General features: G+C 71.9%; 41 protein-coding genes and 2 pseudogenes. 23 read left to right on the forward strand and 20 right to left on the reverse strand.

Translation table 11 applies throughout. The features are described from left to right. Both IE278_RS37715 and rho read right to left on the reverse strand, forming a co-directional pair. A partial coding sequence (locus IE278_RS37715; protein ID WP_189779524.1) for a D-alanyl-D-alanine carboxypeptidase family protein occupies positions 1 to 1,192 on the reverse strand: 1,192 nt, incomplete at its 3' end. Positions 1,193 to 1,305: 113 nt separating this feature from the next. Next, positions 1,306 to 2,451, reverse strand: a complete 1,146-nt coding sequence (gene rho, locus IE278_RS37720) for a transcription termination factor Rho (protein ID WP_189779525.1) — start codon at positions 2,449 to 2,451, stop codon at positions 1,306 to 1,308. Between the two features lie 351 nt (positions 2,452 to 2,802). On the opposite strand from rho, the gene IE278_RS37725 reads away from it, so the two are divergent. After that, entirely contained in the window at positions 2,803 to 3,990 is a 1,188-nt protein-coding gene (locus IE278_RS37725; RefSeq protein WP_189779526.1) for a flavin-dependent monooxygenase, read from the forward strand. Between the two features lie 120 nt (positions 3,991 to 4,110). After that, the gene (locus IE278_RS37730) at positions 4,111 to 5,349 is read left to right on the forward strand and encodes a cytochrome P450 family protein (protein WP_189779557.1); all 1,239 of its coding nucleotides are present in this window, start codon (positions 4,111 to 4,113) and stop codon (positions 5,347 to 5,349) included. Positions 5,350 to 5,440: 91 nt separating this feature from the next. Here the strand turns inward: IE278_RS37730 and IE278_RS37735 are convergent, their stop codons facing one another. After that, positions 5,441 to 7,024: an alpha-amylase family glycosyl hydrolase gene (locus tag IE278_RS37735; protein ID WP_189779527.1), complete on the reverse strand. Its 1,584-nt coding sequence runs from the start codon at positions 7,022 to 7,024 to the stop codon at positions 5,441 to 5,443. 142 nt (positions 7,025 to 7,166) lie between these two features. On the opposite strand from IE278_RS37735, the gene IE278_RS37740 reads away from it, so the two are divergent. From IE278_RS37740 to corA, 7 genes are all read left to right on the forward strand, one after another. Further along, positions 7,167 to 7,901 (forward strand): class I SAM-dependent methyltransferase, encoded by a 735-nt coding sequence (locus IE278_RS37740; protein ID WP_189779528.1) that lies wholly within the window; start codon positions 7,167 to 7,169, stop codon positions 7,899 to 7,901. A 344-nt stretch (positions 7,902 to 8,245) separates the two neighbouring features. Next, on the forward strand, positions 8,246 to 8,335 hold the full coding sequence (gene kdpF / locus IE278_RS37745; RefSeq protein ID WP_189779529.1) for a K(+)-transporting ATPase subunit F: 90 nt from the start codon (positions 8,246 to 8,248) through the stop codon (positions 8,333 to 8,335). A 7-nt stretch (positions 8,336 to 8,342) separates the two neighbouring features. Further along, positions 8,343 to 10,022, forward strand: coding sequence for a potassium-transporting ATPase subunit KdpA (kdpA, locus tag IE278_RS37750; protein WP_189779530.1), 1,680 nt, complete (start codon positions 8,343 to 8,345; stop codon positions 10,020 to 10,022). Continuing rightward, a complete protein-coding gene (gene kdpB / locus IE278_RS37755) occupies positions 10,019 to 12,130 on the forward strand; it encodes a potassium-transporting ATPase subunit KdpB (protein ID WP_189779531.1) in 2,112 nt (703 codons plus the stop codon). Before kdpA ends, kdpB begins: the two co-directional genes overlap by 4 nt. Before the next feature lie 25 nt (positions 12,131 to 12,155). After that, positions 12,156 to 12,785: a potassium-transporting ATPase subunit C gene (locus IE278_RS37760; protein WP_189779558.1), complete on the forward strand. Its 630-nt coding sequence runs from the start codon at positions 12,156 to 12,158 to the stop codon at positions 12,783 to 12,785. A gap of 158 nt (positions 12,786 to 12,943) precedes the next feature. Continuing rightward, positions 12,944 to 13,357 carry a VOC family protein gene (locus tag IE278_RS37765; protein ID WP_189779532.1) on the forward strand — a complete coding sequence of 138 codons (414 nt, stop codon included), beginning with the start codon at positions 12,944 to 12,946 and terminating at the stop codon, positions 13,355 to 13,357. A gap of 125 nt (positions 13,358 to 13,482) precedes the next feature. Further along, positions 13,483 to 14,565: a magnesium/cobalt transporter CorA gene (gene corA, locus IE278_RS37770; protein WP_189779533.1), complete on the forward strand. Its 1,083-nt coding sequence runs from the start codon at positions 13,483 to 13,485 to the stop codon at positions 14,563 to 14,565. A gap of 75 nt (positions 14,566 to 14,640) precedes the next feature. Here corA and IE278_RS37775 read toward each other — a convergent pair whose 3' ends face one another. Together IE278_RS37775 and IE278_RS37780 are read right to left on the reverse strand one after the other, a co-directional pair. Next, entirely contained in the window at positions 14,641 to 15,462 is an 822-nt protein-coding gene (locus IE278_RS37775) for an alpha/beta fold hydrolase (RefSeq protein WP_189779534.1), read from the reverse strand. A gap of 216 nt (positions 15,463 to 15,678) precedes the next feature. Beyond that, positions 15,679 to 17,751 (reverse strand): ATP-binding protein, encoded by a 2,073-nt coding sequence (locus IE278_RS37780; RefSeq protein WP_189779535.1) that lies wholly within the window; start codon positions 17,749 to 17,751, stop codon positions 15,679 to 15,681. 169 nt (positions 17,752 to 17,920) lie between these two features. On the opposite strand from IE278_RS37780, the gene IE278_RS37785 reads away from it, so the two are divergent. Further along, positions 17,921 to 18,826 (forward strand): MEDS domain-containing protein, encoded by a 906-nt coding sequence (locus IE278_RS37785; protein WP_189779536.1) that lies wholly within the window; start codon positions 17,921 to 17,923, stop codon positions 18,824 to 18,826. Next, positions 18,823 to 19,794 (forward strand): anti-sigma factor RsbA family regulatory protein, encoded by a 972-nt coding sequence (locus tag IE278_RS37790; protein ID WP_189779537.1) that lies wholly within the window; start codon positions 18,823 to 18,825, stop codon positions 19,792 to 19,794. The genes IE278_RS37785 and IE278_RS37790 overlap by 4 nt, the downstream gene beginning before the upstream one ends. Before the next feature lie 33 nt (positions 19,795 to 19,827). On the opposite strand, the gene IE278_RS37795 is transcribed toward IE278_RS37790, so the two are convergent. Continuing rightward, on the reverse strand, positions 19,828 to 20,406 hold the full coding sequence (locus IE278_RS37795; protein WP_246571346.1) for a TetR/AcrR family transcriptional regulator: 579 nt from the start codon (positions 20,404 to 20,406) through the stop codon (positions 19,828 to 19,830). A 111-nt stretch (positions 20,407 to 20,517) separates the two neighbouring features. On the opposite strand from IE278_RS37795, the gene IE278_RS37800 reads away from it, so the two are divergent. Next, a complete protein-coding gene (locus IE278_RS37800; protein WP_189779539.1) occupies positions 20,518 to 22,710 on the forward strand; it encodes an MMPL family transporter in 2,193 nt (730 codons plus the stop codon). Between the two features lie 30 nt (positions 22,711 to 22,740). On the opposite strand, the gene IE278_RS37805 is transcribed toward IE278_RS37800, so the two are convergent. The 3 genes from IE278_RS37805 to IE278_RS37815 all read right to left on the reverse strand — a co-directional run bounded on the left by IE278_RS37805 (position 22,741) and on the right by IE278_RS37815 (position 26,118). After that, entirely contained in the window at positions 22,741 to 23,487 is a 747-nt protein-coding gene (locus IE278_RS37805; RefSeq protein ID WP_189779540.1) for a GntR family transcriptional regulator, read from the reverse strand. 181 nt (positions 23,488 to 23,668) lie between these two features. After that, positions 23,669 to 24,823: a serine hydrolase domain-containing protein gene (locus IE278_RS37810; RefSeq protein ID WP_189779541.1), complete on the reverse strand. Its 1,155-nt coding sequence runs from the start codon at positions 24,821 to 24,823 to the stop codon at positions 23,669 to 23,671. Between the two features lie 326 nt (positions 24,824 to 25,149). Beyond that, positions 25,150 to 26,118, reverse strand: coding sequence for an acetylxylan esterase (locus IE278_RS37815; protein WP_189779542.1), 969 nt, complete (start codon positions 26,116 to 26,118; stop codon positions 25,150 to 25,152). 396 nt (positions 26,119 to 26,514) lie between these two features. Between IE278_RS37815 and IE278_RS37820 the strand changes: the two are divergent. Further along, positions 26,515 to 28,307, forward strand: a pseudogene (locus tag IE278_RS37820) (sensor histidine kinase). 61 nt (positions 28,308 to 28,368) lie between these two features. Here IE278_RS37820 and IE278_RS37825 read toward each other — a convergent pair. From IE278_RS37825 to IE278_RS37835, 3 genes are all read right to left on the reverse strand, one after another. Then, positions 28,369 to 29,067 (reverse strand): response regulator, encoded by a 699-nt coding sequence (locus IE278_RS37825; RefSeq protein ID WP_189779543.1) that lies wholly within the window; start codon positions 29,065 to 29,067, stop codon positions 28,369 to 28,371. Positions 29,068 to 29,157: 90 nt separating this feature from the next. Next, on the reverse strand, positions 29,158 to 29,622 hold the full coding sequence (locus IE278_RS37830; RefSeq protein WP_189779544.1) for a Crp/Fnr family transcriptional regulator: 465 nt from the start codon (positions 29,620 to 29,622) through the stop codon (positions 29,158 to 29,160). Between the two features lie 250 nt (positions 29,623 to 29,872). Continuing rightward, positions 29,873 to 30,487 (reverse strand): Rv1733c family protein, encoded by a 615-nt coding sequence (locus IE278_RS37835; RefSeq protein ID WP_189779545.1) that lies wholly within the window; start codon positions 30,485 to 30,487, stop codon positions 29,873 to 29,875. Positions 30,488 to 30,908: 421 nt separating this feature from the next. Between IE278_RS37835 and IE278_RS37840 the strand changes: the two genes are divergently transcribed. The 3 genes and pseudogenes from IE278_RS37840 (at position 30,909) to IE278_RS37845 (ending at position 34,511) form a co-directional block, all read left to right on the forward strand. Beyond that, a complete protein-coding gene (locus tag IE278_RS37840) occupies positions 30,909 to 33,335 on the forward strand; it encodes a phosphoketolase family protein (RefSeq protein WP_189779546.1) in 2,427 nt (808 codons plus the stop codon). 107 nt (positions 33,336 to 33,442) lie between these two features. After that, a pseudogene (locus IE278_RS43320) lies at positions 33,443 to 33,517 on the forward strand (hypothetical protein); the annotation flags it as partial. Between the two features lie 115 nt (positions 33,518 to 33,632). Next, positions 33,633 to 34,511: a universal stress protein gene (locus tag IE278_RS37845; protein WP_189779547.1), complete on the forward strand. Its 879-nt coding sequence runs from the start codon at positions 33,633 to 33,635 to the stop codon at positions 34,509 to 34,511. A 67-nt stretch (positions 34,512 to 34,578) separates the two neighbouring features. On the opposite strand, the gene IE278_RS37850 is transcribed toward IE278_RS37845, so the two are convergent. Together IE278_RS37850 and IE278_RS37855 are read right to left on the reverse strand one after the other, a co-directional pair. Further along, on the reverse strand, positions 34,579 to 35,343 hold the full coding sequence (locus IE278_RS37850) for a ferredoxin reductase (RefSeq protein ID WP_189779548.1): 765 nt from the start codon (positions 35,341 to 35,343) through the stop codon (positions 34,579 to 34,581). Positions 35,344 to 35,412: 69 nt separating this feature from the next. Continuing rightward, the gene (locus IE278_RS37855) at positions 35,413 to 36,018 is read right to left on the reverse strand and encodes a sulfite oxidase-like oxidoreductase (RefSeq protein ID WP_189779549.1); all 606 of its coding nucleotides are present in this window, start codon (positions 36,016 to 36,018) and stop codon (positions 35,413 to 35,415) included. Between the two features lie 277 nt (positions 36,019 to 36,295). On the opposite strand from IE278_RS37855, the gene IE278_RS37860 reads away from it, so the two are divergent. Then, positions 36,296 to 37,216, forward strand: a complete 921-nt coding sequence (locus tag IE278_RS37860) for an NADP-dependent oxidoreductase (RefSeq protein ID WP_189779559.1) — start codon at positions 36,296 to 36,298, stop codon at positions 37,214 to 37,216. Then, entirely contained in the window at positions 37,213 to 37,947 is a 735-nt protein-coding gene (locus tag IE278_RS37865) for a GNAT family N-acetyltransferase (RefSeq protein WP_189779550.1), read from the forward strand. Before IE278_RS37860 ends, IE278_RS37865 begins: the two co-directional genes overlap by 4 nt. Positions 37,948 to 37,971: 24 nt before the next feature. On the opposite strand, the gene IE278_RS37870 is transcribed toward IE278_RS37865, so the two are convergent. Then, positions 37,972 to 38,454 (reverse strand): MarR family winged helix-turn-helix transcriptional regulator, encoded by a 483-nt coding sequence (locus IE278_RS37870; RefSeq protein WP_189779560.1) that lies wholly within the window; start codon positions 38,452 to 38,454, stop codon positions 37,972 to 37,974. Positions 38,455 to 38,834: 380 nt separating this feature from the next. Between IE278_RS37870 and IE278_RS37875 the strand changes: the two genes are divergently transcribed. The 3 genes from IE278_RS37875 (at position 38,835) to IE278_RS37885 (ending at position 42,786) form a co-directional block, all read left to right on the forward strand. Next, positions 38,835 to 39,626, forward strand: coding sequence for a putative protein N(5)-glutamine methyltransferase (locus tag IE278_RS37875; RefSeq protein ID WP_189779551.1), 792 nt, complete (start codon positions 38,835 to 38,837; stop codon positions 39,624 to 39,626). A gap of 549 nt (positions 39,627 to 40,175) precedes the next feature. Beyond that, the gene (locus IE278_RS37880; RefSeq protein WP_189779552.1) at positions 40,176 to 42,191 is read left to right on the forward strand and encodes an NADPH-dependent 2,4-dienoyl-CoA reductase; all 2,016 of its coding nucleotides are present in this window, start codon (positions 40,176 to 40,178) and stop codon (positions 42,189 to 42,191) included. 40 nt (positions 42,192 to 42,231) lie between these two features. Then, a complete protein-coding gene (locus IE278_RS37885) occupies positions 42,232 to 42,786 on the forward strand; it encodes a PadR family transcriptional regulator (RefSeq protein ID WP_189779553.1) in 555 nt (184 codons plus the stop codon). A 27-nt stretch (positions 42,787 to 42,813) separates the two neighbouring features. Here IE278_RS37885 and IE278_RS37890 read toward each other — a convergent pair whose 3' ends face one another. Together IE278_RS37890 and IE278_RS37895 are read right to left on the reverse strand one after the other, a co-directional pair. Continuing rightward, complete coding sequence (locus tag IE278_RS37890) at positions 42,814 to 43,368, reverse strand: hypothetical protein (RefSeq protein WP_189779554.1); 555 nt, start codon at positions 43,366 to 43,368, stop codon at positions 42,814 to 42,816. A 160-nt stretch (positions 43,369 to 43,528) separates the two neighbouring features. Next, positions 43,529 to 44,527 (reverse strand): fibronectin type III domain-containing protein, encoded by a 999-nt coding sequence (locus IE278_RS37895; protein ID WP_373312207.1) that lies wholly within the window; start codon positions 44,525 to 44,527, stop codon positions 43,529 to 43,531. A 417-nt stretch (positions 44,528 to 44,944) separates the two neighbouring features. Here IE278_RS37895 and IE278_RS37900 point away from each other — a divergent pair, with 417 nt between their 5' ends. Beyond that, positions 44,945 to 45,754 (forward strand): glycoside hydrolase family 75 protein, encoded by an 810-nt coding sequence (locus IE278_RS37900; RefSeq protein WP_246571350.1) that lies wholly within the window; start codon positions 44,945 to 44,947, stop codon positions 45,752 to 45,754. A 111-nt stretch (positions 45,755 to 45,865) separates the two neighbouring features. Here the strand turns inward: IE278_RS37900 and IE278_RS37905 are convergent, their stop codons facing one another. The 3 genes from IE278_RS37905 to dhaK all read right to left on the reverse strand — a co-directional run bounded on the left by IE278_RS37905 (position 45,866) and on the right by dhaK (position 47,962). Continuing rightward, positions 45,866 to 46,309, reverse strand: coding sequence for a PTS sugar transporter subunit IIA domain-containing protein (locus IE278_RS37905; RefSeq protein WP_246571369.1), 444 nt, complete (start codon positions 46,307 to 46,309; stop codon positions 45,866 to 45,868). Then, on the reverse strand, positions 46,302 to 46,901 hold the full coding sequence (gene dhaL, locus IE278_RS37910) for a dihydroxyacetone kinase subunit DhaL (protein ID WP_189779555.1): 600 nt from the start codon (positions 46,899 to 46,901) through the stop codon (positions 46,302 to 46,304). Before dhaL ends, IE278_RS37905 begins: the two co-directional genes overlap by 8 nt. A 68-nt stretch (positions 46,902 to 46,969) precedes the next feature. Beyond that, positions 46,970 to 47,962: a dihydroxyacetone kinase subunit DhaK gene (gene dhaK / locus IE278_RS37915; RefSeq protein WP_189779556.1), complete on the reverse strand. Its 993-nt coding sequence runs from the start codon at positions 47,960 to 47,962 to the stop codon at positions 46,970 to 46,972. Positions 47,963 to 48,518: 556 nt separating this feature from the next. Between dhaK and IE278_RS41885 the strand changes: the two genes are divergently transcribed. Next, the coding region (locus IE278_RS41885) for a hypothetical protein (protein WP_213089767.1) at positions 48,519 to 48,748 on the forward strand (230 nt) is incomplete at its 3' end.

Raw genomic sequence — 48,748 nt, forward strand, 5'->3', positions numbered from 1 at the left:
AAGGACCGGCCGGCGGGGCGGCGGCCGGACCGGGGCCGGGCCGTGCCCCGGCCGGCGGACCCGCGGTGGCGGGCGACGCGGGACGAGGCTGAAGGGATCCGACCGGGTCGACCCGGCCGGTGGCCCCGAAACCCCAGTCGAGCAAGGCGCGCGCCTCCTCGTACACGGCGAACCGGCCGCCCTCCTGGGGGTCCATCACGGTGACGACGAGGGTGTGGCCGCCCCGGCGCGCGGCGGCGACGAGGGTGCTGCCGGCCTGGGAGGTGGAGCCGTTCTTGATGCCGATGAGCCCGGGGTAGGCCGCGACCCCGTCGGCACCGGTCAGCAGCCGGTTGGTGTTCTCGATCTCGTACGCCCAGCCGTCGCCGGGGAACTTCGCGCGGACGGTGGCGCAGTAGCGGACGAAGTCCGTGTTGCGCAGCCCCGCGCGCCCGAAGACGGCCAGGTCGTACGCGGACGACACCTGCCCGGGCATGTCGTAGCCGTCGGGGGAGACGACCCGGGTGTCATGGGCGCCCAGGGACCGGGCCTTGGCCTGCATCTGGGCGGCCGTGGCGTGCCAGCCGCCGTTCATCTCGGCGAGTACGTGGACGGCGTCGTTGCCGGAGTTGAGGAAGACGCCCCGCCACAGGTCGGACGCCCGGTAGGTACGTCCCGCGCGGACTCCGACCAGGCTGCTGCCGGGGCCGATGTCCGCCAGGTCCGCCTCGGTGACGGTGTGCCGGACGGCCGGAGGCAGCACCGGGAGCACGGTCAGCGCGAAGAGGGCCTTCAGGGTGCTGGCGGGCGGCAGCGCGAGGTGCGCGTTGTGTGCCGCGAGTACGTCGCCGGTGTCGGCGTCGGCCACCAGCCATGACCGGGCGGACATCTCCCGCGGCACGCCGGGCGCTCCGGCCCGGAGCCGCACCTGTGTCCCGGGACGGTCCAGGGTCGCGTGCGTCGCGTGCGTCGAGGGCGTCGCGGGCTGGGAGGGCAGTGAGGGCGGAGAGGACGATGAGGGAGGCGCGGGCGGCGGATTGGCGGTGCTCGGTGTGGGCCCGGTGTGTGCGCTGCCCGTTCCGACACGGGACCCGGTGGCGGTCGTGTGCGCCCCGCCGAGGGCCGCGACCGGTCCCGGCACGAGGGCGAGCGCCCCGACGACGCAGAGGGCGGAGCAGGAGACGGCCGTGCGGGCAGGGAGTCGGATGGTCATACCGCAAACGTAGGAACGCGCAGGTCGCAAGGCGAACCGCCTCGGCCGAACGGAGCTGTCGAACACCCGGATGCCGCAGCGGACGCCGACACACGGCAGGTGTTCCGGGTCGCCTACTGACTGCCCGGCACCGTCTGCTGGACCTGCCTGAGGAAGGCAGCGTTGTCCGGGGTCTGCCGCATCCGCTCCAGCAGGGTCTCCAGACCGGCCTGGCCGTCGCCGCGGGAGTGCAGGGCGCGCCGCAGCCCTCGTACGGCCGTCAACTCGGCCGCCGGGATGAGGAGTTCCTCACGGCGGGTGCCGGACGGGGTGATGTCGACGGCGGGGAAGACACGCCGGGACGCGAGGGTGCGGTCCAGCCGCAGCTCCATGTTGCCGGTGCTCTTGAGCTCCTCGAAGTAGTAGTCGTCGGCACGGGAGCCGGTGTCCACGAGGGCCGTGGCGATGATGGTGAGCGAGCCGCCCTCCTCGGCGAGACGCGCGGCGCCGAAGAGCCGCTTGGGCCCCTGGAGCGACGCCGCGTCGACACCGCCGCTGAGGGTGCGGCCACCCGCGGCGGCAGCGTTGTTGTGCGCCCGGCACAGCCGGGTGAGCGAGTCGAGCAGGATCACGACGTCCTGGCCCGCCTCGACGAGCCGCTTGGCCCGCTCGACGGCCAGCTCCGCGAGCGCGATGTGCTGCTTCGGGCTCTGGTCGAAGGTGGAGGCGAACACCTCGCCGCGGACGGACCGGCGCATGTCGGTCACCTCCTCGGGACGCTCGTCGAGGAGCACCACCATCAGGTGGGCCTCGGGGTGGTTGCCGGCCACGGCGGCGGCCAGTTGCTGGAGCAGCACGGTCTTGCCGGTCTTGGGCGGGGCGACGATCAGTCCGCGCTGGCCCTTGCCGATCGGCGCGACCAGGTCGACCAGGCGGGTGGTCAGACCGCCCGCGGGGTGTTCGAGGCGCAGCCGCTGACGCGGGTGCAGCGGGGTCAGGTCACGGAAGTGCGGCCGGCCGCGTGCCTCGTCGGCGGGGCGGCCGTTGATCCGTTCGATCTCGGTGAGGGCGCGCTGCCGGCCGCGCGGTCCTTCGACGCGGTCGCCCTTGCGCAGGCCGTACCGGCGGATCAGGGAGGCGGGGACCAGCAGGTCGGCTGCTGAGGGGAGCAGGTTCTCGGCGCGCAGATGGCCCTGCCCGTTCGAGGTGATGTCGAGTACGCCGGCGGCCTGCTCCTGGTCTGTGACGGGAGTGGGCGGGCGTTCGAGTGTGGTGGTCATGAGGGGTGTCCTTTCGCGGACGGAGTCAAGTTCTCGGAGGGGTCGTGCTGTTGAGGGGGAGAGGCCGGAGCAGGGGCGGTGGCTTCACGCCCTGCGCGGCGGAACGCGTCACCTCGTGAACCGCGTACAGCGGATGAACGCCGTACGGAGGGAGGTGCTGCGAAGAAGATGCTGTGCGCCGGTCGGGAATCGACGGGCGGACCAGCGGGAGGAGAGGAGATCGGCACCGGCGCCAGAAAGCAGGCGTACACAAGTGCCGAAGCCACTGTAGCACCATCTCGTTCGGCGGTGCCGGCGTGGCCGGATCCCGGGGCGTTGACACAGGTGGTGCCTCGCGCCACGGTGGTCGGCATGGTCGATGCCGGGATCGTCGAACGGATACGGGAGTTACGGCCGCTGATCAGGCAGAACGCGCTGCGGGCCGAGCACGACCGGCGGGTGCCGGACGAGGTCGTCACCGCGCTGAGCTGCACCGGTGTGCACCGGATGAACGTCCCCGAGCGGTACGGCGGTTGCCGGACTCCGCTGCGCACCCAGGTCGACGCCTTCGCCGAGATCGCCCTCGAATGCGCCTCCACGGCCTGGGTGACACTCAGTCACGCGGGCGTCTCGTACATCGCGGCACTCTTTCCCGACGAGGCACAGGACGACTTCTTCACCGGTCCCGCCGGCCCCGATGTCAGGATCGGCGGCACGCTCGTCCCCGGCGCCACGGCGGTGCCGTACGACGGGGGCTATCGGGTGGACGGCGCCTCGGGCTTCGCGACCGGCTGTCATCACGCGGACTGGCATCTGCTGACGGCCGCGGTCGTCCGGGCCGACGGACGTCCCCAGGAGGGGCCGCCGGAGATGCTGTGGCTCGCGGTGCCGATGGCCGAGCTGGAGATCCTGGACGACTGGGACACCACAGGTCTCGCCGGTACCGGCAGCAACACGGTCGTGGCCCGGAACATTCCCGTCCCCGCGCACCGGGTGCTCCCGGTAGAGCCGATGCTCGCCGGGCGGATCCCGTCCAGGACCAACGCGGACGACCCCTTCTACCGCATGCCTGTACTGCTGCTGTTCTGCGCCTGGACGGCGGCGGTGGCGCTGGGCCTGGGGCGGGCGGCGCTGACGCAGTTCGACGAGCGCATCCACCGGCGCGGCATCACCTACACCTTCTACGAGCGGCAGAACGAGGCCACCGTCACCCATCTCCAGGCCGCCGAGGCCCGGATGAGGATCTCCGCCGCCGAACTCGTGGCCGGCCGGCTGATCACCGAGATCGAGACCAAGGCCCGTGACGGTGAGCCGTACACCCCGCGGGAGAGGGCCAGGATCCGTGCGGAGTGCGGCTACCTCACCCGGCTCTGCAAGGAGGCCGTCGATCTGCTCGCCTCGGCCGCCGGCGCCTCCTCCCTCCAGCGGTCCGTGCCCCTGCAGCGCATCGCCCGCGACATCAACGCCCTGTGTCTGCACTCCTTCGTCAACCCCGCCACCAACCTGGAGATCTACGGCCGCGTACTCTCGGGCGTCGACCCGGGCACCCCCTTCCTGTGACGGCCTCCGACTGCCGTCGACCGCAGTCAGGAGATCGCGTTGGACAGCACGGCAGCCGAACCGTCGAACAGTCCGTCGGCCAGCCCGCCGGACACCTCCGATACGCCCGGTACGGCAGATGTGGCCGGGGCGGCCGGTGCGCCGCATCGCCTGGACCCGGCCGGCGGGTGCCCGCACGCCGACAACGCGCGGCTGCTCGCACGCGGAGCCGTGGCGCCGGTCGTCCTGCCCGGCGGGGTGGACGGCGTGGCGGTCCTGGGGCACGAGGCGTTGAAGGAGTTCCTCGCCCACCCCCGAGTCGCCAAGAACGCCGGGCACTTCACCGCGCTGCGGGAGGGCCGGATCGCCCCCGGCTGGCCCCTCGCGACCTTCGCGACGGTACGGGGTATGACGACCGCCGACGGCGACGACCACCGGCGGCTGCGCTCACTGGTCAGCAAGGCGTTCACCGTCCGACGGGTCGAGGAACTGCGCCCGCGCGTCGAGGAGTTGACCGCGAGGCTGCTCGACGACCTGGAGCGGGCGGCCCGGGACGGCGGGGGAGTCGCCGATCTGCGCGCGCACTTCGCGCTGCCCCTGCCGATGGGTGTCATCTGCGAACTGCTGGGCGTGGACGCCGAGTTCCGCGACCGCCTCCACCACCTCTCCAACCAGGTCGTCGCCACCGACATCGGCCCCGAGCGCGCGCTGGCCGCCAACCGGGAACTGCTGGCCGTCCTCGGCGCGGTCGTCGAGGCCAGGACCGCCCGGCCGGGCGACGACCTCACCAGCGCGCTGATCGCCGCCCGCGACGAGGGCGGCGACCGGCTCAGCCACGAGGAACTCCTCGGCACCCTGGTGCTGATGATCATCGCCGGGCACGAGACCACGCTGAACCTGATCACCAACGCCGTACGCGCCCTGTGCGGCCACCGTGACCAGCTGGCACGCGTCCTGCGGGGCGAGGCGAGCTGGTCCGACGCCGTCGAGGAGACCCTGCGCTGGGACGCGCCGGTCAGCTACTTCCCCTTCCGCTACCCGGTCCGCGACCTGACCGTCGACGGCACCGTCATACCCGCGGGCACACCCGTCCTCGCCGGCTACTCGGCCGCGGGCCGTGACAGGGCCGCGCACGGCCCCGACGCCGACCTCTTCGACGTCAGCAGGCCCGCGGAGCCCGGCGCCACCCGGCATCTGTCCCTCGGCCACGGCGCCCACTACTGCCTGGGCGCCCCACTGGCCCGGATGGAGTCCGCCATCGCCCTGGAACGCCTGTTCACGCGCTTCCCCGGCCTCGACCTCGCCGTCCCCGAGGCGGGCCTCGCCCGGGGCGCCAGTTTCGTGGGCAACAGCGTCCAGGAACTCCCCGTACGGCTGTGACGCCGACCTGCCGGAACAGCCATGGCGGTGAATCCTGGACGGTGTGTCGATTCGCGTGGGGGCCGTTCGTCGGTGGGCGCGGGGTCTTCGGCTACCGGGGCAGTTCGAAGATCCCGTAACTGAATGCCTCCGCGGTGATCGTGCCGCCGTCGGTGACGACGCCGGAGGCTTCCAGGGCCCGGCCCGGCCGGAGGTCACCTAGTGGGCAACTCGTCGGCTCCTGGCGGGGGTTGACGACCACGAGATACCGTCCGCCGCGTACGTGCACGAAGGGGTAGCCCGCGTGCACGACCTCCACCGAGCCGTCCGGGCCGAGTTCGGGGGTGGTGGTGCGCAGGGCGATGAGACGGCGTACGAGGTGGAGGAGGGACGTGTCGTCGGCGCGCTGGGCGGCGACGGTGGGGCGGGCGGGATCGGGGTCGACCGGCAGATAGGGGTGCCCGGACGTCGAGAAACCGGCGTTCGGACCGTCGTCCCACTGCATCGGCGTACGGGAACCGGCCCGGTTGTAGGCGGGCCCGAGCACACTGCCCTCCGTGTCGGGGAGGTCCGGGATGTACCGCATACCGATCTCGTCGCCGTAGTAGATGGCGGGCAGGGTGGGCCAGGTGAGCTGGAAGACGAAGGCGACGGGGAGCTGTTCGGCCGAGCGCGGCCCGCAGTTGAGCCGCGAGAAGTCGTGGTTGGCGGTCGGCAGCGAGATGAAGCCGCTGTCGCCGAGGGCCGTCGACGCCTGCTGCCAGGCCTCGACGAAGGGCCGCGGCGAGCCCTTGCCGCTCGGGTCGAAGAAGCAGTCGAGCGGATCCCAGTCGAGGTTGACCGTCCCGGAGCCGTTGCTCCACAGCGAGCGCAGCGCGAGGCCGTCCGAGGGACCGCCGAACTGGAGGAAGAAGTCCGTGTGGAACCCCGCCGGGACGGACACCTCCGGGTCGCCCCACTCCGAGAGGATCACCGCGTCCGGGTGCGTACGGTCCAGCCAGTGGCGCAGCTCCGTCCAGATCCCGCTCGTCTCCGCCTTGTCCGGGTCGTCCTTGACGAGCGAGGCCGCCATGTCGACGCGGAAGCCCGACAGACCGAGGCCCAGCCAGTGGTCCATGATCGTGCGCAGCGCCTCCCGGTTGGCGCGCGGACCCTCCGCGTCCACCGGCTGACGCCACGGCTCGGCCGGATCCTGGCGCGCGTAACCGAAGTTGAGGGCGGGCTGGAAGGAGAAGAAGTTCGGCAGGTACGAGCCCGGCCGGCTGCCGGGGGAGGCGACGAAGCCGTCCGGGCGGCCCTCCGCGGCCCAGATGTAGCGATGGTCGTCGGGGTCGTCCGCCGACGCGGTGAACCACGGGTGCTGGTCGGAGGTGTGTCCCGCGACCAGGTCGAGCAGTACGCGAATCCCGCGACCGCGTGCCCGGTCGACGAGCTTGGCCAGGTCCTCGTTCGAGCCGTAGCGGGGGGCCACGTTCAGATAGTCCGAGACGTCGTATCCGGCGTCCCCGAAGGGCGAGGCGAAACACGGGTTCAGCCAGACGGTGTTCACCCCGAGCCAGGCCAGGTGGTCCAGCTTCTCGCAGATGCCGTCGAAGTCGCCGATCCCGTCGCCGTTCGAGTCCGCGAACGACTGCGGGTAGATCTGGTAGAAGACCGCGTCGGCCAGCCATGCGGGTGCGGGGCGGAAGGAGCTCATGGGGCGGGTACAGCCTTTCCCTGGGCGGAACGTCCTCGATGTCGAGGGTGACAGCGCCCGGGGCCGTCCGAAAGGCCGCGCCATGGCCGAAGCCCACGAGAAGCCTTCGGGAAGCTCTCGGGAAGCCCTAAGCTGATCGACGATGTTCACCCCTCAGGGCCCCACGTTCCGCGAACTCGCCGTGCAGGCGTTGTCGTCCGTCGAGCACGGCTACGACCTCCTCGCGCCGAAGTTCGACCACACTCCGTTCCGTACGCCGGACTCGTTCCTGCGGTCCGTCGCGCGGGCCCTGACGGGCATCGGCCCGTTCGGCAGCGGGCTCGACCTGTGCTGCGGCACCGGCGCGGGCATGGACGTGCTGGGGACGGTGTGCCGGGAGAGCGTCACCGGCATCGACATCAGCGCGGGCATGCTCGCCGAGGCACGACGGCGTGAACGGCCCGGCGGGCCGCCCGCCACCTGGGTTCGCGGCGACGCCCTCGCCCTGCCGTTCGGGCCGGTCTTCGACCTGGTGGTGAGCTTCGGGGCGTTCGGACACTTCCTGCCCCGCGAACTGCCGGGGCTGTTCGCGCAGGTCCACTCGGTGCTCAGGCCCGGCGGCCGGTTCGCCTTCCCGGTCACGGCGCCGGCCCGCCCCGGCTCGCCCGGCTACTGGGCCATGCTCGGCTTCGACGCGGTGATGAAGGTACGCAACGCCGTGTGGCGTCCTCCGTTCGTCATGTACTACCGGGCGTTCCGGCTCGGGGACGTGCGGCGGGAACTGGTCCGCGCGGGCTTCACCGTCGAACTGCACGCCCTGCCCGAGTTCGGCCGCAGGGATGACGGCAGCCCGCGCTGTCGCATGGTGGTGGCGACGAGGCCCGGACCAGCGGTTTAGCCCGCTCCGGGCCCCATCCGGGCCCACTCCTGGCTGGCCCCGGCCCCGCTCCCTGCGCCTTCGCGGCCCGCCGTCCCCAGCTGCCCGTCGAACTGGCGTATGAGATCCGTCAAGAGCGTGCCGAGCGGCGTATGGGAGCCGTCAACGGGCGCCGCGCGCGGTTCCTGCGGATGTTTGCTCAGGAGGTCAAGGCGGTCGGCCGGGACCTGACGCGGCGCGTCGGGGTGCCGACGACCGCACCCGCACCTCATCCAGGAGCTCACGATGGCCGATGTGGCCTTCGTCGTCGTCACGATCGCGGTCTTCGCGCTGGTGGCCCTCGTCGCCAAGGGGGTGACGAAGCTGTGACCGCCGACAACATCATCGGTCTGATCGTGGCCGTCGCCCTGCTGGGCTATCTCGTCCTCGCCCTTGTGTTCCCCGAGAGGTTCTGAGCACAACATGAGCCCCGTACTCGCCGGTATTCTCCAGTTGCTGGCACTCATAGCGGCGCTGGCACTCGTCCACCGCCCCCTCGGTGACCACATGGCCCGGGTCTACTCCTCCGACCGCCATCTGCGCGTCGAGAAGTGGATCTACAAGGGCATCGGCGCCGACCCGGACACCGGGATGCGCTGGCCCGCGTATCTGCGCGGAGTCCTCGCCTTCTCCGCCGCCGGGGTGCTCTTCCTGTACCTCCTGCAGCGGCTGCAGGGTGTGCTGCCCGGTTCGCTCGGCTTCTCCTCGATCGATCCGGACCAGGCGTTCAACACCGCCGTCTCCTTCGTGACGAACACCAACTGGCAGTCGTACTACGGCGAACAGGCCATGGGCCACGTCGTGCAGACCGCCGGCCTGGCCGTGCAGAACTTCGTCTCCGCGGCCGTCGGCATCGCGGTCGCCGTCGCCCTCGTACGAGGCTTCGCGCGCTCCCGCGGCGGCGACCTCGGCAACTTCTGGGCGGACCTCGTCCGCGGGGTCGTCCGCATCCTGATACCGCTGTCCGTGGTCGCGGCGATCGTCCTGGTCGCCTGCGGGGTGATCCAGAACTTCTCCGGCATCCACGAGGTCGGCCAATTCGTCGATGGGCACAGCTCCGGCGGCTCGCAGCAGTGGAACGGCGGCGCGGTCGCCTCCCAGGAGGCCATCAAGGAACTCGGCACCAACGGCGGCGGCTACTTCAACGCCAACAGCGCGCACCCCTTCGAGAACCCCACTCCCTTCTCGAACCTCTTCGAGATCTTCCTGCTCCTGGTCGTCCCGTTCTCGCTGACCCGCACCTTCGGCCGCATGGTCGGCAGCCTCAAGCAGGGCTACGCGATCCTCGCCACGATGGCCACCATCTGGGTCGGCTTCGTCGCCCTGATGATGTGGACCGAGTTCGCCCACCACGGCCCCGCCTTCGACCTCGCGGGCGGCGCCCTGGAGGGCAAGGAGACCCGCTTCGGCGTCGGCGCCTCGTCGATCTTCGCGGTGTCCACGACCCTGACCTCGACCGGCGCGGTGGACTCCTTCCACTCCTCGTTCACGGGCCTGGGCGGCGGCATCACGATGCTGGGCATGCAGCTCGGCGAGATCGCGCCGGGCGGCACCGGATCCGGCCTCTACGGCATGCTGATCATGGCGATCATCGCGGTGTTCATCGCCGGTCTGATGGTCGGGCGCACCCCCGAGTACCTGGGCAAGAAGATCGGCACCCGCGAGATCAAGTTCGCGGCCCTGTACATCCTCATCACCCCGGCCCTGGTCCTCGTCCTCACCGCCGCGGCCATGGCCCTGCCGACCCCCGGCAACTCCATGACCAACACCGGGGCGCACGGCTTCTCCGAGATCCTGTACGCCTACACGTCCGCCGCCAACAACAACGGCTCGGCCTTCGCGGGCCTGAACGCGGACACCCAGTGGTTCAACACCACCCTGGGTCTTGCGATGCTGCTCGGCCGGTTCCTGCCCATGGTGTTCGTCCTCGCGCTGGCCGGTTCGCTCGCCGGACAGAAGCCCGTACCCGCGACCGCGGGCACCCTGCGCACGGACAAACCGCTGTTCACCGGCCTGCTGGTGGGCGCGATCCTCATCATCACCGGTCTCACGTATTTCCCCGCGCTCGCGCTGGGTCCGCTGGCGGAGGGGCTGGCATCATGACGACACACCTACACACCGACGGCGAGACCGGTACGGACACCGGCGCACCGAGTGGACACACCGGCGGCGAAGGCCGCGTCGGCGGGGGTCTCTTCGACCCGAGGCAGCTGGTCAAGTCGCTGCCGGACGCCTTCCGCAAGCTCGACCCCCGGGTGATGGTCAAGTCCCCGGTGATGTTCGTGGTGCTGGTCGGCTCGGTCCTGACGACACTCTTCTCGTTCAAGGACCCGGGCGACTGGTTCGGCTGGACGATCAGCGCCTGGCTCTGGCTGACGGTCGTCTTCGCCAACCTGGCGGAGGCGGTGGCGGAGGGCCGCGGCAAGGCGCAGGCGGACACCCTGCGCAAGGCCAAGACCGACACGATCGCGCGCAGGCTGTCCAAGGACGGCGGCTCCGAGGAACCGGTGGCCGGCACCGAGCTGCGTATCGGCGACCGGGTCGTCTGCGAGGCCGGCGACATCATCCCCGGCGACGGTGACGTCGTCGAGGGCGTGGCTTCCGTGGACGAGTCGGCGATCACGGGGGAGTCGGCCCCGGTCATCCGTGAGTCCGGCGGCGACCGCTCGGCCGTCACCGGCGGCACGAAGGTGCTGTCCGACCGCATCGTCGTCAAGATCACCACGAAGCCCGGTGAGACCTTCATCGACCGCATGATCAGCCTGGTCGAGGGCGCCGCCCGGCAGAAGACCCCCAACGAGATCGCGCTGAACATCCTGCTGGCCTCGCTGACGATCGTCTTCCTCCTCGCGGTGGCCACCCTGCCGCCGTTCGCGGACTACGCGGGCACGCACCTCACGATGGTCGTGCTGGTGGCCCTGCTCGTCTGTCTGATCCCGACCACGATCGGCGCGCTGCTCTCGGCGATCGGCATCGCGGGCATGGACCGGCTGGTGCAGCGCAACGTCCTGGCCATGTCGGGCCGCGCGGTCGAGGCCGCCGGAGACGTGTCCACGCTGCTGCTCGACAAGACCGGCACCATCACGCTGGGCAACCGGCAGGCCGCCGAGTTCGTGCCCGTCGCCGGGGCCACCGAGGCCGAACTCGCCGACGCCGCCCAGCTCTCCTCACTGGCCGACGAGACCCCCGAGGGCCGTTCCGTCGTGATCCTGGCGAAGGAGCGCTACGGGCTGCGCGAGCGCCACCAGGGCGAGCTGGCGCACGCCGAGTGGATCACCTTCACCGCCCAGACCCGGATGTCCGGGGTCGACGTCGACGGACGCAGGGTCCGCAAGGGCGCGGCCGGGTCGGTCGTCGCCTGGGTGCGGGAGCGGGGCGGCGCGGTCGCCGAGGACGTGGCGGCCCGGTCCGACCGGATCTCCGAGGCGGGCGGCACCCCGCTGCTCGTGGCCGTCGACGACGCCGAGGGCGCCCGTGTGCTGGGCGTCATCCACCTCAAGGACGTCGTCAAGGACGGGATGCGCGAGCGGTTCGACGAACTGCGCCGCATGGGCATCAAGACCGTCATGATCACCGGCGACAACCCGCTGACGGCCAGGGCCATCGCCGAGGAGGCGGGCGTCGACGACTTCCTCGCGGAGGCCACCCCCGAGGACAAGATGGCGCTCATCAAGCGGGAGCAGGCGGGCGGCAAGCTCGTCGCGATGACGGGCGACGGTACGAACGACGCGCCCGCGCTGGCCCAGGCGGACGTGGGGGTGGCCATGAACACGGGCACCTCGGCCGCCAAGGAGGCCGGCAACATGGTCGACCTCGACTCCAACCCGACCAAACTCATCGAGATCGTCGAGATCGGCAAGCAACTGCTGATCACCCGGGGCGCGCTGACGACGTTCTCCATCGCCAACGACGTCGCCAAGTACTTCGCGATCATCCCGGCGCTGTTCGCGGCGGTCTACCCGGGCCTGGACAAGCTCAACATCATGCGGCTGTCCTCACCGGACTCCGCGATCCTCTCCGCGGTGATCTTCAACGCGCTGGTCATCATCGCCCTGGTGCCGCTCGCCCTGCGCGGAGTGCGGTACCGGCCGGTCAGCGCCGACCGGCTGCTGCGGCGCAACCTCGGGATCTACGGCCTGGGCGGACTGGTCGCGCCCTTCATCGGCATCAAGATCATCGATCTGCTCATCTCCCTCGTCCCCGGCCTGTGACTCCCCTGAAAGCGTGCTGATCGTCATGAACAACTCGGTCACGAACACCGCCCGGCTGCTGGGCGCGGGGCTGCGTGCCCTGCTGGTCCTCACCGTGGTCTGCGGGGTGCTCTACCCCCTCGCCGTGACGGGCGTCGCCCAGGCGCTCTTCCACTCGAAGGCCAACGGCTCCGAGATCACCTCGGACGGCAAGGTCGTCGGCTCCTCGCTGATCGGCCAGCAGGGCTACGGCCTCGACTACTTCCAGCCCCGGCCCGCCAACGGCCTGGGCGAGAACTCGGTCAACACCCAGTACAAGCTGATCCTCTCGGGTGCCACCAACCGCTCCGGCGACAACGCCGAACTGATCGCGTGGGTGAAGGAGGCGAAGGCGAAGGTCGTCAAGGACAACTCGACGGTCGACTACAAGGTGAGGCCCTCCCAGGTCCCCGCCGACGCGGTGACGTCCTCCGGATCCGGCCTCGACCCGGACATCTCCCCGGCGTACGCCGACCTCCAGGTGCACCGGGTCGCCGAGCGGAACGGCCTGCCGGTGGACCGGGTGCGCAAGCTCGTGGACCAGCACACCGAGGGCCGCACGCTCGGCTTCATGGGCGAGCCCCGGGTGAACGTCCTCGAACTCAACACCGCGCTCAAGGACCTCACGAAGGGCTGACACCGGGGCGGGGCGGGGGTGGCGGAGGCGGCCAGGAGGAGCCGGTCGCGGGCCGGCGGCGGGCCGGTGGCGGGCCCGAACGCCTGGTCCGGGCCGTTGTCAGTGGCCCGCGCTAGTCTGCGGACAACTGTTCGTTCTGTCCGATCTGGGAGGTTTTCATGGCTTCACGCCTCAACCCCTACATCAGCTTCGACGGCGACGCCCGGCCGGCGATGGAGTTCTACAAGGAGGTCTTCGGCGGCACGCTGAACCTCAACACCTTCGGCGAGTCCGGGGCCGCCGGCACCCCGGAGGCCGACCAGATCATGCACGGCATGCTGGAGACCCCCAGCGGCTTCACCCTCATGGGGGCCGACACCCCACCGGGCATGGAGTACTCGCCGGGCGGCAACTTCTCGGTGAGCCTCAGCGGCGACGACGAGACCGAGCTGCGCGGCTACTGGGAGAAGCTGTCCGCCGGGGGCACGGTGTCCGTCCCGCTGGAGAAGCAGATGTGGGGCGACGTCTTCGGGATGTGTACGGACCGGTTCGGCATCCCCTGGATGGTCAACATCGCCCAGGCACAGGAATAGCGCCAGGCCCTGGAGGTGGGCGGCCCCGCCGGGTCGCCCGCCCCGGTCGCCGGGCACCTGTGGGCGGAGCGGTCGCGGACCGGTGGCACACTGACCCGGTCACCGAAGGAGCCCCGTCAGTGCCCATGATCCGCAACCTCAGCAGAGTGGTCCGCCGCGCCTATCGCCGCACGGTGGACCTCAGCCATCCCGCCCGTTCCCCGCTCGGCAGCGCGGTGGAGAACTGCGTGGTCTACCGCGAGGGCGGACGGCAGCCCGGCGACTGGGCGCCGGGCGAGGCGATCCGCCGGACCCGCGAGGGCCGGGAGGGCTTCGTCTGGATCGGTCTGCACGAGCCCACCGAGGCGGAGTTCGCCGACCTCGCCGAGCTGTTCGGCCTGCATCCGCTGGCCGTCGAGGACGCGATCCACGCGCATCAGCGGCCGAAGGTCGACCGGTACGACGACACCCTGTTCGCCGTCTTCAAGACCGTCCGGTACGTCGAGCACGAGCAGCTCACCGCGACCAGCGAGGTCGTGGACACCGGCGAGGTGATGGTCTTCGTCGGCAAGGACTTCGTGATCACCGTCCGGCACGGCAGCCACGGCTCCCTCGGTCCGCTCCGGGAAGCCCTGGAGAGCCTGCCCGACCAGCTCCAGAAGGGGCCCTCGGCGGTCCTGCACGCCATCGCGGACCAGGTCGTCGACGACTACCTCGCCGTCACGGACGCTGTACAGAACGACATAGAGGCCGTCGAGACCGCGGTCTTCGCCGAGCGCACCGCACGCGGCGACGCCGGCCAGATCTACCAGCTCAAGCGCGAGCTGCTCGAACTGAAGCGCGCGGTGGTGCCCCTGCACCGGCCCCTGCAGATCCTCGCCCATGAGCCGCCGGCCGCCGTCTCCCCGGAGATACAGCCGTACTTCCGCGACGTGGCCGACCACCTGGCCCGGGCCACCGAGCAGATCAACGCCTTCGACGGGCTGCTCGACTCGATCCTCCAGGCCCATGTGGCCCAGGTGACGGTCGCCCAGAACGAGGACATGCGCAAGATCACGGCCTGGGCCGCCATCGTCGCCGTACCGACCATGATCTGCGGCGTCTACGGCATGAACTTCGACCACATGCCGGAACTGCACTGGACGTACGGCTATCCGCTGGCCCTCGGTGTCATCGCCACCCTCTGCCTCGGCATCCACCGGGGGTTCCGGCGCAACGGCTGGCTCTGAGTCCGGCCGGCGCGGGGCGGCGGGCCCGACGGGATGCCCACCGGTGCGGCGGGCATCCCGTGAGCCGCGGGGGACTCAGCTCCTGACGAAGGCCAGCAGATCGGCGTTGAAGGACTTCTCGAACTCGCCGACCAGTCCGTGCGGGGCGCCCGGGTACGTCTTGAGGGTGGCGTCCTTGACGATCTGGGCCGTCTTCGCGGCGGCGGCCCCGATGGCCACGATCTGGTCGTCCTCGCCGTGCGCGACCAGCGTGGGCACGTCGATGGCGCGCAGGTCCTCGGTGAAGTCCTGCTCGGAGAACTGCTCGACGCAGTCGTACGCGGCCTTCAGGCCGACCTGCATGCTCCACAGCCAGAAGGACCGGCGCAGACCCTCCGACACGGTGGCCCCGGGCCGGTTGAAGCCGTAGAAAGACTCGCTGAGGTCCCAGTAGAACTGCGAGCGGTCCGCCTCGACGCCGGCGCGGATGCCGTCGAACACCTCACGGGGGGTGCCCTCGGGGTTGTCCGCCGTCTTCAGCATCAGCGGCGGTACGGCGCCCAGCAGGACGACCTTGGCGACCCGCCGGGTGCCGTGGCGGCCGATGTAACGGGTCACCTCGCCGCCGCCGGTCGAGTGACCGACCAGGATCACGTTGTCGAGGTTCAGACCCTCGATGAGTTCGGCCAGGTCGTCCGCGTACCGGTCCATGTGGTTGCCCTGCCACGGCTGGTCGGAGCGGCCGTGGCCCCGCCGGTCGTGGGCGACGGCACGGAAGCCGTGGTCGGCCACCAGGCGCGCCTGCCCGTCCCAGGCGTCGGCGTTGAGCGGCCAGCCGTGGCTGAAGACGACCGGCTGACCGGTGCCCCAGTCCTTGTAGAAGAGTCCGGTGCCGTCGCTGGTGGTGAAGGTTCCCATGGGGGACGCCTCTCTTCTCGTGTCGTTGCGTGCTCAGCTCTTCACGTGTTCAGCCGGGGGAGTGGTCCGACGCCCGCTCGATCCGCGGTGCCCCGCCGGTGGACATGCTTTCGACACTAAGCTCGTACGCCGTTTCCGCAATCCGTCGTCCGGCCACGCCGGCCACGTCGGCCGGACCGGACGGGACCGGACGGGACCGCACCGGGCCGTCGGGCGTCAGAGGTCCACTTCGTCCGCCAGGCCGTTCAGCGCGAGCCGGATCGCCGCCTCCGGGCCCAGCCCGCGGCCTTCCCGCACGGCTTCGGCGAAACCGGTGTCGCCGAGGGCGGCCCGGAGGTGGCGGGCGTACTCCCGGCGGAAGACGGTCGTCTCGATGTCGCCGAGCTGGGGGAGCCCGGCCGTGTACCAGAGCCGGGTCCCCACGCCCAGGAGGCGGGCCGCCCGCTCGGGCTCGCCGGCGGCGGCCTCCGCCGCGATCAGGAGGTCGGCGACCGCCGCCGCGCCGAACCGGTCATGGACGCGCCACTTGGCCGCCAGCGCCTCGCGCGCGGACCGCAGCGCCGCCTCCGGCCGCCCGAGCCCGATCCCGGCGAGGGCGACGAAGAAGTCCCCCCAGGCCCGCATCCACAACTCCCCCCGCTTCGCGCAGTCGACGCGCAGCCGCTCCGCGACGACCGCGCACCGCTCGAACGCGCCCTGCCCGGCCAGCAGATAGGCCTGCACGGCCAGCGTCAGCAGCTGGAAGAACTCCGCGCCGCCCCCGGCCCCGGGCCCCTGGACGTTGCTGCCGTACAGCAGGGCGGAGCGCGCCGACTCGCCGCGCACCGCGAGGCTCGCTCCCGTCAACGGCAGTGCGGAGACGGGCAGTCGGCGCTCCTGCGCCAGCCACACGTATGCCGCGCTCACCGACTCGGCCGCCTCCACGTCGTCCGGTACGACGGTGACCAGCCGGTGGGCCCAGGTCGCCAGGGTGTGCCCGGGGGCGCCCTCGGGTGCCCGGCGCAGCGCCCGCTCCAGATAGCCGCGCCCCTCGTCGGCGAAGCCGCACGCGAACCAGAAGTACCAGAGCGTGCCGGTGAGTTCGAGCGCCGGTTCGGGCTCCGGCGCCGCCAGGCTCTCCTCCAGCGCGACCCGCAGGTTGGCGTGCTCCACACTCAGCCGTTCGGCCCACATGCGCTGGCCGGGGCCGAGCCACTCGGCCTCCCCCTGCCGGGCGATCCAGCGGAAGTAGTCGAGGTGACGGGCGCGTACGGCGTCCTGTTCGCCGAGGCCCTCCAGCCAGTCGGCGCCGAAGGTGCGGATGGTGTCGAGCATGCGGTAGCGCCCGGCCACGCTGTCGTGCTCGCGGGTGACGATCGACTTCTCGGTGAGGGACGCGAGCAGGGTGAGGATCTCCTCCGCGTCCAACGGGCCGCCGTGGCACACGAATTCGGCGGCCTCCACGTCCCAGCCGCCCGCGAAGACGGACAGGCGGGCCCACAGCAGCCGCTCCAGCGGGGTGCACAGCTCATGGCTCCAGCCGATCGCCGTACGCAGTGTCTGATGCCGGGCGAGCCGGGGCCGGGCGGGTGAGACGAGCAGGTCGAAACGGGAGTCGAGGCCCTGCAGCAGACGGTCGAGAGGGAAACCGCGCAGGCGGACCGCCGCCAGTTCCAGGGCGAGCGGAATGCCATCGAGCCGGGCGCAGACCGCCGCGACGGCGGCCCGGTTGGTGTCGGTCAGCGCGAACGACGGTACGGCGGCGGTGGCGCGGGCCGTGAACAGCGCCACGGCGTCGGCGTGTTCGCCGAGCGGCAGGGGTGTCACCGACAGCAGATGCTCACCGGGCACGCCCAGCGGCTGGCGGCTGGTGGCGAGGACCCGTAACTCCGGTACGTGCGCGAGGAGTTCCTGGACGACACGGCCGCACTCGGCGAGTACGTGCTCGCAGGTGTCCAGGACGAGCAGCAGGGGTCCGTCGTCGAGGTGCTCGCAGACCGCCACCAGCAGCGGGCGGAGCGTCTGCTCGGTCAGCCGGGTCGCCTCCGCCACCGCGTTCGTGAGGAGGTCCGCGTTCTGCAGATCGGAGAGTTCCACCAGCCATACTCCGCCGGGGAACGCGGCCTGTGCGGTGTGCGCGGCCCGCAGCGCCAGCCGGGACTTGCCGACGCCTCCCGGGCCGGTGAGGGTCAGGAGGCGCGTGGAGTCGAACAGCGTCCCGATCCGGGCGAGTTCGGAGTCGCGGCCGACGAACGTGTTGGACTCGGCGGGAAGGTTGCCGCTCCTGCTGCTGCGTACCGAGGCGCCCATCGCTCCTCCTCACCCGACCGATGGCGGTCACCCTAACGCTCGGCGGCGCCCGTGTCCGAGTCCCGGCGGAGTGACGGAAATCGGGTACTCATCCTCTCCCGGAGGTGTCAACGGGCGTAGCGTGGAGACGTTCCGGCACACCGAGCGGGAGATCTGGGAGGTGCGGGAAATGGAAGTTGTGCCCGCGCTCAGAGCGGTCGGAGAGATGCGCGCCGGAGACCATCTGCTGCTCGGCTACGACGCGGACGAGGAGCGCGAGACGGTGGTGGCCTCGTTTCTCCTCGACGGGCTCGCCAGTGGGCACCGGGGACTGGTCCTCGGGCCGGCCGATCTGCCGGCCGAGCTCGCGCTCACGTTCCTGGAGTCCCGCGGCTGCGCCGTCGACGACGAACTCGCCGCCGGCCGGCTGACGGTGGACCCGCACCTCGGCACGCCCGAGGGGCTGTGGGACCTCGACGAGGTGATCCGCCGTGAGACGCGCCGCGCGGTCGGGGACGGCTATCTCGGCCTGCGCGTCAGCATGGAGATCATGCGAGGTCAGGCGGGCAAAGGACTCAAGACGCTGCACGACAGCGAACTCCTCCTGGAACCCGTCTTCGCGTCGCTGCCGGTCCTCGGGATCTGCCAGTACGACCGCAGGGTCTTCGACGACGGCGAACTGGCCCCGCTCGACGGGCTGCACCACGGGAGGGTCGCCGCCGACCTGGTGTGGCGCGACGAACTGCTCTCCATCACGCGCACCTTCGCCCCGCCGGGCCTGGCGCTCCTCGGCGAGGTGGACGACACGAACGTGACGGCCCTGGCCCGCGCCCTGCAGGCCGAGACGGCCCGCGCCCGGGCCCGTACGGCCAACGGCACGAGCATCCGGCTCGACCTGCGGGAGCTGGCGTTCATCGACGTCGGCGCGCTGCGCCTGCTGGTCTTCTCGGCCCTGTCCCTGCACACGTCCGGCGGCACCCTGGTCCTGCACGGCGTCGCCCCGCACATCCAGCGGCTCATGCGTGTGACCGGCTGGGACAGGATCCCCGGTCTGCGCCTGGGCAAGGGCGAGGTGAGGGAGGGAGCGATTTCATGACGCGTCCGGGGTTCGTCCACCAGGCGCTGTGTTACGGATCGGACGAGGACTTCCTCGGCGGCGCGGCCCCCTTCGCCCTGGACGGCCTGCACGCAGGCGACACCGTCCTCGCGGTCCTCGCGCCCCGGAACATCGGCCTCCTCACCCGTGCGCTCGGCCGCCGTTCGTGCGAGGTGGAGTTCGTCCGCGCCGACGACTGGTACGGCTGCCCCTCCCGCACCCTGGGCCGCTACCACGCCTACTGCGCGGAGCGCGGCACGGACGGGGCGGGGCGCCCCTCCCGGGTCAGGATCATCGGGGAGCCCGTCTGGCAGGGGCGTACGGAATTGGAGACACGTGCGTGGATGCGCTACGAATCCCTGGTCAACGTGGCGTTCGCGGGCACCGGCCACCGGCTACTCTGCCCGTACGACACCCGGGTCCTGCCGGCCGCGGTGGTCCGTTCGGTGACCCGTACCCATCCCGAACTCGCCCTGGGGGCAGGCGGGACGACACCCAGCGACCGCTATGCGGACCCGGCCGACTTCTGCGCCGAGTGCGACGCGGCGGAGCCCGGCGAACTGCCCGCAGGACGTGACGACATCCCCTTCGGCCGCGACCGGTCGGCGCACGTACGGCACGCCCTGCGCAGCTACGCCCGTGCCCTCGGGGTGCCCGAGCAGCGGACGCACGACATGGTCGCCGCGGTGCACGAGGTGGTGGTCAACTCCGTGCGCCACGGCGGCGGCCGGGGTGTCCTGCGGCTGCGCAACGACCGTGAGTACGTGATCTGCGAGGTCTGCGACATCGGTGCGGTGAAACCGACGACCCCGGTGCCGCCCTTCCCCGGGCATCTGCCGCCGGACCGCCGGGCCGTGCGCGGCCACGGGATGTGGGTGGTGCGGCAGTTGAGCGATCTGCTCACGGAGACCTTCGATCCCGCGGGCTCGATCGTGCGCCTGTACTTCAAGAGAGCGGTGACCGTGTGACCGTCCCGCGACGGCGGTCGCGGGACGCGTACCTCAGGAGGCCGGGCCGGGCGGCAGGGTCGCGAGTCCGGCGCGCAGGAAGGCCATCGCCGTGTCGATGTCGGCCTCCTGGGGCCGGTAGCACACTTCGCTGACCACCGCGGCGGCGGCGGCCGACGCCATACGCGGGCCGAAGTCGTCGGGGGAGCTGCCCTGCTCCTCGGCGAGGATCTTCGCGCCGAACTTGATGACCTCCGTCAGCCGCGCCTCGGCCACTGCGCGCAACTGCGGGTTCAGCTCCAGCACGCGGTCGGTGAGGTCGGCCAAGCCCCTGGGGCCGGCGATCTCCTCGCGCAGCCAGCGCTCCAGCGCGTCCAGGATCGTCAGGCCCGGCTCCCGGTCGTGCACGGCGGTCCTGACCCGGTCGGTGACGGAGTCGAACTCCGACATCGCCAGTTCCAGCTTGGAGGGGAAGTACAGCGTCACCGTGCGCGGTGAGACCTCCGCCGCCGCCGCGATGTCGGCGATCGTCGTCGCCTCGAACCCGCGGTCGGCGAACAGCTCGTAGGCCGCGCGGACGATCGCCTCCCGGCGTCGCGCCTTGCTGCGTTCCCGTAGGCCGTCACTCATCATGACCCCCACTTTACCATCCATGGCTAATTTACATCGGACTGTAAAAATGCTTTAGGGTGTAGAGATGTCGCGGTCCGACCGGGGACCCGCGGGGAGTGGGAGGAAGTCGGCATGGCGTCACGCCTGTACACCTGGGGACGATGGGCGGTACGCCGCCGGGGCAGGGTCCTGGCCGTCTGGCTGCTGCTGCTCGGTGTGGTCGGAGGCCTCGGGATCACCCTGCACGGCAAGGTCAGCACCGAGTTCTCGGTGCCGGGGATCGAGTCCCAGCAGGCCCAGGACCTGCTGCAGGAGAAGTTCCCGACCGCCGCGGGCGGAGTGGCGCGGGTCGTGTTCGCCGCCCCCGAGGGCGACAGGCTCACCGGGTCCGAGGCGAAGGCGGCCCTCACCGGGAGCCTCAAGAAGGCCGCGGCGGTACCCGGCGTCCTGAACGTCTCCGATCCCGCCAGGACCGGCACGGTCTCGCAGGACAGCCGCATCGGCTACGCGGACGTCCTGTTCCGCGAGTCGGCCGACAACGTGCCCGAGACATCCAAGACCGCCCTGGACGACGCGATGGAGCAGGCCAGGGACGCCGGCCTCGACGTCGAGTTCGGCGGCTCGGCGATGCAGCCGAAGACCGAGGTCGGCGGTCCGGCGGAGATCGTGGGCGTCGTCATCGCCTTCGCCGTCCTGGCCCTCGCCCTGGGCTCACTGATCGCGGCCGGACTCCCGCTGCTGACCGCCGTCGTGGGAGTCGCGATCGGCGTGCTGGGCGTCCAGTTCGTCTCCCGCTTCGTGGAGATGACCAGCACCGCCACCGTGCTCGCCCTCATGATCGGCCTGGCGGTGGGCATCGACTACGCCCTGTTCATCCTCTCCCGCCACCGCGAACAGCTCGCCGACCCCGACATGGACGTCGAGGACTCCATCGCACGGGCCGTGGCCACCGCGGGCGGTGCGGTCGTCTTCGCCGGAGCGACCGTGATCATCGCGCTCGCCGCGCTGGCGGTCACCGGCATACCGTTCCTCACGATCATGGGCCTGGCCGCCGCCGTGACCGTCCTGCTCGCCGTGCTCATCGCCATCAGCCTGGTCCCCGCGGTGCTGGGGATGTTCGGCGAGCGCCCGCGCCCCCGCCGCTCCGAGCGCGCCCCCGGTTCCTGGGCCCTGGGCTGGGCCCGGCTGGTCACCGGCAAGCCCGTGATCGTTCTCCTGGTGGGTGTGGTCGGGCTGCTCGCGCTCGCCCTGCCCGCCCGCGATCTGCGCCTGGGCCTGCCCGGATACGCCTCCCAGCCCGTCGAGAGCACCCAGCACAAGAGTTATGACCTGCTGAGCGAGGGCTTCGGAGTCGGCTTCAACGCGACCGTCACCGCCGTCGTCGACACCAGTGGGATACCGGCCGCCGAGCGCACCGAGACGCTCACCCGGCTGCGTACGAGCCTGGCCGCCGACTCCGGAGTCGCCGCCGTCGCCAAGCCGGTGACCAACCCCGACTCCAGCCTCGCGGTCGTCGCCGTCGTGCCGAAGACCGGCCCGGACGCCCAGGCCACCACGGACCTGGTGCACCGGCTGCGGGAGAACGCGCCCGGCGTCGACAAGGCGGGCGGCACCCTCTACATCGCCGGCGCCACCGCCGCGGCCATCGACGTCGCGGGCAAACTGTCCGACGCCCTGCCGCTGTTCATCGCCATCATCGTGATCCTGGCGCTGATCCTGCTGACCATCGCCTTCCGGTCCCTGCTGGTCCCGGTCAAGGCCGCCCTCGGCTTCCTGCTGTCGGTCGCCGCGTCCCTCGGCGCCACCGTGTGGGTCTTCCAGAACGGTCACCTCAACGGCGTCCTCGACATCCCGTCCGCCGGACCCGTCACCAGCTTCCTCCCCGTCCTCCTCATCGGCGTCCTCTTCGGGCTGGCCATGGACTACGAGGTCTTCCTGGTCAGCCGGATGCGCGAGCACTACGAGCGCACGGGCAGCGCGTCCGAGGCCATCGTCCACGGAGTGGCGCGCAGCGGCCGGGTGGTGAGCGCCGCCGCGCTGATCATGGTCGCGGTCTTCGGCGGCTTCGTCTTCAACCACGACCCGATCATCAAGTCCATAGGCTTCGCGCTGTCCTTCGGTGTCCTCGTCGACGCGTTCGTGGTCCGGATGACCCTCGTCCCGGCCACCATGGCCCTCATCGGCCGCCGCGCCTGGGGACTGCCCGGCTGGCTCGACCGGATCACGCCCGACGTCGACATCGAGGGCGCCAAACTCCCGCAGCGCGCCCCGGCCGGACAGGAGGACGAACACCGCGAGGCGGTCGGCGCCCCCGGTTCCCGCTGACCGGGGACCCGCGCGCCCGCCGGCCGGCCGCTACGACCCGTGCGGCTCGGCCACCGCCGGCAACGTGAACTCGTAGACGAGGGCCTCCTGTTGGGCGTTCACCACCAGATCGGTGATCTCCAGGGGGCGGGCGTACTGGTCGTGCACCCGCCGCGTCACCCGCACCGAGGCCGCGTCCCCGGGCCCGGTGATGGAGTCGCGGTGGTGCAGGGTCAGCCCCGCCCGGCGCATCCAGTCGTACACACGCCGCAACTGCGCCGACGACCTGCCGTCGGCGCGGTCGCGGTAGCGGGCCAGTTCCTCGACCTCCGAGAGCGCGACCGCCGAGAACGACGTCACCGCTGTCCGCCGCCCGGGCCCGTCCGGCGCGGCGGACTCGTAGCGGTGCACCAGCGTCGGCCGCCACGGGGCCAGGCCCAGCGCCGCCGCGTGCTCCGGCGGGGGAGTCTCCCAGGCCACGGTGGCACGGTCGACGGCGCGGGACGGGGTCGTGTCGGCGCCGAGCGGAAAACCGAGCGACGGCAGGTGCCCGACCGGCAGGCCGGGCAGCTTCGCATGGGTGCCGCGCCGGTCGGTGGAGACCAGGCCGTCCCGGCGAAGCAGGTCCAGGGCCTGCCGGACCGTCTCCCGGCTGGCTCCGAAGTGCGCCGCCAACTGCCTCTCGCCCGGCAGTCGTTCGCCGGGCGGAACGGATCCGTCGCGCAGGGCCCCGAGCAACTCGGAGGCGATCCGCGAGTACAGCGGCTGAGGGTCATCGTGCGTGGTGCTGCGGGCCATGTCCGCGCTCCCCTTGTGACAGAGACGTAGCCGTGCGGGCTGTGGACCCGCGCCCCCGCAGCCCTGGTCATGAGGCTGGAAGGCGCGGTTCCTCGTACGCGACCATCTCTAGCATTGGTCTAAACCATGCTGGAAGTGCGTCCCCGCGGATCGGCCGGTTTCAACCCGTCCGCACCCGCCCTCAGAGCGCGCTGTAGAGGGCGTCGACGAGGGCCGTCTTCCGCGGGTCGTCGGCGATGTGCGGCCCCATCCGGTTCATGACGTACCCCAGCGAGACACCCGCCTCCGGGTCGGCCAGCCCGCAGGAACCCCCGAAGCCGTCGTGCCCGACAGCCCGGGGATTGGGGCCGTAGGAGTGGCGGGAGCCGCTGAGCCAGAGACCCAGGCCGATCTCCGTCTCGCCCTCCAGGCCCGCGCCGAGCACCAGGTCGCGGCAGACGCCCTGGCCCTCGCGGACCCGCTCGGCGGCCTCGGGGGACAGGACGCGGTGCGCCCCGTACGAGCCCCGGCCGGCGAAGATCCCGTACAGCGCGGCGACCGCACGGGCCGTGCCGTGTCCGTTGGCGGCGGGCAGTTCGGCGGCCCGCCACGCCGCCGTGTTGGCCTCGCGCGCGCCCGCCACCGGGTTCGTCAGCGCGGCCAGCGCCACCGGCGCCAACTGGCTGAAGATCGCCGCCTGTTCACCGGGCTCGGCGGTCGGGGGATGCACCAGTTCGGCCGCGCGCCCGGCGTCCTTCTCCGGCAGTCCGATGCCGAAGTCGATGCCGAGGGGGCCGGTCACCTCCCGCCGCAGGAACGCGCCCGGCAGCAACCCCGAGACGCGGCGCACCACTTCGCCCACCAGGAAGCCGTAGGTCAGCGCGTGATACCCCGACGCCGTCCCCGGCTCCCACCAGGGCTCCGTCGCCGCGAGCCGCTTCGTGGTCAGCTCCCAGTCGAGGAGCTGCTCCAGCGAGTGCGGCTCGCGCAGCCCGGCGAGCCCCGCCCGGTGGGACAGCAGATGCCGTACGAGCACCGACTCCTTGCCCGCCGCCGCGAACTCCGGCCAGTACGCGGCCACCGGGGCGTCCAGGTCGAGGAGCCCGCGGTCGGCCAGGATGTGCGCGCACAGCGCGGTCGGTCCTTTCGAGGTCGACCACACGTTGACGAGCGTGTCCCGCTCCCACGCACGGGTCCCGGCGGCGTCGGCCCAGCCGCCCCACAGATCCACGACGGTCTCACCGCCCACCGTGACGGCCACGGCCGCACCCAGCTCCCCGCGCTCGCGGAAGTTCCCCTCGAACGCGTCACGTACAGCCGCGAACCGCGTGGCGCAATGCCCCTGGACCTGAAACATGGCTCCCCCGTCATCAGCCGGAAGGCCGGGCCGACGAACACCCCGCCTCCCCGCAACATACCGACTGGTCGGACGGCATGGAAGCGTCCGGTCAGGGCGGGCCCCTGAGGAGCGCGGGGAACTGCGCGCCCAGCCACGACAGACCCGCACTCATAAGGTGCCCTGCCGCCCCACTCCCCAAGGGGCGCGGGGAACTGCGCGTCCAGCACCGGCGAACCCGCACTCACCAGGCGGCTTGCCACTCCACTCCCCGAGGGGCGCGGGGAACTGCGCGACCCCAGCCGCGGCGGACCCGCACTCACGCGTCACCCGACTACGAGCCACGTTCAGAAATACGCCGGCAGCCAAGCCAACTTGACCGCCTCCTGGTACGGCCCCCCACCCTCGTGGTCGTTGAAGTCGTACACCTCGATCCCCTTGTCCCCATGCCCCCACGCGTTGAACGCGGCGAACACCGTGGACGGCGGACACGTCTGATCCTCCAGCGCCGCGGAGAACAGCGCGGGAGCCCGCCCCCGCGCAGCGAAGTGCACCCCGTCGAAGTACGACAGTGTGCGCAGCACCGCCCCGGTCCGCCCGCGATGCGTCTTCAGGTAGTTGCCGATCTCCCGATACGGATCCCGATCCGTCAGCCTCGTCGCGCGCGGGTAGTCGCACAGGAACGGCACATCCGGCGCGACCGCCACAAGATCCGGCACCAGCCCGCCCACCGCGATCGAGATCCCGCCCCCCTGACTCGTCCCGACGACCGCCGTCCGCGACGCGTCGACCAGCGGATGCGAACGCGCGGCCTCCACGGCCCGCACCCCGTCGGTGAACACCCGCCGGTAGTAGTAGTTCTCGGGCGCGTCGATCCCCCGCGTCATGAACCCGGGATACGCGGGCACGCTGCCCACCGGGTCGGGGGTGTCACCGCCACCGCCCCACGCACCGCCCTGCCCCCGCGTGTCCATCACGAAGTGCGCGAACCCGGCCGAGGCCCACAGCAGGTGGGTGTGCGAGAGACCGCGGCCACCCCCGTACCCGATGAACTCCACGACCGCGGGCAGCGGAGCGTCCGCCCCGGCCGGGAGGACCAGCCAGCCCTTCACCGGGTGACCGCCGAACCCCGCGAACGTGACGTCGTACACCGTGACGTTCCGCAGATGCGTCTCGACCGGCTCGAAGCGGGCGTCCAGGTCGTGCTCGCGCGCCTCCTCCAGCGTCTTCTCCCAGAAGGCGTCGAAGTCCTCGGGCTCCACGGACGCGCTGCGATAGTCCCGCAGCTGATCGAGAGGGAGGTCGAACAAGGCCATGGAGGACCGCCTTTGCTACGGGTATACGGGTAAGGGTGCGGATGATCCACACGGTACGGGTGGTGTCCGAAGGCCGCCAGGCCATGTCCAGGGACCGGCCGACGGCCCTGGCCGCGCTGCACGAGGTGGCGTTCGCCGGCGTGCCGAGCGTCCCGGTCGAGGCCCGGCTACGCCACGGACCCGGTACGAGTGGCCCAACTCCGCCATGCCACCGCGGCGTTCACCGGTTACGGTGAGAGTCCGGGGGATGACGTCTCGTCGGCCTCCGATGTGGAGGGGCGCATGAGCGGGGGCGGAAGCGGGACCGGTGGGGGCGGCCACGGTGAGGTCGACCGAGGAGAAGGCGGCCGTGGAGATGGCGGCCGTGGAGACGGTGGCCGTGGCGCGCGTGAGCGGGTGCCGAAGCTGCGGCTCGACGAACTGCTCGACGAGCTCCAGGGGCGTATCGAAACCGTCCGTGGCACCCGGGACCGGCTCCAGGGACTCCTGGAGGCCGTCCTGTCCGTGGGCCGGGAACTGGACCTCGCCCAGGTGCTGCGCCGGATCGTCGAGTCCGCGATCGTACTGGTCGACGCGGAGTACGGGGCCCTCGGCGTCATCGGACAGCAGCGACAGCTCGACCAGTTCGTGCCGGTGGGCATCACCGACGAGGAATGGGCGCTGATCGGCGAACTGCCGTCCGGACACGGTCTGCTGGGCGAACTCATCCGGCACCCCGAGCCGCTGCGGCTCGCCGAACTCTCCGGCCACCCGGCGTCCTCCGGCTTTCCGCCCCACCACCCGCCGATGCACACCTTTCTCGGCGTACCGATCAGCGTCCGGGAAACGGTCTTCGGCAATCTCTACCTCACCGAGAAGCGCGGCGGCGGCGAGTTCGACCCGGAGGACGAGGCCGTCCTGTCGACGCTGGCCGTGGCGGCCGGCGTGGCCATCGAGAACGCCCGCCTCTACGAACAGGTCCGACTGCGCGAGCGCTGGCTGGCGGCCGGCGCGGAGATCACCAGCGAACTCCTCTCGAACGTGCCCCAGGAACAGGTCCTCGAAGTGATGCTGGCACGCGCCCGGGAGATCACCGCGGCCGACCTCGGCGTCGTCGACCTGGTCGTGGAGGGCACCGGCGACCTGCGCGGAGCGCTGGCGCGCGGCCAGCAGGCCGAGGCCCATCTGGGCCTGCTGCTGCCACGGGAAGGGACTTTCGCGGGCGCCGCGCTGACGGCGGGCACCATCGTCACCACGACGGACGTGCGCAAGGACGCGCGGATCACCTACGGGCCCGACCGCTGGGACGGACTCGGCCCCGCCGTGGCCGTGCCCCTGGGCACGGACGACGGGCTGCGCGGCGTCCTGATGCTGGCCCGGGGCGCGGGCCGCCCGCCGTTCAACGAGCGGGAGACCCTGTCGCTGCGCAACTTCGCGGGGCAGGCCGCGCTCGCCATGGAACTGGCGGACCGGCGACGCGACGCCGAGCAGATGAGCCTGCTGGAGGACCGTGACCGTATCGCCCGTGACCTGCACGATCTCGCCATCCAGCGGCTGTTCGCGACGGGCATGACCCTGCAGAGCGCGCAGCGCTTCGTCCAGCATCCGCAGGCCGCCGAGCGGCTCGGCCGGGCCGTCGACGACCTCGACACCACCATCAAGATCATCAGGTCCACCATCTTCGGCCTGCGCGCCCACGAGACCGCCGCCGTGGGACTGCGTGTCCGGGTCGTGCGCGCCCTGGAGGAGGCGTCGGCGGTCCTGGGCTTCACACCGTCCCTGCGGATGGAGGGGCTGCTCGACGTCGACGTTCCCGGTGATGTCGCCGAGGACGCCGTGGCCGTGGTGGGCGAGGCCCTCACCAACATCGCCCGGCACGCGAAGGCCACCGCGGTGGACGTCGCCCTCGTCGTACGCGACGGCCACCTCACGCTCACCGTCACCGACGACGGCACGGGCATGCAGACAGGCGCGAAGGCCGCCGAAGCGGCCTGCGCAACCTCGCGGAACGGGCCCGACGCCGGGGCGGCGAACTGCTGCTGACGAGCAGTCAGGCGCGTAATGAAAGCGGTGACGACAGTGGCGAGGGCGGCGAAGGCGGCTACCGGGGTGTCAGCGCCGGAAGCGCGGGCAGCGGCGGGAGCGCAGGCAGCACCGGCACCGGCACCGGTACGAGGCTGACGTGGTCGGTGCCGCTCGGAACCCACTGAGCACCCGTGACGACTGACGCCGCGAGCGGCCGGCGCCATGCGGTGGCCCGGTGCTCCGACCTCACCGTTCGCCGGTCCGGCGAGGCGGAGGCAGCCGCGCCGCGAGCACCGCCGCCTGGATGCGCCGTTCCACGCCGAGCTTGGCCAGCAGCCGGGAGATGCCGTTCTTGACGGTCTTCTCGGAGAGATAGAGCCGCTGGCCGATCTGCCGGTTGGTGAGCCCCTCACCGATGAGGACGAGGAACTCGCGCTCGCGCTCGGACAGGCCCGCCGGCTGCGTGTCGTCGGGCGGCGCGGCGTCGCCCGCCGGGGCCCGCAGGGTGTTCATGAGCCGGCCGGTGGTCGCCGGATCGAGCATCGACTGCCCCGCACCGACCGTGCGGACCGCCGAGATCAGGTCGGAGCCCTTGATCTGTTTGAGGACGTAACCGGCCGCCCCCGCCATGATCGCGTCCAGCAGCGCGTCGTCGTCATCGAAGGACGTCAGCATCAGACAGGCCAACTCGGGCATGCGGGAACGAAGTTCGCGGCAGACGCTGATGCCGTCGCTGTCGGGGAGCCGTACGTCCAGGATCGCCACGTCGGGCCGCAGCGCCGGTCCGCGGACCAGCGCCTGTGCGCCGGTCGCGGCCTCCCCGACGACCTCCAGGTCGGGCTCGGCGTCCAGCAGATCGTGCAGCCCCCGGCGCACGACCTCGTGGTCGTCGAGAAGGAAGATGCGGACCGGTGCGCTGCCGGGCACGTTCTGACGTTCGGCCATGACCACGACTCCCTGGGGGCTGGGCTGTCCCGACCGAGCGTCGCGCACCGGGCGGACGCCCGACAGGGCCGAACGGTCCCCTTCGGGGGTTCAGCGGGGAGCACCGCCGCCGTAGGGGGCGTACAGGTCGAGCAGTCGTGTGCGGGCGGCGTGCAGGCGCCGGGCGAGCACCCGGCCGACCCACTGTCCGACCGCCGTGCCGAGGGCGGGGTCGGACTGGCACATCAGTCGTACGGTCGACGCGTCCAGCTCGTACGCCTCGACCGGTGACACCGCCTCCGCGCCCAGCTGCCACACATAGGGCGGGAACAGCCAGGACCAGCCGATGAGTTCACCGAAACCGAGGGTGTCGATGACGGGGGAGCGGCCGCCGGGAACGCGCAGGTCGAGGGCTACGGTTCCGGTGCGCACGATCCAGAAGTGGTCGGCCCGCCCTCCTTCCTCGAAGATGCGCGTGCCCGTCGGGAACGACACCTCCCGTGCGAGCCGCATCAGACGATGCGTCTGCTCGGCGGGCAGGGCCTCGGACAGTCGGGGAGTGGAGGTTGCGAGCATGCGGGTCCCCTTTCTGGAGTGCCGCGAACATCGCGTCGGGACACCTCCAGGGTCCCTGGATCCGCCCGCCGGGGACAGGGACCAACAGGTCCCGGCAGGGGCCAACAGGTCCCGCTCCGGGGCTGGTGGGCCCGATCGTCATGGACGGACCGGCCGCCTTCTCGTCGCCGTCCGGGCCCTCGGAGCAGTCCGGGCCGGCTGAGACCTCCGGCGGGCGTTCCCGTCCTCAGGCCTGGTGTCGCGTCCGCCCTCAGGTCCGGTGCCGCGTCCACTCGGGCCCCGTACGGGCCCACTCCCGTTCCCATTCGGCCAGCCGACGGCGTGCGGCGACCCGGCGTATCAGGGCGTGCAGGGCCAGTACGCCGGCCACGGCCACCCCCGCGGCACAGGCGCCCACCGCCAGCGCGTGCTGCCACACCACCGTGCCGCTCGTCGGCGCCGGGACGATCCGGTCCTCGCGGTCCAGCCAGATGTACGTGCGGTCGCCGGCCTCGGCTCCGGCGGGCACCCGGGTCACACCCGTACGCGCCCGCTCGCCCGGCTCGGTCCAGCGGACGTTCACCCGCTCGACCGGCCGCCGGTCGCCCTCACCACGGGGCGCGGAGGCGTGCGATCCCCCGACGATCTCCGCGAGGACCCGGTGGCGTTCGGCCCGCTGCTCCGCCGCCGTGGACCGCGCCCCGTCGTACGCCCACCAGCCCGCCGCCAGCCCGGCCAGTGGCGCCCCGGTCCACAGCACGACGGAGACGACCAGCGCGGTCCACGCCTCCACCACGTCCGTACGACGGCACAGCGGGTTGTGCCGCCAACGCCGCCCGATCACCCGCGCCCGCTTCTCGCTCGCCCGCTGTTCCCGCGTCCGCATGTCCGCCTCCTCAGCACCCGCGACCGTGCCGCGCCGCCCGAGCCACCGCCGTACATCGTGCGTCTGCCCCGTGTAGGCCGAACGGACCCTCCCAGGGGCCGGTTCGCCACTCCCGCCCGGTCGGTGGCCGGTGCGAGTGTCACGAGGGCGCCCGCAGCGGGGCCGGCCGCCGCACGACAGCCACCGCCCTGAGACCGCCCTGAGACCGTCCGGAGACCGTCCGGAGTGAGCGCCACCGCACACGAACGGCCGAAGAACCCGCCCTTCCACGACTGATCGGCGCCTCGTGTGGAACCCGTGTCCCACCCCCTCGGAACCAGCGCAACGCACGCACCGCACAGAACGCACGCACCGCACGGAACGCCCGCAACGTCCGGAACCCTCACAACGCCCGAGACCCTCGGAACAGGAGTCCCTTCCCATGGCCAAGGACCGCATGGCGGCGCTCGACGCGCACTGGCGTGCCGCGAACTACCTGGCCGTCGGTCAGATCTACCTGCTCGCCAACCCGCTCCTCACCGAGCCGCTGAAACCCGAGCACATCAAGCCGCGGCTGCTCGGACACTGGGGCACCTCACCCGGCCTCAACCTGGTGCACACCCATCTCAACCGTGTCGTCGCCGAGCGGGACCTCGACGCGATCTGTGTGTGGGGCCCCGGCCACGGCGGCCCCGCGGTCCTCGCGAACTCCTGGCTGGAGGGCAGCTACACCCAGACGTACCCGGACATCACGCGGGACGCCGCCGGCATGGAGCGCCTCTTCCGGCAGTTCTCCTTTCCCGGCGGAGTCCCCAGCCATGTCGCCCCCGAGACCCCGGGCTCCCTCCACGAGGGAGGCGAACTGGGCTACTCGCTCGCCCACGCGTACGGGGCGGCCTTCGACAACCCCGACCTGCTGGTCACCTGTGTGATCGGGGACGGCGAGGCCGAGACCGGACCCCTCGCGGGCTCCTGGCACTCCAACAAGTTCCTCGACCCGGTGCACGACGGCGCCGTCCTGCCCGTCCTGCACCTCAACGGCTACAAGATCGCCAACCCCACGGTGCTCGCCCGGCTGCCGCGCGCCGAACTCGACGAACTCCTGCGGGGCTACGGCCACGACCCCATCCATGTGTCCGGCGACGACCCCCGCCGCGTACACCGCGAACTCGCGAAGGCGATGGACCAGGCGCTGGACCGCATCGCCCGGATCCAGCAGGAGGCCCGTGGCCACGGGACGGCCCGGAGCGGCAAGGGACAGGGCGGCAAGGGACAGGGCGGCGGGAGCCGCGGCGGCACGGGCAGGAGCGCGGGGAACGAGCGTCCCCGCTGGCCCGTGATCGTCCTGCGGACCCCGAAGGGCTGGACCGGCCCGGCCGAGGTCGACGGCGAGCCGGTCGAGGGCACCTGGCGCTCCCACCAGGTCCCGCTCTCCGGCGTCCGCGAGAACCCCGAGCACCTGCGGCAGCTGGAGGCCTGGCTGCGTTCGTACCGCCCCGAGGAACTCTTCGACGCCGAGGGCCGGCCCACCAGCCTCGTCCTCGACTGCGTTCCCGAGGGCACCCGCCGCCTCGGCGCCAACCCGCACACCAACGGCGGTCTGCTGCTGAGTTCGCTGCCCATGCCCGACCTGGACGACTTCGCCGTCCCCGTGGACAAGCCAGGCGCGAGCACCCACGAGCCCACCCGGGTCCTCGGCGGCATGCTCGCCCGTGTCATGGCCGACACGGCCGAGCGGCGGAACTTCCGGGTGGTGGGCCCCGACGAGACCGAGTCCAACCGCCTGGGCGCGCTGTACGAGGCGACCGGCAAGGCCTGGCAGGCGGAAGTCCTCGACACCGACGAACACCTCGCCCGCGACGGCCGCGTACTGGAGGTGCTCTCCGAACACCTCTGCCAGGGCTGGCTGGAGGGCTATCTCCTCACCGGACGGCACGGTCTGTTCTCGTCGTACGAGGCGTTCGTGCACATCGTCGACTCCATGGTCAACCAGCACATCAAGTGGCTCAAGACATCACGGGAACTGCCGTGGCGGGCGCCGCTCGCCTCCCTCAACTACCTGCTGACCTCGCACGTCTGGCGCCAGGACCACAACGGCTTCTCGCACCAGGACCCGGGCTTCGTCGACCACGTCCTCAACAAGAGTCCGGAGGTCGTACGGGTCTATCTGCCGCCGGACGCCAACACCTTGCTGTGCGTGGCGGACCAGACCCTGCGCAGCCGCGACAAGGTCAACGTCATCGTCGCCGGTAAGCAGCCCTGCTTCGACTGGCTGTCCATGGAGCAGGCCCGCGCCCACTGCGCGCGGGGCGCGGGCATCTGGGAGTGGGCCGGCACCGAGAACGGAGAACGCGAACCGGACGTCGTACTGGCCTGTGCCGGAGACGTGCCCACCCAGGAAGTGCTCGCCGCCGCCGGGCTGTTGCGCACCCATCTGCCCGACCTGGCCGTCCGCGTCGTGAACGTCGTCGACATGGCCCGGCTGATGCCGACGAGCGAACACCCGGACGGAATGGCGGACTCCGAGTACGACGCCCTGTTCACCGCGGACAAACCCGTGATCTTCGCCTACCACGGCTATCCCTGGCTGATCCACCGGCTGGCCTACCGGCGCACCGGCCACGCCAACCTCCATGTGCGCGGCTACCGGGAGTCGGGCACCACCACGACCCCCTTCGACATGGTCGTCCGCAACGGCCTCGACCGGTACCGCCTTGTCATGGACGTCATCGACCGCGTCCCGGGCCTCGCCGTGCGCGCCGCCCCCGTACGGCAGCGGATGGCCGACATGCACACCCGCCACGAGGCATGGATCCGCGAGCACGGCACCGACCTGCCCGAGGTCGCCGAGTGGACCTGGTCCGGCTGACGACGAGAGGACCGCGACCGAAGCGACCGAAGACCGAAGACCGAAGACCGAAGACCGAGGCCCCAGGACCGAGAGGCAGGTGTGATGAACCGGGAGGGGCGCGCACCATGAGGAAGGACATCCGAACCGTCACCGTGGGCGTCGACGGCTCCCGCGCCGGTCTCGACGCCGCCGACTGGGCGGCCCGCGAGGCCGAGCGCCGCCGGCTCACCCTGCGGCTGCTGCACGCGGGTGGCGAACCCACCGCGTCCGGGCCCCTCTTCGGGTCCGAGCCCCTTTCCGGGCCCGGCCGCGGACGTGCGCCCGCGTCCGGGGCCGGACCCGCATCCGAGCCCGCATCCGAGCCCGTCCGCATCCGAGTCCGCGTCCGGCTCCGTACCCCGCCCCCGGGTACGCAGCCGGCCGGTCCCCGGGCAGCCGGCGGTCCCGCCCCGCGACCTCCAGCGGGGCATCCTGGACCGGGCCGCCGTACAACTCTCCTATGCGCACCCCACGTTGGAGATAGCCGCCCGCCGGACCGACACACCGGCCCTTCCCGCGCTGCTCGAAGCCGCCACGGAGTCCGAGACGGTCGTCCTCGGCTCACGCGGCTTCAGCGGGTACACCGGATTCCTGGTCGGCCCGGTCGCGCTCGGCGTGGCCGCGGGCGCCGCGTGCCCCGTGGTGCTCGTCCGCGCGGGCGAACTCCCGCAGGACGAGCGCGTACCAGTAGACGCGGGCGACGACACCACGGCGCCGGCCCGGACCCCGTACCGGCCGGTGGTCCTCGGACTCGACCCCTCCGACCCGGCCGACGAACTCATCGGCTACGCCTTCGACGCGGCGGGCGTCCGGGCCGCGCCCCTGCACGTCGTGCACACCTGGACACTGCCGCCGCTGCCGCCGCTGCGCGACCGTGCCACCGGCGTGGGGGCTCCCGGCGACACGGCCGCCCAGCAGGACGCCAGGGAACGCTCGCTGGCGGCGGTCCTGGAACCGTGGCGGCACAAGTTCCCGGAGACCGAGGTGTCGGAGGAGGTCGTGTACGGACACGCCGGTCACCATCTCCTGAAGGCGTCGACGAGAGCGGGGCTGCTCGTGGTCGGCCGTTCCACGGCGGACAAGCGCCTGGGCCGGGCGGCGCACTCCCTGCTCCACCACTCCACATGCCCGGTCGCCGTCGTCCCGCACGACTGACGGCCCCCGGGCCGAGCCCCGCCTCCGGGACGGTCAGCCGAAGGGGGCGATCAGTCGAGGGGGGCGGTCAGCCGAAGCGTTCGATGCGGATACGGTCCACCGGCTGGCCCGCGGCCACCAGCAGCCGTGAGGCATGCTCGGCGAACCCGTTCGAGCCGCACACATAGGCTTCCCACCCACCCTCGGGCGGGTCGGCCAGGAGTCGCGCCACATGTGCGGCCGCCACACGTCCTACGGCCACACCCTCCGGGGCGCTGCGTGTGAACACCGTGGTGGTCTCGGCGCCGTACTCCGACGCGTAGATCAGCTCCTCGGGACCGCGGGCCGACACGAGCAGCCGCAGGGGGACCGTCAGGTTCCGCGCACGGTGGTGGCGGATCATCGACATCAGCGGTACGACACCGGAGCCCGCGCCGATCAACAGGGCGGGCCGGTCTCCGGGCCAGGCGAAGAACCCGCTGAGCGGTCCGCGCAGCTCGACCTCGTCGCCGGGCTTCGCCACCGTGTGGAACCAGCCGGACACCTCCCCGCCGTCGACGTGGTCGAGGGTCAGTTCGACGTGCCCCTCGTCGTCGGGGGGCGAGGCGATCGAGTAGTGCCGCTGAGCGACGTAACCGTCCTCCGCCCGCAGGCGGAGCATCAGATGCTGGCCGGGCAGATGCCCCGCCCACGCGGGTACGGCGAACCGGAAGGTCGCCGCGTGCGGGGTCTCCCGGCGGATCTCGGTGAGGGTGGCGCGCTGCCAGGTGCCCGCGGCACGGTTGCTGACGGCGATCCGGCCGGGCACGGCGAACCGTGTCGCGGGCGCCGGGCCCGCGGGGGCGTCACTCATGGGTGTCCTGGTGTCCGGGGAGTCATGTGTGTCATGGCAGTCATGGCAGTCATGGGTGTCATGGAGGTCTCAGTCACCGGAGTAGCGCTGTTCTTCCCAGGGATCGCCGCGGTGGTGGTAGCCGTTCTGCTCCCAGAAACCCGGCTCGTCGTGGTCGAGGAGCCGGATGCCGGCGATCCACTTGGCGCTCTTCCAGAAGTACAGGTGCGGCACGATCAGCCGTGCCGGACCGCCGTGCTCGGCGGGCAGCGGCTCGTCCCCGTACTCCCAGACGATCCAGGCCCGTCCGCCGGTCAGATCGGCGAGCGGCAGGTTCGTGGTGTAACCGGTGTGCGAGTAGGCGACCGCGTGGGTGGCCTCGGCGGCCGGGCGGGCGAGATCGAGGAACGCGTCGAGCGACACCCCCGCGAACCGCACCCCGAACTTCGACCAGCTCGTCACACAGTGGATGTCGCCCTCGTAGGCGGACGGCGGCAGCGCGTGCGCCTCGTCCCAGGTCCAGGTGCGCTCCTCGGCGACCAGTCCGTCGACGGTGAACGTCCACTCCGAGGCCGCCAGCTCCGGCGTGACCTCCGCGGACAGGACGGGCCAGTCGTCGCGGGCGTCGTACTGGCCGGGCGGCAGTCCGTCGTTGCGGACACGCGGACGCCCGGCGAAGCCTCGGGTGACGTTCATACGAGTGGTGCCTCCAGGCCGACCGGACGGCGGCCCTTGATCGTTGCGTACGCCCTCCACGGTACCGGGCCCGCCGGGGCCGGCCGACCGGGGATCATTGCCGCCGTATGAACACTCGCCGGGTCCGGACGGTTCCGGGAATAGCCGCACCCGCGATCTTCCTTGCCGATAGTGCCCGGCCGACGGCCCGGCCGATGGAGGTGAGCCGATGGCGGCCGCATCGGCGGGGCGCGGATCGGCGGAGCCCTCATCGGCGTGAAGGAGAGTGACGGAGCAGATGCCCAAGGCGTACGTCTTCACCCAGTACGGCGGTCCGGAGACCGAGGCCCTCGTCGAGCAGGACAGGCCGGCCCCCGGGCCCGGCCAGTTGCTGGTCGCCGTCCGGGCGGCGGGCGTCAACCCCGTCGACTGGAAGCAGCGCACCGGCTACCAGCGGCCCGGCCAGCAGCGGCGTGAGCTGCCCGCCGTCCTCGGCAACGAGGCCGCCGGTGTCGTCGAGGAGATCGGCGAGGGGGTGACGGGATTCGCGGTCGGCGACGAGGTCTTCGGCAACCCCGTCGCGGGCGGCTACGCCCAGTACGCGCTGTTCCCCGTGGCCGTGACCGCGCACAAGCCCGCCGGTGTCTCCTTCACCGACGCGGCCACCCTGCCCGTCGCGGCGGCCACCGCCTACGACGGAGTACGCCAGCTGGCCCTGACGGCGGGCGCGACCCTGCTGGTCACGGGCGCGGGCGGCGGGGTGGGCGTCGCGGTCGTCCAGATCGCCCGCGCCGACGGACTGAACGTCATCGGCGTGGCGAGCGCCGGCAAGAAGGACCTGGTCGAGTCGCTCGGCGCCGCGCACGTACCGTCGGGACCGCACTACGCCGAGGGCGTCCGGGCCCTGGCGCCCGACGGGGTGGACGCCGTGTACGACCTGGTCGGCGGCGAGGTCCTGGAGACCGCGGCCGAACTGGTGAAGGACCGCGCCAAGCTGATCACCGCGGGCGGCAAGGACATCGTGGAGGGCCTCGGCGGCGCACCCGTCGTACGGGCCCGTACCGCCGCGGTGCTCGACGAGGTGGTACGGCTCGTCGTCCAAGGCAGGCTCGACCCTCTGGTGACCCGGACCTTCCCCCTCGAAGAGGCCGCCGAGGCGCTGCGTACCGTCGAAGAGGGCCACGCCCGCGGCAAGGTCGTGATCGAGGTCGCGGAATGAGCGCCACGCCCCACGCCCACGTCCTGGACAACCCCGCGCGGGCCTCGCTGACCGGTCCGCACGCCCACTTCGCCGAACGCCGGGGCCGGGTGCTGCGCTACCCCGCCGACGTGTCGCCCTGGCTGGCGCTGCCCGACGACCCCGACGCCGACGACTGGGCCGACGTCGCGGCGCTCGCCGGACCGGGCAAGGAGATCGCGCTGCCCGGCTTCGGGGGCGAGATCCCGGCGGGCTGGGAGATCACGTTCCGCGGGGAGGGCGTGCAGTTCGTCGACGACGGTCTGGCCGCCGCGCCGGACCCTGAGGCCGTACGGTTGGGCCCCGCCGACGTACCGGAGATGCTGGACCTCGTGGAGCGGACCAGACCGGGCCCGTTCCTGCCGCGCACGGTCGAACTCGGCACCTACCTCGGGATACGCCGGGGCGGGGCCCTGGTCGCCATGGCGGGGGAGCGGCTGCACCCGCCCGGCTGGACGGAGATCAGCGCGGTGTGCACCGACGCCACCGTCCGAGGCCAGGGCCTGGCGACCCGCCTCACACTGGCGGTCGCGCACGGCATACGGGCCCGCGGTGAGACCCCGTTCCTGCACACCGGCGCGGACAACACCACGGCCGTCCGCCTCTACGAGTCACTCGGCTTCCGGCTGCGGCGCAGGACGAGATTCCTGGCGGCGCGGGTACCGGAGCGGCCGGGGCGACTGGAGGACGGGCGGGTGGTGGCGGTCGGCTGAGGGGGCCGCTCGCTGAGGCGCCGCTCAGTCAATTGGGGGTGAGGCGTCCGGGTGCGCGGTCACGCCCGGCCCGGGGCCTGGGCCTGGATCTGGCGTTGGCATTGGGCCTGGGCCTGGGCCTGGGCCTGGGCCGGCCGAGTTGTACCGCAGCAGATAGCCCGCGAACCGTCGCAGATCCTCCTCGGGCCAGCCCGCGAGCCGCTCGCGGAAGGCCACCCGGCGGCTCGCGGTCACCTGGGCGAGGATCTCCGTCCCGGCCGGAGTGAGGTGGAGTACCTGGACGCGCTGGTCCCGCTGATCGGCCAGCCGCTCGATCAGTCCGGCGCCTTCCAGGGCCGACACCTGGCGGCTCACCGTGGACTTGTCGAGGGCGTAGTGCGCGGCGAGATCGGTGGCGCGGCAGCCGCCGCTCTCCTCCAGATGCCCGAGCAGCGTGTACGAGACCAGGGACAGCTCCGGGTGCAGGCGGCCGGCCGAGGCCCGGGCGCGACGGGCGAGGGCCGTCATCTCGCGGTGGATCGTCTCGATGGCCACGTCGGCGGCGGTCGCGGGTGGGCTCGCGGGTGCGGGCGTGGGTGCGTTCACGGGGCTGTCCCTTCCAGATGGTTGCACGCTACAACCATTGCTGGTGCGGGGCAATCGCTGGGCTTCCGTAAGGGGGCGTGGGGAGTTCGGGGTGGGGACAGTGCCGTGCCCGGGGGCCCCGACCGTGTAATGTTGCCGACCGGCTGAGGGCTGCCCCAGCCGTATCGGACCAAGGAGGTGAGCCCCATTACCGCTGTGTCAGCTCGGGTGCTCCCGCCTTGTGGCCTCGTCGGCATCAGGTGACCTAGGCCCTGTCGGCCCGGAGAGCGCCCTTCGGCTTCCCGAAAGGCTTCTCGGCTTCCATGCCACCTTCTTACGTCCATGTCGTCACCGCGCTCCGCTCCGCGGGCTGTGTCTTCGCGGAGGACGAGGCGCGGCTCATCCTCACCACCGCCCGCACCCCGGCCGAACTCACCGCCATGGTGGACCGTCGGGCCGCGGGTCAGCCCCTTGAACACGTCCTGGGGTGGGCGGAGTTCAGCGGTCTGCGGATCGCCGTGGAACCGGGCGTCTTCGTACCGCGCCGACGCACCGAGTTCCTGGTACGCCAGGCTCTCGCTCTCGCCTCCGAGGCGCCGGTCGTGGTGGACCTGTGCTGCGGTTCGGGAGCGGTGGGGGCCGCGCTCGTGGCGTCGCTGCCCGGCGCCGAACTGCATGCCGCCGACATCGATCCCGTCGCCGTGCGGTGCGCCCGCCGCAACGTCGGCGAACGCGGGCGGGTCTACGAGGGCGACCTCTTCGGACCGTTGCCGCGCGGACTGCGCGGGCGGGTCGGGGTGCTGGCCGCCAACGTGCCGTACGTGCCCACCGGGGAGGTGGGGCTCCTGCCGCCGGAGGCCCGCGACCACGAACCGCTTGTCGCGCTCGACGGGGGTGGGGACGGGCTCGACGTGCTGCGGCGCGTCGTCGCGGAGGCGCCGGGGTGGCTCGCGCCCGGGGGGAGTCTGCTCGTCGAGACGAGCGAGCGGCAGGTGGGCGTGGCGGCCGAGATCTTCGCCGCGGCGGGCCTGATACCGCGCGTGAAGGTCTCGGAGGACCTACACGCAAACGTCCTGATCGGCCACCGCAACGCCCCACACCCCGACCGCGCCTGAACACACGCTTGCGAGTGCGGGCCCGTCGTGGCTGGGCTGCGCAGTTCCCCGCGCCCCTGAGGGGGTGGGACGGGCCGCGGTTCTGTGGGTGCGGGTCCGCTGTGGCTGGGCTGCGCCGTTCCCCGCGCCCCTAAAAGACGACGCCCACGCACTCAAGGAGCGCGAGGAACGGCGGGGGCAACCACGACGCTCCCGCACGTTAAATCAGCCCCAGCCTCAACCCCCTAAGGGGCGCGGGGAACGCCGCGGCCCACCACGACGGACCCGCACCGCAAATCACGCCCCAGCCCTCACTCACCAAGGGGCGCGGGGAACGGCGCGGGCAACCACGACGGACCCGCACCGCAAATCACGCCCCAGCCCCCACCCCCCAAGGGGCGCGGGGAACTGCGCACCCAGCCGCAGCGGACCCGCACCCGGAAATGAAGCCCGCCCCGGAGGGCCCCGCGACGTTCGTCACACTGGGCCCCTCCCTTTATGCAACTAGTTGCAAAACCGCCCGGACGTCGTCTACAACCATGGGGACGACGCCACGCACGGAGGGGCCCCATGACCCGTTACCCACACCTGCTGAACCCGCTGGACCTGGGCTTCACCACTCTGCCGAACCGCGTACTCATGGGTTCCATGCACATAGGCCTCGAAGAGGCAGAACACGGCTTCGAGCGCATGGCGGAGTTCTACGCGACGCGCGCCCGCGGCGGCGTAGGCCTCATCGTCACCGGCGGCATCGCCCCCAACGACGCCGGACGCCCCTACGACGGCGGCGCCAAACTCACCACCGACGCGGAAGCCGAACAGCACGCCGCGATCACCGCCGCGGTCCACCGCGAAGGCGGGAGGATCGCGATGCAGATCCTGCACTTCGGGCGGTACGCCTACCACCAGGACCTGGTCGCCCCGAGCGCACTCCAGGCCCCCATCAGCCCGTACCCGCCCCGCGCCCTGACGGACGACGAGGTCGAGCAGACCATCGACGACTACGCCAGGACCGCCCGCCTGGCCAGGAGCGCGGGCTACGACGGCGTCGAGATCATGGGCTCCGAGGGCTACCTCATCAACGAGTTCATCGCCACTCAGACCAACGAGCGCGACGACCGCTGGGGCGGCTCCTACGAGAACCGCACCCGGTTCCCCCTGGAAATCGTCCGCCGGGTACGCGAGGCCGTCGGCGAGGACTTCATCATCATCTACCGCCTCTCGATGCTGGACCTGGTCCCGGGCGGCTCCTCCCTCGACGAGGTGATCACCCTCGCCCAGGCCGTCGAGGCCGCCGGGGCGACCATCATCAACACCGGCATCGGCTGGCACGAGGCCCGCATCCCCACCATCGCGACCTCGGTGCCGCGAGGCGCGTACGCCTGGGTCACCAAGAAGGTCATGGGCGCCGTATCGATCCCGCTCGTGACGACGAACCGCATCAACACCCCGGAACTGGCGGAGCAGTTGCTCGCCGAGGGCCACGCGGACATGGTGTCGATGGCCCGCCCGATGCTCGCCGACCCCGACTTCGTGAGCAAGGCGAAGGCCGGCCGCCCCGAGGCCATCAACACCTGCATCGGCTGCAACCAGGCCTGCCTCGACCACACCTTCAGCGGCAAGATCACCTCCTGCCTGGTGAACCCGAGGGCCTGCCACGAGACGGAACTGGTCCTCACCCCGACCCGTACCCGTAAGCGCGTCGCCGTCGTCGGCGCGGGCCCCGCCGGACTCGCCTGCGCGGTCGGCGCCGCCGAACGCGGCCACGACGTCACCCTCTACGACGCCGCGCCCGAGATCGGCGGCCAGCTCAACGTGGCCCGCAAGGTCCCCGGCAAGCAGGAGTTCGACGAGACGATCCGCTACTTCCGCACCCAGCTCGAACTGCGCGGCGTGGGCGTCCGGTTGAACACCCCGGTCGGTGACGGGGACCTCGACCCGTACGACGAAGTCGTCGTCGCCACGGGCGTCGGCCCGCGCACCCCCGAGATCCCCGGCGTGGACCACCCGAGCGTCGTCGGCTACCTCGACGTGCTGCGCGACGGCGCCCCCGTCGGCGACCGGGTCGCGATCCTCGGCGCGGGCGGCATCGGCTTCGACGTCGCCGAGTACCTGACCGACAGCGGCGACAAGGCGAGCGAGGACCCGGCGACGTACTTCCGGCACTGGGGTGTCGACATGGACTACGAGGCCCCCGGCGGCCTCGGCGCCCCCGAGCGGCCGGCCCCGCCGCGCACCGTCCACCTCCTGCAGCGCAAGGCGTCCAAGGTCGGCGCCGGGCTCGGCAAGACCACCGGCTGGATCCACCGCGCCGAGCTCAAGCACCGCGGAGTCACCATGGTCCCCGGGGTCCGGTACGACCGTATCGACGACGCCGGACTGCATGTCACCGTCGACGGCGAGAGCTCCGTCCTGCCGGTCGACACCATCGTCCTCTGCACGGGCCAGGAACCCCGCCGCGACCTGTACGAGTCACTGCGCGCCGCGGGCCGCAGCGTGCACCTCATCGGCGGCGCCGACGTGGCGGCCGAACTGGACGCCAAGCGGGCCATCAAGCAGGGCACCGAGCTGGCGGCGGCGCTGTAGGCCGCCGGACCCGGCCCGGCCCCGTCCCTAGGATGACCCCATGTCACTCCCGCACGCGATCCTCACCGCCCTGCTCGAGAAGCCGTCGTCGGGGCTGGAGCTGACCCGTCGCTTCGACAAGTCGATCGGCTACTTCTGGTCGGCGACACATCAGCAGATCTATCGCGAGCTGGGAAAACTGGAGGCCGAGGGCTCCATCAGGGCCCTCGCCTCCCAGCAGCCGGCCCGCGGGCAGAAGAAGCGGTACGAGGTCCTGCCGGCGGGCCGCGCCGAACTGGCCCGCTGGACCGCCGCGTCCCAGGACCCCAAGCCCCTGCGCGACACCCTGCTGCTGCGGCTGCGCGCGGCGGCAGTGGTCGGCACGGCAGGCATCGGGGAGGATCTGCGCCGCCATCTCGCGCTGCACCGGCGGCAGTTGGCGGAGTACGAGGAGATCCAGGAGCGCGACTTCCCGCCTGGCAAGGACGCTCCCGCGGACCGGCTCCAGCACCTCGTCCTGCGTGCCGGGATCGATCTGGAGACCTTCTGGACGGGCTGGCTCACGCACGCGCTTGAGGAGTTCGAACGCATCCCGACCCAGGGCTCCCCGCACTGACCGCCCAGGTACTTACTGCCGGTTCGGTCAAAGGCGGTTCGGCCTGGAGCGGCGGCGCAGGACCCAGACGGTGGCCCCGACGCCGGCGGCCACCAGGACCCCGCCGGCCGCGTACGTGACGGTGCCGTAGTCCTGGCTGGTGCTGCCCATGCCGCCCATCACCCCGCGCGACGGTGACGCCGTCGCCGTCGCCGAGATCGTGGGTGACGAGACCGGCGAGACGGTCACGGACTGGGTGCCCGCCGTCGAACCGTCGGCGCACACCACGATGACGGTGTAGGTGCCGGAGGTGACGCTCGACCAGGCGGCGGACTGACTGGCGCTGGTCCCGGACAGGGTCACCTGGCGTCCCTGCGCGAAGTTCGCCTGACCGCTGGAGAGCAGCGAGGCGTTCCCCATCGATCCGTTGGACCTGGTGACGCACGCGCTGGTGGTCACCTGCACCGTCCCGCCACTGGTGGTCACATTGATCCCCGTGGCCGCCGCGGCGGCCACGCCGGGCATGCCCGCGGTGAGGGCCAGCGGCAGCGCGGCGACCGCCACGGCCTGCCCGGAGCGGACGAGTGTCTGAGTGATACGCATACGACTGCCCTCCAACGGCACGGTGGCGGTACATCCCATGAGCCGCCGAGGGTCGGGAACGCCCGTGCTGCCTTCGGACCGAGCCAATGCGACGGCCGCCGTTTCCGCATGCGGGCGAGGGCCGTACAGGTGAACAATTCGCCGGATCCCGGCCTCTTCCTCAGGGCTGCCCGGTCGTCACGGTCCGCTCCGTCGAGAAGGCGCCCCACGTGCCGTCCGGCAGCTTCGCCCGGATCCGTACCCGCTGGGTGAGCCCGGCCTCCCGGCCCACGTAGAAGCTGTACGTCGCCCTGCCGGGCGGAGGGGTCGCGCCCCAGACGAGCGAGGTGACCGGCTTGCGGTCGAGCTGGATCTGGTACTCCGCGATCACTCCGTCCACCTGCGGCTGGGTCCATGACAGGTCGAGGTAGTACGCCCCGTCCTTGCGGTGCGTCGTGGCGCGGAACGCGGAGGGCGCCATGCCCGTCCCGGTGTCCGAGCCCTTCGTGTCGGCCGGACCCGCCGGGGTGGTGATCCGGACGGCCTCGCTCGCGGACGAGACGTTGTCCGCCGCGTCGCGCGCCCGGACCGTGAAGGAGTAGCGCGTGCCCGGCCGCAGCCCGGTGACCACGGTCGCCGTCTGGGCGCCGCCCACACTGTGGATCTTCGTGCTGCCCTGATAGATGTCATACGAGGCCACACCCTGGTCGTCCGTGGACCGGGTCCACGACAACTGCGCGGCCCGGCTCCCGGCCGGCTTCCCGCCGGGGCGCTGCGGGCGGCTCGGGGGCCGCGCGTCGGCCGCGGTCGCGGCGGGCGTGGTGGCCCGGACCCGTTCGCTCGGCGGCCCCAGCCTGCCGTCGGCGTCCCGCGCCCGCACGGAGAAGGCATACCTGGTCGACGGCTTGAGCCGGGTGATGTCAACCATGTACTCCGAACCCGGCACTTCCTTCACCTTCGTGGTGCCGCGGTACACCTCGTAACGGGCGACCTCGGGTTTGCCGGAGGCCCGGTTCCACATGACGTGCACGCTGGTCGCGCTGCCCGCCGCCGCGGTGACACCGGCCGGAGCGCCGGGAGGCCTGCCGTCCTCGTCCGAGCCCTGCCCGGTCAGCCCGCAGGACACCATCGTGAGCAGCGCGCCCCAGACCACGGCGCCTCGCAGGAGTACGCGTCGCACAGCCCTGCCCTCCCTCGACCCTTCCACCACGAGATTGGTCCGGACCAATATGACCTCCTCGGAGGGGCCGCAACAAGAGGGCCGCCGTTCGCGATTTCGGCCGCACGTTACGTATGCTGATCCTCCAACCGGCTGAACTCACCGATGTCGCAGGGAAGTTCATGCCGACGGTGCGGAACGCTGTCGTCGCTGATCCCGCGCCGGCGAGGGCGGCCGGGTGGCCGGAGTCGTCGACGAATCCGACCACCCGGCCCCCGACGACACGTCACGCGGCACATCACGCGGCACACCACGCTGTCCGTCCTGCGTGTCACCGGACGTGCACCGTACGGCCCCCCAGCGGTGGCCGCAGGTGCGGACCCCCACCAGATTGGGCTGAGTGTTCGTCAGTGCCCGCTCAGGAGAGGGTCTCTTATCGTGCGTGTCCGGTCGCTGATGCTGGCCGCGGCCGGTGCCGCCCTGATCGCCCCCACCGCGCTCCCGGGCGCCGCCCCGCCACCCGAGGCCGGGCCCGACGCCGGGCACGAGCGGGCCGGATACGGCGGCCCGAGCGCGGGGAACGTGCCACGTGCGAGGAACGACGCGGGTACGGGTGTCACCCGCGACGCGCGCCGGAGGACACCCTCCAGGACACCGGCCCCGGGGAACGTCCGGGCGAAGGAACTCCTGGCCGCCGTGCGCGACTGCGCCCCCGTCTCGCACGACCGCTTCAGCAGCGACTACGGCGAGCCCGCGGACATCGAGGTCTGCGGCAGGCGCGAGGCCGTCTTCTGGAAGGCCGACCTGGACATCGACTGCGACGGCAGACCGGGCCGCCACTGCAACGAACGCACCGACCCGCTCTTCTGCGACACCACCGCCTTCCAGCAGTCCGACGGACGCCAGCTGAGCGCCGAGCGACTGCCGTACGTGGTCGTGCCAGGGCCGAGTCACCGCTGGAACCACCGGGAGCACGGCGTCCGGCGCGGGACGGTCGCCGCGGTCATCCACGGCGACCGGGTCCGGTACGCGGTCGTCGGCGACGTCGGCCCCGACGACATCATCGGTGAGGCCTCGTACGCCCTGGCCCGGAACCTCGGGATCCGACCCGACCCGAGGGGCGGCGGAGCGGCGTCCGGGGTCACCTACATCCTGTTCAAGGACTCCGGCGCCTCACCCATCGAGAGCCCCGGGGCGGCGGTGGCCCAGGGGGAACGGCTCGCCCGCGAACTCGTGGGCCGCAGCTGAGCGGACACCGTCCGGCCGCCTCCCCTCCGGCCCCACACACCTCCGACATGTGCCGGTGCCACCCCCCACAGGGGCCGATGACACCCTTCCGCACACCTCCATGTGCCGCTGTCACACCTTCCGGTACGTGTACGCCTCGGCTGCCGCGGCCTCCACCGCCGCCAGGTCCGCTCCGGCCGACGCCGTGACGACCGCCGCCACCGCGCCCTCGACGAACGGCGCGTCCACCAGACGGGTGTCCGGCGGCAGTTCGTCGCCCTCGGCCAGCAAGGCCTTCACCGTGAGGACCGCACTGCCGAGATCGGTCAGTACGGCGACACCGGCGCCGCGGTCCACGGCGGCGGCCGCGGCGGAGATCAGCTCGGAACTGGTGCCCAGGCCGCCGTCCCCGTCACCGCCCGCCGCCGCGACCGGGGCGAGCGTGCCGCCGCCCGCCAGTCCCGTCGCCAGTTCGGCGACCGAGGCGGCCACCGCGGCGCTGTGCGACACGAGCACGACGCCCACGAGCTTCCCGCCGTCACCTCCGGCCGTCCCAGCGTTCACGAGGTCACTCACCGGCCGTCTCCGCGAGCGCCGCGATCAGGAGCGCCGAGGAGGTGGCACCCGGATCCTGGTGCCCGATGCTGCGTTCGCCCAGATAGCTCGCCCTGCCCTTGCGCGCCTGCAGCGGCGTGGTCGCCTGGGCGCCCTCCTCCGCGGCGGACCGTGCCGCGGCGAAGGACTGACCCAGCGCGTCCACCGCCGGCAGGAGCGCGTCGATCATCGTCTTGTCGCCGGGCGCCGCGCCACCGAGCTGCATCACGGCGTCCACGCCGGTGCGCAGCGCCTGCGCGAACTCCTGCTCGTCGACCTCGGCGGCGTCCCCGAGCGCCTTGCCGGTGCGCCGGAGCAGAGTCCCGTACAACGGGCCCGAGGCGCCGCCCACCGTCGAGATCAACTGGCGTCCGGCGAGCGTCAGGACGGCACCCGGTGTGCCCGGCTCGTCCTTCTCCAGGACGGTCGCGACGGCCCGGAAGCCACGCTGCAGATTGCTGCCGTGGTCGGCGTCGCCGATCGGTGAGTCGAGGGCGGTGAGCCGTTCCGCCTCGTGTTCCACGGACACGGCGGTCGCCGTCATCCAACGGCGGAAGAAGTCGGCGTCGAGCACTGGATCTCCTTGCGTGGTAAGGGTGTTGCCGGGTCGCGCCGGGAGGGACGAGGAGGGGGAGCGGCCCCTCACATGCCCCAGCGCAGACCCGCGGTACGCACCGGCGCGTCCCACAGCCGCAGCAGGTCCTCGTCGACCTGGCACAGGGTCACCGAGGCGCCGGCCATGTCGAGCGAGGTGACGTAGTTCCCGACGAGGGTGCGGGCCACCGGAACCCCGCGCTCGATCAGGACCCGCTGCACCTCCGCGTTGAAGCCGTACAGCTCCAGCAGCGGGGTGGCGCCCATGCCGTTCACCAGGACCAGCACGGGGTTGCGCGGGTTCAGGTCCTCCAGGACGGCGTTCACCGAGAAGTCGGCGATCTCCCGCGAGGTCATCATCGCCCGCCGCTCACGGCCGGGCTCACCGTGGATCCCGACGCCCAGCTCCAGTTCCCCGGCGGGCAGATCGAAGGTGGGGCTCCCCTTGGCGGGCGTGGAGCAGGCGCTGAGCGCGACACCGAAACTGCGCGAGTTCTCGTTGACCTGGCGGGCCAGCGCCTCGACCCGTTCCAGGGGCTGCCCCTCCTCGGCCGCGGCGCCTGCGATCTTCTCCACGAACAGGGTCGCGCCGGTGCCGCGGCGGCCGGCCGTGTAGAGGCTGTCGGTGACCGCCACGTCGTCGTCGACGAGGACCTTCGCGATCTGGACACCCTCGTCCTCGGCCAGTTCGGCGGCCATGTCGAAGTTGAGGACGTCACCGGTGTAGTTCTTCACGATGAACAGCACCCCGGCGCCGCTGTCCACGGCGGCGGCGGCCCGTACCATCTGGTCCGGCACCGGGCTGGTGAACACCTCGCCGGGACAGGCGGCGGACAGCATCCCGGGACCCACGAACCCGCCGTGCAACGGCTCGTGCCCCGACCCGCCGCCCGAGACGAGCCCCACCTTCCCGGCCACCGGGGCGTCCCGCCGCACGATCACCCGGTTCTCGACATCCACGGCCAGCTCGGGATGCGCGGCGGCCATGCCACGCAACGCGTCCGCGACAACGGTCTCCGCGACGTTGATGAGCATCTTCATCTGTACCTCCTGGGGGCTGGCAAACGGGCGGCCGACCCGGTCCGTGATGCCGGTGGGAGTGCCGTCATCGGCAGTATCGACCTTGTGGTCACGAAGGTCACGAGCACAACACGTCCCACCGCCAGGTCGGGGCCCGGTGTCTCCCCTGAACCACATGAACAACACCCGGACGCGTCTCGCTCGAAGAATAAACACAAAGGAAACACGCGGCCTGTTCGGCACCGGTAGGTTTCCCGAAACACTGGCGTGTTCCCCCGTTCATGTTGTGTTCTTCTTCGCCCTGGAACTCTTTCGCGCCGGTTGCTCCTCTGCCCCGCCGTCTCGAATCCTCACTCAGAAGGAGCTGTCCGTGCCGGACCGCCCGCGCGAAACACAGACACGTCGCACGGACGCCGCGGACCCGGCCAAACGCCCCACGCACAGACCCCGGCCCCCGCTGGCCTCCTTGCAGGGCAGCGCGGGAAACAGGGCCGTCGCGGCAGCGATCCAGCGTGCGTCGAGCGGCCCTCGCCCCGGTTCAGCAGGGGGAGACCAACGGCAGGCGGGCTCCTTCGAGATGGACGCCTTGGTGAACGGCAGGGGCCGGTCGAACTCCGCCCCCGCCGACCTGACCTCGCTCGCCGAACCCCGGCAGCCCTCCCAGGAGAGCCAGGAGACATCAGGGGAGAGACACCGGGCGGCGGCGTACAGCCAGGTGGCGGCGGACGCGGCGGCTGAGGGGGCTCGGCGGCCGGGGGTGTTGGAGGAGCGGCGGCGTCGGGTGGGTGCGGTGGCGGCGGATGCGGC

Source organism: Streptomyces tauricus (assembly GCF_014650955.1).
Classification (GTDB): domain Bacteria; phylum Actinomycetota; class Actinomycetes; order Streptomycetales; family Streptomycetaceae; genus Streptomyces; species Streptomyces tauricus.

Coding starts and splice junctions, on each gene's coding strand:
- rho (WP_189779525.1), bottom strand. CDS start 2,451: ATGACCACCACACTCGAACGCCCGCCCACTCCCGTCACAGACCAGGAG.
- IE278_RS37725 (WP_189779526.1), top strand. CDS start 2,803: ATGGTCGATGCCGGGATCGTCGAACGGATACGGGAGTTACGGCCGCTG.
- IE278_RS37735 (WP_189779527.1), bottom strand. CDS start 7,024: ATGAGCTCCTTCCGCCCCGCACCCGCATGGCTGGCCGACGCGGTCTTC.
- IE278_RS37740 (WP_189779528.1), top strand. CDS start 7,167: ATGTTCACCCCTCAGGGCCCCACGTTCCGCGAACTCGCCGTGCAGGCG.
- kdpA (WP_189779530.1), top strand. CDS start 8,343: ATGAGCCCCGTACTCGCCGGTATTCTCCAGTTGCTGGCACTCATAGCG.
- kdpB (WP_189779531.1), top strand. CDS start 10,019: ATGACGACACACCTACACACCGACGGCGAGACCGGTACGGACACCGGC.
- IE278_RS37760 (WP_189779558.1), top strand. CDS start 12,156: ATGAACAACTCGGTCACGAACACCGCCCGGCTGCTGGGCGCGGGGCTG.
- IE278_RS37765 (WP_189779532.1), top strand. CDS start 12,944: ATGGCTTCACGCCTCAACCCCTACATCAGCTTCGACGGCGACGCCCGG.
- corA (WP_189779533.1), top strand. CDS start 13,483: ATGATCCGCAACCTCAGCAGAGTGGTCCGCCGCGCCTATCGCCGCACG.
- IE278_RS37775 (WP_189779534.1), bottom strand. CDS start 15,462: ATGGGAACCTTCACCACCAGCGACGGCACCGGACTCTTCTACAAGGAC.
- IE278_RS37780 (WP_189779535.1), bottom strand. CDS start 17,751: ATGGGCGCCTCGGTACGCAGCAGCAGGAGCGGCAACCTTCCCGCCGAG.
- IE278_RS37785 (WP_189779536.1), top strand. CDS start 17,921: ATGGAAGTTGTGCCCGCGCTCAGAGCGGTCGGAGAGATGCGCGCCGGA.
- IE278_RS37790 (WP_189779537.1), top strand. CDS start 18,823: ATGACGCGTCCGGGGTTCGTCCACCAGGCGCTGTGTTACGGATCGGAC.
- IE278_RS37795 (WP_246571346.1), bottom strand. CDS start 20,406: ATGATGAGTGACGGCCTACGGGAACGCAGCAAGGCGCGACGCCGGGAG.
- IE278_RS37800 (WP_189779539.1), top strand. CDS start 20,518: ATGGCGTCACGCCTGTACACCTGGGGACGATGGGCGGTACGCCGCCGG.
- IE278_RS37805 (WP_189779540.1), bottom strand. CDS start 23,487: ATGGCCCGCAGCACCACGCACGATGACCCTCAGCCGCTGTACTCGCGG.
- IE278_RS37810 (WP_189779541.1), bottom strand. CDS start 24,823: ATGTTTCAGGTCCAGGGGCATTGCGCCACGCGGTTCGCGGCTGTACGT.
- IE278_RS37815 (WP_189779542.1), bottom strand. CDS start 26,118: ATGGCCTTGTTCGACCTCCCTCTCGATCAGCTGCGGGACTATCGCAGC.
- IE278_RS37825 (WP_189779543.1), bottom strand. CDS start 29,067: ATGGCCGAACGTCAGAACGTGCCCGGCAGCGCACCGGTCCGCATCTTC.
- IE278_RS37830 (WP_189779544.1), bottom strand. CDS start 29,622: ATGCTCGCAACCTCCACTCCCCGACTGTCCGAGGCCCTGCCCGCCGAG.
- IE278_RS37835 (WP_189779545.1), bottom strand. CDS start 30,487: ATGCGGACGCGGGAACAGCGGGCGAGCGAGAAGCGGGCGCGGGTGATC.
- IE278_RS37840 (WP_189779546.1), top strand. CDS start 30,909: ATGGCCAAGGACCGCATGGCGGCGCTCGACGCGCACTGGCGTGCCGCG.
- IE278_RS37850 (WP_189779548.1), bottom strand. CDS start 35,343: ATGAGTGACGCCCCCGCGGGCCCGGCGCCCGCGACACGGTTCGCCGTG.
- IE278_RS37855 (WP_189779549.1), bottom strand. CDS start 36,018: ATGAACGTCACCCGAGGCTTCGCCGGGCGTCCGCGTGTCCGCAACGAC.
- IE278_RS37860 (WP_189779559.1), top strand. CDS start 36,296: ATGCCCAAGGCGTACGTCTTCACCCAGTACGGCGGTCCGGAGACCGAG.
- IE278_RS37865 (WP_189779550.1), top strand. CDS start 37,213: ATGAGCGCCACGCCCCACGCCCACGTCCTGGACAACCCCGCGCGGGCC.
- IE278_RS37870 (WP_189779560.1), bottom strand. CDS start 38,454: ATGACGGCCCTCGCCCGTCGCGCCCGGGCCTCGGCCGGCCGCCTGCAC.
- IE278_RS37875 (WP_189779551.1), top strand. CDS start 38,835: ATGCCACCTTCTTACGTCCATGTCGTCACCGCGCTCCGCTCCGCGGGC.
- IE278_RS37880 (WP_189779552.1), top strand. CDS start 40,176: ATGACCCGTTACCCACACCTGCTGAACCCGCTGGACCTGGGCTTCACC.
- IE278_RS37885 (WP_189779553.1), top strand. CDS start 42,232: ATGTCACTCCCGCACGCGATCCTCACCGCCCTGCTCGAGAAGCCGTCG.
- IE278_RS37890 (WP_189779554.1), bottom strand. CDS start 43,368: ATGCGTATCACTCAGACACTCGTCCGCTCCGGGCAGGCCGTGGCGGTC.
- dhaK (WP_189779556.1), bottom strand. CDS start 47,962: ATGAAGATGCTCATCAACGTCGCGGAGACCGTTGTCGCGGACGCGTTG.